Below are 57,671 nucleotides of genomic sequence, written 5' to 3'. Positions count from 1 at the left end.
CTTGTCGGCAGCGCAAGTGATGGTGCAGGCGATGTGATCGTGGGCGGCAACGGCCCCGACGACACCACCGACAACGACGTGCTGGACCTGCGCGGCGCGGGCGATGTCGTGATCGACGATATGGCCGACAGCACCGATGCGGGTGCGCGCAAAGGCACCGTGACGTTCGAGGACGGCTCGACCCTCGCATTCAGCCAGATCGAAACAATCCTCGTCGATCCGACCAACGACGCACCTGTCGCCAACGACGATGAAATCACCGTGGACGAGGACGACTCCGTCACCTTCGACCCAACGGCGAACGACGTTGATCCCGATGGCGACCCTGTCACCGTCGACAGCTTCACCCAGCCTGACAACGGCACTGTGACGCAGAACCCTGACGGGACGCTGACCTATACGCCCGATCCGAACTACAACGGGCCTGACAGCTTTGAAGTCACCGTTACAGACCCAGACGGTCTGACCAGCACGTCGACTGTCAATGTGACCGTCGATCCGGTCAACGATGCACCGGACGCTGTGAACGACGCGATTACCACTGACGAAGAAGTGCCAGTCACCATCGACGTTCTGAGCAACGACACCGACGTGGACGGCGACGACCTGACCATTACGGCGGCTTCGGTGCCGACTGAGCAGGGCACGGTCGAAATCGTCGACAACAAGCTGGTCTACACACCTGCCACCGATTTCAATGGTGAGGCGACGATCTCTTATGCCATCGAAGACGGCAATGGCGGCACCGATGTGGCCGAGGTTGCGGTCACGGTGAACAACGTGAACGACGCGCCGGTCGCGGCCGATGATCTGGCCGAAACCGACGAGGACACACCTGTCACCATCGACGTGCTGGCCAATGACACGGATGTGGATGGTGATCCGCTGACGGTCACATCTGCTTCGGTTCCTGCCGAACAGGGTACGGTTGAGATTGTCGACAACAAGGTTGTGTTCACACCTGCGCTGAACTTCAACGGTCCGGCCACCATCACCTATACGGTGGATGACGGGCAGGGCGGCACGGATGAAGGCACGGCAACTGTCAACGTGGGCGCGGTCAATGACGGCCCGACAGCTGTGGATGACGCGATCACCACAGACGAAGACACGCCAATCACCATCGACGCGTTGGCCAATGACACCGATCCGGACAACGCAGTCGACGAACTGTCGATCACCGGCGCCTCGGTGCCAGCGGCACAAGGCACGGTCGAGATTGTCGACAACAAGCTGGTCTTCAGCCCCGCCGAGAACTTCAACGGCGAAGCCACGATCAGCTATTCCATCGCCGATCCTGATGGCGGCACTTCTTCTGCCGAAGTTGTCGTGACCGTTACACCGGTGAATGACGATCCGGTTGCCGTGGACGACATCGAGAACACCGATGAAGACGTGGCCGTTGTGGTTGACCTTCTGGGCAATGACAGCGACGTGGATGGCGATGACCTGACCCTTGCCAGCGTCAGCGTTGATCCCGCTCAGGGCAGCGTTGTGGACAACGGCGACGGTACCGTGACCTTCACACCTGCGCCTGACTATAACGGGCCTGCCACCATCACCTACACCGTTTCGGACGGCAATGGCGGCACCGACGAAGGCGAAGCCACCGTCAACGTGGGCGCGGTCAACGACGCCCCCGTGGCCGAGGACGACACCGAAACCACGCTGGAAGACACGCCCGTCACCATCGACGTGCTGGCCAATGACAGCGATCCGGATGGCGACGACCTGTCGGTGATCTCGGCCACTGTGCCTGCCGATCAGGGCACGGTCGAAGTGGTGGACAACAAAGTTGTATTCACACCGGCGCAGGACTTCAACGGCGACGCGACCATCACCTACACGATCAGCGACGGCAACGGGCTGACGGACACAGCCGAAGTGGCTGTCACCGTGACGCCCGATGGCGACGCGCCGGTCACAGTGGACGACGTGGCGGAAACCGACGAGGACACACCTGTCATCATCGACCCGCTGGCCAATGACAGCGATCCCGATGGCGATCCTCTGGACTTTGCCGGTACACCGACAAGCCCCAATGGCACCGTCGAGATCAATCCGGATGGCACGATCACCTTCACGCCTGATCCCGACTTCAACGGGCCGACCACGATCGACTATATCGCGGTGGACCCCGACGGGAACGAAACACCAGGCACGATCACGGTCGATGTGACCCCTGTGAACGATGACCCCGTTGCTGTGGATGATGCGGAAACCACGCCGTTCAACACCGCCGTGACCATTGACGCACTGGCCAACGACACCGATGTCGACAACGACCCACTGACCATTTCGGCGGCCACTGTGCCTGCCGCGCAGGGCACGGTCGCAATCGTCGCCAACAAGTTGGTGTTTACACCGGCGGACGGGTTCGAAGGCACTGCGACAATCACCTACACCGTATCGGACGGCCAAGGCGGCTCGGACGAGGGCGAAGTGACTGTCACGGTCGAGGACCAGCCGCTGGACGGCATCGTGTCCAACGGTGACGAAGGCGCGTTGATCGACGAGAACTACATCGGCGACCCCGAAGGCGACATGGTCGACAACAATGATGAAATCCTGCCGGGTGAAGGCCCCAACGATGACATCATTCAGGCCGGTGGCGGCAACGACACTGTGCGTGCTGGCGAAGGCAACGACGATGTGTTCGCAGGCACGGGCGATGACTCGGTCGAAGGCAACGCAGGTGACGACATCCTGCGCGGCGAAGAGGGCGAAGACACACTCAGAGGCGGCGCAGGCGATGACACCATCGACGGCGGTGCGGATGATGACGTCATCTTTGGCGGCGACGGCTCGGACAGTATCCTTGGCGGCGACGGTAACGACTCGATCATCTCGAGCGATCCCGACAACGACCTGAAACCCGATGCGGGCTATCCCGGCCTGTTCCCGGGCGAGGAAGGCACACCGGCTGCCGAAGACGAGCGTGATTTCGTGGACGGCGGTGCCGGCAACGACACCATCTCGACCGGCGACGACCGTGACACCATTTTCGGTGGCACAGGCGACGACGTGATCGACGGCGGTATCGACGACGATGAAATCTCGGGCGATGAAGGCAACGACCGGATCGTCGGCGGCGAAGGCAGCGACCTGATCAGCGGTGGTGACGGCGACGACACGATCTATGCGGGTAATGACCCCGATCTGGGTCTGGATGCGCTGAACATCGAAGATGACGGTTCCAACCCGTTCGGCCCAGACCTGCGCCCCGATAACGGTCGGGACACGGTCGACGGTGGTGACGGCAACGACCTGATCTTTGGTGCCGATGATGACGACGTCCTGATGGGCGGCGCCGGAAACGACACCATCGACGGCGGCATCGACGACGACCTGATTGACGGTGGCACTGGGGATGACAGCCTTCTGGGCGGTCAGGGCAAGGACACCATCAACGGTGGCGAAGGCAACGATTTCATCAACGCGGGCCGCAATGCGGACGTGGTCGATGGCGGCGACGGCAATGACACCATCTTTGGCGAAAACGGCGCGGATATCCTGCGCGGTGGCGAAGGCGACGATGTGATCGACGGCGGCACAGGCGATGACAGCCTGTACGGCGAAGGTGGCAACGACTACCTCATCGGCGCAACCGGCGATGACGTTATCGACGGCGGCGACGGGCGCGACACCATCGACGGTGGCAACGGCGGATCCGACGTGATGTTCGGCGGCGCGGATGAAGACCTGTTCATCAACGTCAACGCTGGCGAAGTCGTGGATGGCGGCGAAGAAGTTACAGACGGCGTGGACTTTGACACGCTTGATCTGCGCGGCTCGGCACCGGGTGGTGGTTCGCTGAACGTGGTCTATGACGCCAGCAATCCGGAAAACGGTGTGGTCAACTACTTTGACAGCACCGGTGCGGCGGCAGGGTCGCTGACATTCAGCAATATCGAGAATGTCATCCCTTGCTTCACACCTGGAACGCGCATCGCGACTGCCCAAGGCGAACGCCGTGTCGAGGATCTGATGGTCGGGGATCGTGTCATCACACGGGACAACGGCATTCAGGAAATCCGCTGGATCGGCAAACGTCTGATGACGGGCGAGGAACTGGCCGCAGCAGACCACCTGCGTCCCGTCCTGATCCGTCAGGGTGCATTGGGCAAAGGCCTGCCAGAGCGCGACATGCTCGTCTCGCCGCAGCACCGTGTCCTGATGTCCAGCGACAAGACCGCGCTGTACTTCGACGAAAGCGAGGTTCTGGTGGCGGCCAAGCACCTGACGGGTATGGAAGGCATCGACGTGGTTGAAGTGTCGGAAACGACCTATATCCACGTCATGTTCGACCAGCACGAAGTCATCCTGTCGGATGGTGCATGGACCGAAAGCTTCCAGCCTGGTGATCAGACACTGGCGTCCATGGGCGATGCGCAACGTGCAGAAATCCTCGAACTGTTCCCCGAACTGGAGACGGTCGAAGGGATCGAGGCCTACAGCGCTGCACGTCGCAGCCTGAAGAAACACGAGGCGAAGCTGCTGTCCTAACAGCGGCCTCGCGCCATCACGGTGCACTCACGGAATATGCAGCTTCTCCCGCGATTCTCGCGGGGGGACGGAGGAGGCGGGGCAGGCGACTGTTCCGTTTCTTGCGTTTCGGGGGTGCTTTTCGCAAGTTTTGACAAGCGCCCTGCGAGGGTATGCCGCATTGCAGCAAAAAAATGACTATTTCGGATAGGGTCGGAATGACTATTTCGGATAGGGTCGCGAAAATCTGTCATTTCCCCCTAAATTTTCTCTCAATTTGCTCTACTTAGCATCTCAAGGCGTTACTCGGCTGGGGGGCACGATAATGCGTTTTTTAATTATCAGTGCACGAGAGGTCTGTAACCATGGCTACGATCAATGGGACATCGAATAACGACACCCTTCAAGGTACCAACGAAGACGATACAATCATCGCATCCGGCGGGCAGGATCTTGTCTCGGGCGAAGGCGGCGACGACCTGATCCTTGGTGGCGACGGCAACGACACGCTGTTTGGTGACGCGGGCGTCGGGACGGCACCGGGTCAGAACGCGACGGCCCTTGTCATCGACATCAACAACCTTGTCACGCTCGATTCCCTCGACAACAACGCTTTGCCTGGCCAGTCGGCTGTCTACAAGAACGTTGCACAGCTTGAAGACGGCACGCAGGTTTCGGCGCGCATCGTTCTGGTGTCGAAATCAGACCCGTTCATGCGCGTAGACTTGTCCGGCAGTAAGGGCGCTGAAATCCTGATGAACGGCAACGGCACCGGCGATACGGCCAATTTCCGGATGGAGTTCTTCATCCCGAACAGCCCGAATTCGACCTTTGGCACGCCTGTCGCGCTGAACTCGACCGCGACGGTGAACGACCTCGACCGCAACAGCATCGGTGACCGAGAGGCGATCACCATCAACGCCTCGAACTTTACCGCCTATGCGACGGCGGCCAATACCTCGGTCGCAGTCACGACCGGCGCAGGCACGGTCACAGCCGCAGGCACCGAACAGAACAGCCCGAACGATCAGGATGGCTGGTTCTCGGCCTCGTTCGAAAACCGCGAATTTATCGAGTTCACTCTAGAGACGCGTAACACGAACTCGGGCTTCTCGTTCTCGGGCGATCTGATCGACGATGCGATCGTCACGCCGATCGAAGCGGGTGATGACACGATTGAAGGCGGGCGCGGTCAGGACCAGATTTTTGGTCAGGGCGGCAATGACAGCCTGTCCGGCAACGAAGGCAACGATACGCTTGAGGGCGGCGAAGGTAACGACACGCTGGACGGCGGCGACGGTCAGGACCGTCTGCTGGGCGGGGCCGGTGACGACCTGCTGATCGGTGGCGCCGGCAATGACACATTGCTGGGCGGCGACGGCGCGGATGTGCTGCAACTCGGCCCCGATGATGACCGTGCCGAAGGCGGCACAGGGTCCGACCGGTTCACCTTTGACGGGTTCGGCAACCACACCATCATCGGCGGCGAAGATGCCGATGGCACCGATGTCGACATCCTCGACCTGACCGGCGTGCGCGCCAAGGTCATTCAGGACGGTCCTGAATCCGGTACTGTCCAGCTGATCGATGACAACGGCAACGTGTCGCGCACTGTCGTCTATTCGGAAATTGAACAGATCATCATCTGCTTTACCCCCGGTACGCGGATTGCGACGCAAAAGGGCGAAGTGCTTGTCGAGAACCTGCGCGCAGGCGACAAGGTCTTTACCCGTGACAACGGCGCACAGACGCTGCGTTGGGTCGGGCGTCGCGACCTGACACCCGAACAGATGAGGGCCCACCCTGAATATCAGCCCATCATGATCCGTCAGGGTGCCTTGGGCAAAGGTCTGCCCGAACGCGATATGCTGGTGTCACCGCAGCACCGGATGCTCGTTAGCTCGGACGTGGCTGCACTGCTGTTTGACGAACGCGAAGTGCTGGTGGCCGCGAAACACCTGACCGGTCTGGATGGTGTGGATCAGGTCCGGTCGCACGCGATCAGCTATCTGCACCTGATGTTCGATCAGCACGAGGTTGTGTTGGCCAATGGCGCATGGTCGGAAAGTTTTCAACCCGGTGATCATTCGCTGCGCGGCATTGGTTCGGAACAGCGCAATGAGGTGCTGTCGTTGTTCCCCGAGCTTCAGACCATCGCGGGGCTAGAGGCCTATGGCGCGGCGCGTCTGTCGCTGAAAAAGCACGAAGCAGAGATCATCATCGACCGTCTGCACTAAGCATCAGGTGCGGGCCGCACGCCATGCGGCCCATGCCTCGGGCGTGTCGAGGTCATTGCGCGCGCGGTTGTCGGCAAAGCGTACAAGACGGGTGGCATCTGCATGACGTTTCATGATGGATTGCCCCCCTTCGTCGCCTTGTAGGGCATTGAATTCCTGAAATATCTGTCGCGAGACCATGATCGGATGGCCGCCCGCGCCGTCGGGCGTGGCACCGCGCCAGATCATTGCATCGGGGTGCTGTCCCGCCGCTGCGATCAGGGCGCGCAGATCGTCCTGTTCGATGTCCGGCAGGTCCGCCAGCAGGACAATCGCGTGGCTATCCGCCTCGGTTAACGTCGCGAAAAGGGCGCGCAAACTGGCGCTAAGCCCCTGCGTCGGATCGGGAACTTCAACCACGCGCACGTCTAATCCGTCGAGCGCCTCATGGCGCGGGTGCGGGCCGCGGGGCAGGGCGATGCGCACATCATCGCTGACCTGCCGCGCCATGTGCGCCTGTCGGCGCAGCAGCGGTAAACTGTCAACGATCTGCATCAATTTGTCGGTGCCGCGCATTCGCGAGGACGCGCCAGCGGCGGGGATCAGAACGGGTCTCATCCGCCTACCTTATCAGCCCCGCATCCGCGCGCCATCCGCATCGAACAGAGGCGTGGTGACCAAACGCGCCTTGCGCCGATGGCCAAGGATTTCGATCTCGACCTCCAGACCGTCCGCAGCCCGCGCAGTGGGGACAAAGCCAAGGGCGACGGAACATTTCGAATGGTGGGCATAGCCGCCCGAGGTGCAGAACCCGACAACTTCCCCGCCCAGCCAGATAGGCTCGTATCCCTGCACATCCGCGTCTTCCGCCTCCACCACAAAGGCGCAGAGCTTGCGCAGGCTGCCGGCCGCACGCTCCGCCTCGGCAGGGGCGCGGCCGATGAAATCTGCCGGCTTGTTCCACGCGATGAACCGGTCCAGCCCTGTTTCGCAGGGCGTGTAATCGGGCGAGTATTCCGACATCCACGACCCGAAAAACTTGTCGAGGCGCAGGGACATCATGGCGCGCATCCCGAACGGGGTGATGCTATGGGCCTTTCCTGCCGTCCACAGCGTGTCCCAAAGCTGCCGCTGCGCCATCGGATCGCAATATATCTCGTACCCCAGATCACCCGTATAGCTGATCCGCTGCACCACGCAGTCGGTCATGCCCACGGTCATGGACCGCACATCCAGAAAGGCCATGTCGGACAGATCGGATCCGGTGCAACCCTGTAATACCGCGCGCGCCTGCGGTCCGGCCAGTTGAAAGCCTGTGAGTTTATCGCTGATATTTTCGATATTTACACCGACTTCTTCATGCAAATTGAAGTGCCGCATGTGAAAGGCCTGCGCCCCATAAGACGCGGTCAGCTGGAAGGTGTCCTCGGCCAGACAGGACAGGGTGAAATCCCCGATCAAGCGCCCCTTGGCGTTCAGCATCGGGCTGAGCGATACGCGCCCAACAGGCGGCACACGGCCCGCCATGATCCGGTCCAGCCACGCCCGTGCACGCGGGCCGGTCACACGGTATTTGCCGAAATTGTGCACCTCGTTGATGCCGACGCCTGCGCGCACGGCGGCCACCTCGCGGGCGGTGGCGGCAAAAGCGTCCGAGCGTCGGAATGACGGCGTTTCATAGGCCGGTTCGCCTTCGCGGGCGAAATAGTTGGCGACCTCAAGCCCGTATTGCTGGCCCCAGACCGCGCCCATATTGCTGAAAATGTCGTACATGGGCGTGGTGCGGAGCGGGCGCGCGGCGGGCAGTTCCTCGTTCGGGTAGGTGACTGAGAACCGCTTTTGATAGTTTTCGATGACTTTGGGCCGCGTATAGCCCGCGCCGATCCAGTCCCCGAACCGCGCCACATCCATTGCCATCACATCGCGTTCCGGCGTGCCCTCGATCATCCATTGCGCCAGCATCAGCCCCACACCGCCGCCTTGGGAAAAGCCCGCCATCACGCCGCAGGCTGACCAGTAATTGCGCATGTTCGGCACCGGCCCGACCAGCGGATTGCCGTCAGGGGCAAAGGTGAAGGGGCCATGGATCACCGATTTGATGCCAGCGGTTTCCAGCACCGGAAAGCGTTTATAGGCAAAGGCGACCGACGCTTCGATCTTGTCAAAATCATCGGGCAGCAATTCATGCCCGAAGGTCCACGGCGTGCCGTCCACCGCCCACGGGCGGCAGGGTTGTTCGTAAAATCCGATGCACAGCCCGCGCCCTTCCTGCCGCATATAGCTTTCCCCCGCAGGGTCCATCACGTGGGGGTGTTCGCTGTCACGCTCGTAAATCTCGGGTATGTCGTCGGTGACGATATACTGGTGTTCCATCGGGTGCAGGGGCAGGTAGACACCCGCCATCGCTGCCACCTCGCGCGCCCACAGGCCACCGGCATTGACCACATGTTCAGCGTGGATCGTGCCCTTGTCCGTCACCACATCCCATGTGCCATCGGGACGGGGATTGGTTTCAAAGACCATGGTGTGGGTGTGGATCGTCGCGCCGCCCATGCGCGCCGCCTTGGCATAGGCGTGCGTGGTGCCAGACGGGTCAAGATGCCCGTCCAGCGGGTCGTAAAGCGCACCGATAATCCCGTCCGTGTTGGTAATCGGCGCGATCTTGGCAATCTCTTCGGGGCCGACAATCTCGGTCTCCAGCCCCATAAAGCGATGCTTGGCCCGTTCGGCCAGCAGCATGTCAAACCGGTCACGGTTGTCCGCCAAAGTGATGCCGCCCACATGGTGCAGCCCGCAGGACAGGCCGGTGATCTCCTCCAACTCCTTGTAAAGACGGATGGTATAGCCCTGAAGGGCCGCCATGTTCGTGTCACCGTTCAGCGTGTGGAACCCGCCCGCCGCGTGCCACGTGGAACCGGATGTCAGTTCAGAGCGTTCCAGTAGCATCACATCGGACCACCCCAGCTTGGTCAGGTGATACAGTACAGAGGCGCCGACAACGCCACCGCCAATAACAGCCACACGGGTGGTATTTTGCATGATTGTATCCTTGCCAGACTTGGCGATAGGGTAACGGATACACGCCGCATGAGGCGCTGAAAAACGACGGGACATGTCGATTATGAACCTTTGCAACCTCACATGAGCGGCCTGATCTCGAAGTTCGGGGACTGGCCGCGGCTGCTTTGGCGCTTCTCCTCCGAGATGTGGAGAGAGCTGTGGGTGCGGGTCGTTCTGGTCGGCGCACTGGCCCTTGTGGCACTGGGGCTTGCGACGCTAGCCGGACCGCTATTGCCGGACGAGGTGTCGGGATATGTCAGTGGCAAGGCCGCCGATCACCTTTTGTCGCTGATTGCCGGTGCCATGCTGGCGGTCACGACGTTCTCGCTGACGGTGATGGTGACGGTCTATCGCAACTCTTCCTCGCAATTCACGCCGCGGGTGCACCGCCTTATTATTCAGGATCCGACCACCCAGAACACGCTTGCCAGCTTTATCGGGGCCTACGTCTACGCCTTGGTTGGGATCATCCTGCGCGAGCTTCAGATTTTTTCGGATGACGGGGCGCTGGTTCTGTTCGTGATGACCGTGGCCGTGCTGATCTATATCATCTGGTCGCTGGTCCGCTGGGTTCTGCATTTGCAAACATTCGGCAGCCTGATGGAGACCGCCCGCCAGATCGAGGACAAAACCCGCATCCAGTTTACTGAGCGGCTGGAAACGCCCTGTTTCGGGGCCAACCCGTGGACGGACGAGACCGAAATGCCGACCGAAGCCGAGTCCGTGCGTGCCCCTGAAACGGGCTATGTGCAGCATTTCTATCAGGAATCGTTGGCCGAGAAGGCGGACCAGCACGGGTGCGACATCTATATCGCCGTGCATCCGGGCAAGTTTATGATGAAAGGCGATATTCTTGCCTATGTGCACGATTCGAGCGATCCCGACGAAGAGGTGGACGAGGATACCGATATCAAGGACATTGTTCAGGCGCATTTCCAGTTCGGTGATGTCCGCACCTTCGATCAGGATCCCCGTTTCGGCTTGATGGTGCTGGGCGAGGTCGCCTCCAAAGCGCTGTCACCGGGGATCAACGATCCGGGCACCGCCATCGACATCATCACGCGGTCGGCGCGGGTTCTGACCCTGTATCGCGATGAAACCGAACATGGGGACGAGGTTGCGCACAAGCGGTTGTGGGTGCGCCCGCTGGACCCCACCGACCTGATCGAGGATGCCTTTGGCGCACTGGCCCGCGACGGTGCCGGCGTGATCGAGGTGCAGCAGCGTTTGCAATCGGCATTCTCACGGTTGATGGAGCATCCATCGCCGGACATGGCCGATGCGGCCTTTGTCGCCGCTTGTCTCGAATTCCGCCGCGCCCGCGCCGCGCTGAGCTTTGAGCCGGATGTGGACCGTTTGCGTGCCTCGACCGCGTACCGCGTGCTTGACCATCTTGAGGACGAAAACGCGGACGATCCGGCGAAGGATGGGAAAGACAGGTAACCGTACCCGCAGGGCAACATTGTCGCGAAAGGGACAGTTTTGTCGTGCCACAGCTATGCGACGGAGCGGTGTCGGACCAGATTGAAGTGACCAGTCACTGCAAACCGGAGCGCCCGACATGAAAACCCACGCACAGGCGGTTGTTATCGGTGGCGGCGTTATCGGCTGTTCGATCCTGTACCACCTGACCAAGCTCGGGTGGCGCGATGTGATCCTGCTGGAACGGGATGAGCTGACTTCGGGGTCCACATGGCACGCGGCGGCCAATATCCACGGTCTGCACGACAGCACCAATATCAGCCGCATCCAGCACTATACGATGGGCCTCTACAAAACGCTTGAGGAGGAAACCGGACAGGGCTGCGGCGTCTTCCAGCCCGGATCGCTGTACCTTGCCCAGACCGAGGCGCGCGAACACCAGCTTCGCCTGCAAGCGGCCAAGGCCAAGCTGTATGACATGAACTTTTTCGAGGTGTCCCGCACCGAGGCCGAGCGTTTGCACCCGCTGGTCGACTTTGACGGCGTGCGTTGCATCATGTGGGAACCCGAAGGCGGCAATGTGGACCCGTCAGGCGTGACCAACGCCTATGCCGCAGGTGCGCGGGCGAACGGGGCCGAGATTGTGCGCTTTTGCCCCGTGACCGGCACGGAACAGCAGCCGGACGGCACGTGGATCGTGCGCACCGACAAGGGCGATATCGCCACGCCATGGGTGGTGAATGCCGCCGGCCTGTGGGGGCGTGAAGTGGCGGCGATGGCGGGGCTGACCGTGCCGCTGCAACCGACCGAGCACCAGTATTTCGTCACCGAAACCATCCCCGAGATCGCCGCTCTGGACCGTCGCCTGCCATCGGTCGCGGACCGTGACGGCGAATATTATTTGCGGCAGGAAGGGCAGGGATTGCTGGTCGGTGCCTATGAGAAAGACGTGCGGTTCTGGGCCGAGGACGGCACGCCCGCAGGGTTCGGGCACGAGTTGTTTGCCGACGATCTGGAACGGATCGAAGACAATATGATGCGCGCCATCGACCGTGTGCCCGTGGTGGGGCGCGCAGGGATCAAACGGGTGATCAACGGGCCGATGATCTGGTCGCCCGACGCCAATGTGCTGTTCGGCCCTGTGCCGGAACTCAAGGGCTATTTCTGCTGCAACGGGATCATTCCGGGTTTTTCGCAGTCCGGTGGCATGGGCCTGCTGGCCGCGCAGTGGATGATCGAGGGCGAAACGCAGTACGACATGTTCGCATGGGACGTGGCGCGATTTGGCGATTGGGCGGACAAGGCCTTTACCAAGGCGCGGGTGGGCGACCAATACGCCAACCGCTTCAAGATCCACTTCCCGAACGAGGAACGCGCCGCTGGCCGCCCCGCACGCACGCGCCCCGTCTATGAGATGCAGCGCAAGATGGGCGCGGTGATGGGGCTGAACGCGGGGTGGGAACACCCACTGTGGTTTGCGGATCACGAAGGGGCCACCGACACGGATGGCTTTACCCGTCAAAATTGGTGGGGGCCGGTGGGCGATGAATGCCGCATGTTACGGGACCGTGGCGGGATCATCGATATCTCGAACTTTGCCAAATATGTCTGCACGGGGCAGGGGGCAGAGGACTGGTTGAACGCGCTTTTTGCCAACAACATGCCGACGCAGGTGGGGCGGTCGTGCCTTGCACCACTGATCGGCAAGCGTGGCGGCATTGCGGGGGATTTCACCGTGACGCGGGTGGCCGAGGATACATTCTGGATTATCGGGTCGGGCATGGCGGAACGCTATCACCAACGCTATTTTTCGGCGCTGCCCTTGCCGGAGGGCACAACATTTGAAAGCCGGACGGAGGCGACTTGCGGCTTTAACATCGCCGGTCCCGACAGCCGCGCCATGTTGCAAAGCCTGACCGAGACATCGCTTGAAACGGACGATTTCCCGTTCATGCGTTCGGGCCGTATCACGGTGGCGGGGATAAATGTGCTGGCCCTGCGCGTGTCCTTCACCGGTGATCTGGGGTGGGAGTTGCACTGCAACCGCGATGACCAGTTGGCGCTGTACTCTGCCCTGATCGAGGCAGGGCGCGAATTCGGCATCGGCCCTGTGGGCAGCCGCGCCCTGATGAGCCTGCGGATCGAAAAGGGATACGGGTCGTGGGGGCGCGAATACAGTCCCGAATACTGGCCGCACGAGGTCGGGTTTGAGCGGTTGGTGAAGCTCGACAAACCATTCCTGAACAGGGACGCCGCCGCCAAGGTTATGGCGCAAGCCCCGCGCGAATCACTTGTGCTGTTGCAACTGGAGGGCGAGGCGACCGATGCCTCGAATGCGGACGCGACAGGGGGGGAGCCGATTTTTATCGGTAACAAAGGCGTGGGGCGCGTGACCTCTGGCGCCTACGGATATTCCGTCGGGAAAAGCCTCGCGCTTGGCTATGTCACTGGCTGCAAGGCGGGCGACCACGTGGATGTCATGGTGCTGGGGCGGCCGCATAGGGCTGTTATACTGGAAAATCCGCCCTTTGATGCGGCGGGAAAGCGGCTGCGCGGCTAGGAATTTTTCGGGGCTGGCGGAACACGGTGGCGCAAAAATAACTGATTGAAACAGGCCTGTAACTGTACCACCAAAGCTGCGCTACCGTGTCCCTTTCAGGCCGTTAAGACACGTTTACTACAAATATTTTACCATGGTAGTATCAACCATGCTGGGTCGTATGTTGGATCGCGAAATACGCGTTTATGTCTTGAACGGACACGTGGCGCATTTCACGTTACGTGAATTGCGCGGGCTATATGCGACGCCGCAATTCTGGGTGATGATCTCGTTCGGCTTTGTCATCATGTCCACGGGCCACAGCCTGACCTTGCCGCAATTTGACCATTTCGGGGTGCGCCTTGCCTTCTGGATTGTGGCGCTGGCGATCTATCTTCTAGCCTCGGAAACCTATGCCTATCTGACGTGGTCGCTGTGGGACCGTTTGTTCAAGGGGCCGATCCCGCTGATCCTGATGTCGATCCCGCTGCTGGTGGCGGCGACGGTAATTGCGGCGGGGGTGCTAAGCGCGCTGTTCGAACCGGACCGCAATCCGCTGACCGTGATGTCGTGGCAAATGCATGTACGCAACATCATCGTCTGCCACGTCTTTGAAACGGCTTCTCTTTTGTGGCTGATGCCCGCCATGCGCGCTGCTAAGGCCGAACAGGTTCCAACGCGCAAGGTAACGCTGGCGGGGCGCAGCTTTGCCCTTGGTGATATCCAGCGCGTCAAAGCGGCAGAGCATTATCTGGAACTTTATGGCACGGACGGGGTCGAAGTGATCCGCGAACGCATGTCGACGTTTCTGGAGCAGGTCAGCGACGAGGACGGGATACAAACCCACCGATCCCACTGGATTGCGCGCCCCCGGGCGGCCGAGATGAAAGGCGACAGCCTGCGTCTGACCTGCGGCGGCAAGGTGCCTGTGGCGCGAGGACGGATCGCCGCGGTGAAAAGCTGGCTTAGCGCGCAAGGCTGTAGCGAACCCTCGTCCGACCGTTAGGGCGTGCCGATCGCGCTAATGCTGAGCATGGTGATCCGGTTGCCTTCGCGCTGGCGCACCTCGAAACGGAAACCGTGAAAGCTGAACACCTGACCAACGGTCGGGATCATCTGCGCCTCGTGGATCACCAGTCCGGCGATGGTGTTCGCTTCATCATCGGGCAGGTTCCAGTCGGTCGCACGGTTGAGGTCGCGGATCGTCGTGGCCCCGTCGACCAGATACCGCCCGTCCTCGCCCTGTATCACCGGCTGGTCGGCGTCGGGGTCGAATTCATCGGTGATTTCGCCCACGATCTCTTCGAGGATGTCCTCAAGCGTGATGAGGCCCTGCAACGATCCGTATTCGTCCACCACCAGCGCGAAATGGCTGCGAATGCGCAGGAACTGCCGCATCTGGTCGTCCAGCGTGGTGGTTTCGGGCACGAAATAGGGCGGCATCGCGACCGCTGAGACGTCAAAGGACTTGAGCGCCGCCGCATCGCCGTTCGGCCCGCCCAGCGTGTCATACATCGCTCGCAGCAGGTCCTTGGCGTGGATCACGCCGGTGATGTTTTCCTGATCGTCGCGATAGACGGGCAGTCGTGTGTGGTTGGATTTCAGGCACTGTTCCAGAATGGTTTGCGGGTCGTCATCGCCATTGATCATCTCGATGCCCGAGCGGTGCAACATGATCTCTTCGACCGTGCGTTCGCCCAGATCCAGCGCGCCAAGGATGCGGTCGCGGTCTTCTTTCTCGACCACGCCTTCGGAATGGCCCAGTTGCAGCGCGCCCGCGATTTCCTCGCGCACGGCCATGATGTGGCTGTCAGGGTCGATTTGCAGCCCGAACAGGCGCAACAGAGCGCGCACAAAGATGCGCACCGCCGCAACGATCGGGGAAAACACGGTGATGACCAAGGAAATGGGCCGCGACACCAGCGCGGCGGCAGATTCCGAATTGGTGATCGCATAGGTCTTGGGCAAAACCTCGGCAAAGATCAGCACCAGCAGCGTCATGACCAGTGTGGCCAGCGCCACGCCGCTTTCGCCAAAGGCGCGAGTAAACAGGCTGGTGGCAAGCGAAGCGGCCAGAATGTTCACAAGGTTGTTGCCCAGCAGAACCGAGCCAATCAGCCGCTCGTTATCCTCGGTGATGTCCAGCGCGCGTTCGGCGCCGCGTGATCCCTTGTCGGCCTGCGTGCGCAGCTTCCCGCGAGAGGCTGCCGTCAGCGCGGTTTCCGACCCCGAAAAGAAGCCCGAGAGCACCAGAAGGAACAGGATCACACCGGCGGTGATCCAGAAAGCGGCGTCATATACGGTGGTCGGGTCGTCCATTCGTGATTTTTCCTTTGTGGTCGCTCAGGTTATGGGGGTGCAGGGCGGCGCAATCAAGGGATCATGGCGATGCGGCACGTGGACATTGGCAATCTGGACGGGCCCGTGGTGGTTTTTGGCGGTCCCTATTCCAATCTTGCGGCGACGCGGGCGCTGCTGGAACAGGTGGACCGGCGTGGCGCGCAGGCGGTTTGTACAGGCGATGTCGTTGCCTATTGCGCCAATCCGGTGGCGACAATTGCAGCGGTGCGGGCGTCCGGCTGCACCGTGGTGGCGGGCAATTGCGAGGTGCAACTTGCCAGTGGTGCGCCCGATTGCGGCTGCGGGTTCGATGCGGGCAGCACCTGTGATCTGCTGTCGGCGGGCTGGTACGGCTTTGCCGCAGCGCGGGTGTCCCGGGATGATCGCGCATGGATGGCGCACCTGCCCGATCTGGTCAGCTTTACCCATCACGGCAAGCGATATGGCGTGCTGCACGGTGGTGTCAGCGACGTGGCGCGGTTTTTGTGGCCCACATCCGCGCAGGCGGATTTCGAGGCTGAGTGGGACGCGTTCGAGGCATTTGGCGGTGCGGTAGACACAATTTTCGCGGGCCATTGCGGCATCCCGTTCACCCGCGATTTGCGGCGCGGTGCATGGATCAACACGGGTGTGATCGGCATGCCGCCCCATGACGGGCAGGCGCAGACGCGATACGGTGTGCTGGATCAGGGGCATGTGTCGATCTGTACGCTCGAGTATGACGCCGTGGGAGAGGCAGCGGCTATGTACGCGGCGGGTGGCAGTGACGCTTACCGTCAGGCGTTGCTGTCGGGCTACTGGCCTTCCGAGGATGTCTTGCCGCCGGATTTGCGGCTGTCGCCCTTGGCCAGCGGGTGATTGTCCAGCACCAGCTGCGTCAGGCGGTCGTCCACCACATGGGTGTAAATCTCGGTCGTGGCCACATCGGCATGGCCCAGCATGGTCTGGATCGCGCGCAGGTCGGCCCCCCCCGCCAGCAGATGGGTGGCAAAGGCGTGGCGCAACGTGTGCGGCGTGACCTTGTCAGTCGCCACATCACCAAAGGCGGCAAGCGATTTGATCCGCGCATAGAACCAGTGCCGCGTCAGATGGCCCAGCACCCCGCGTGACGGGAAAAGGAAACGCGAGGCAGGCTTGCCCTTCGCCTCGGCCTCGGCCTGAACGGCATCACGCAGGCCGATCCACTCGGTCAGTGCCTCACGGGCAGGGGGGGACAGGGGCACCATGCGTTCCTTGCCACCTTTGCCAAGGATCAGCAGCATTTGCGGATCCCCTCGGGCGGCAGAGACAGGCAGGCTGACCAACTCGCTGACGCGCATGCCGGTGGCGTATAACAGTTCCATCAGGCAGGTGTCGCGTGCGCGGTCATGGGCGCCGCGCCCGTAATTACGGGCGGCGACCAGCAGGCGTTCGACCTCGTCCTCGTCCAGCGTTTTGGGCAGTTTGCGATCCTGTCCCGGGCTGGCGATCTGGATGGCGGGGTTTTCGCTGCGCCAGCCTTCCTCGAAGGCAAAGCGGAACAGTTGCTTGATGGCTGACAGTCGGCGGGCGCGGGTGGATTTGGCCAAGCCTTGGGCGTCGCAATGGATCAGGTAGGCTTCGATGTCGCCTTGGGTTGCGGCGGCAAAGTCGGTGCCGCGCCCCGCGAGCCAGCTCTGCACGTCCAGCAGATCGCGCCCGTAGGCCAGCAAGGTGTTGCGCGCCGCCCCCAGTTCAGCGGCCTGCGCGTCCAGAAAGGTGGCGATCCACGTATCGCTCATGGGGCGGGGTCCAGCAGGACCACTTGCAACGCACTGCGGCGGGCGACGTCCTCAAGCCCCAAGGCGCGCAAGGTGGCAAGGCCGGTGGTCAGGCGCGGCACGTCGCCATCGGCCCCTTCCAGCGTGAGGGCCAGTGCATCCAGCAGGGCCGCGCCAAGCGCGTCATTCTGGGCCATGTCGATAATGCGCGGATCGGCGGGCGCGCCACGGAAAGCGGCCAGAACCGCACCGGCCACGCCATTGGCCTGCACATCCTGCGGCACATCCCCTGCGGCAATCGCCGCCAGTTCGGGGCGGCGCAGGGCGCGGGTGGGAAAACTGCGCGCGGCACGTTCGTATTCCGACGACAACAGCACCACTTCGAACGCGATATCGGCTGCCGTGCCGCTCAGGGTCAGGGCAGACAGATCCTCGGCAAATAGGTTGGCAAAATGCACCCTCAGGCGCGCATCACCCATAGCGCGCCACGCGGCGGGCAATGTCTTGGCCACGGCCGAGGTGCTGCGCGTGCCAAGCGCGGTTTCGAACCGTTGCAGGGCCGCGACACGGTCCCAGACCCCGCCCGAGGCCGCAGGCTGGCGTTGGGTGTACAGGCCTAGCAGGCGGTTTTCGGGGATCGCGCCGGTGCGGGCAAGACGCTCGGCCGCTTCGATCTGGGATTTCCAGCCGGCAGTGTCGGACAGGTCGGCATTGGCAAAGACGGGTGGCCAGCTGCGCGTGGGGATCGGCGTGCCCATCGCCTGATACAGGCGGAACATCAGCGGGTCATGGCTGCGCGGCACGGGCAGGGGCGCTTCGCCTTCGTAGAGGTCAGGATCAAGGAACCGTTCCAGCGCATCCACCGCCGCCGGTTCGATCAGGCCCAGCACGCGCCCCGTGCCCAGCACCAGCGCCGCCGTCCCCCAATCACCCGCCCGCGCGGTACAGAACACATCCTGCGCCGCGCCCGGTGACAGGTCGGGGCGGTTGCGCAGTACGGAGCAGCCTGTTGATTCGGTGCCCGCCAGCAGGGACATATCCATGTAGCGTTTGAAATGCGCAGGGCTCGTATCGACACCCGCCTGTTCCAGCAGCGCGAGCGCCGGATCAAGCGCGCCCAGATCATAAAGCGCATCAACCCGCGCCAGATCAAACTCGGCACTATGGGTGGCGGGGGGCAATGCCTCGGCCAGCAGCAGGGTGTAATAAAGCGATTGCAGCGCAGGGACGCGCAGATCGGGCATGGCGGCCAGCGCGGTGGCAAGGCTTTGCCCGCTGCTTTTGGACCACAGGCCGTCGGGCAATCCCGTAACGCTTGGCGGGGCAAGGCCCACACGTTTGGGGGCCGCATTGCCAAGGGGGCGCACGGTGATGTCGGGAACCGTGGCCGATGCCGACACGTCCGGTTCGTCCAGCGGCACCGCCACCACGGGGCGGGGTGTTGTGCTGGGGCTGTGCGTGTCGAGCCAGTCGATCACACTCAGCGGGGCTTGGGATTGGGTCGCACGATTGTCCTGTGCGCCAGCGCCGGTCGCACCCAGCAAGCTGGCCGCGCACAGACATATGTGCAGCCTATTCAGCATCTAGCGTCACAGGCACGCGCACCTCGTCCTGAGGCGGCGAGAAATTCGCCCCGAAGAATTCGCCGACATAGGCATAGCCTACCAATCCGATGAATCCGAAGATCAGAAGAAAGATCAACAGCTTGAAGAGTCGGCCCATGAATAAATCTGCCTCGGGTTGGTGCCAGTGATTTGTTGTTTTGACGCAAAGCATATATGGCCTTTTTCGGAAAATCACGTCATTGACAGCCCAATGAGCGAAAAACAGCATAATACGCACAATCAGGTGCAACCCGAACGGTTTCTGCTGAAGAAAACCATCGTGATGGTGGGCATGATGGGCGCAGGCAAGACGGCCGTGGGGCGCGCGTTGGCCTTGCGTCTGGATGTGCCGTTTCTGGACAGCGACGCCGAGATCGAAAAGGCGGCCAGCCGCACCGTGCCCGAACTTTTTGCCGAACATGGCGAGCCGTTCTTTCGCGCCAAGGAAACACAAGTCATCTCGCGCCTGCTGGACACCCATCGCGGTGTCCTGTCGACGGGGGGCGGGGCCTTTCTGGCGCAGGTCAACCGCGACAATATCAGCGCGCGCGGCGTGTCGCTGTGGCTGGATGCGGACCTTGATCTGCTTTGGCAGCGGGTGCGGCACAAGGAAACGCGCCCGTTGCTGCGCACGTCCAACCCGCGTGCGACACTGGCGGAAATCTACGAGGTGCGCGTGCCGCTGTATGCGCTGGCGGATGTGACGGTGGCATCGCTGCCCGATCTGTCGATTGAACAGATGGTGGACCGCGTGATCGACACCCTGTTGGCCGAACGCCCCGATGTATTGGAGAGACTGGATGCGTGAAACTGTACATGTGCCACTGGGCGACCGCGCCTATGACGTGATCATCGGCACCGGATTGCTGGCTGAGTCGGGCGCATTGATCGCACCCTTCCTGCCGCGCCCCCGCGTGGCCGTGGTGACAGAGACGCGGGTGGCCGCAAACCACCTTGAGGCACTACGGGCCGGACTGGCCGCTGCGGGGATCGAGGCAACGTGCCTTGAACTGCCCCCGGGTGAGTCGACCAAAGGCTGGGCGCACCTGTCGCAAGTGACCGAATGGCTGCTGGCGGAAAAGATTGAACGCAATGATGTGGTGATCGCCTTTGGTGGCGGCGTGATCGGTGATCTGGTCGGCTTTGCCTGCGCGATCCTGCGGCGCGGCGTGCGGTTTGTACAAATCCCCACATCGCTGCTGGCGCAGGTTGACAGTTCTGTGGGCGGCAAGACGGGGATCAACACCGCGCAAGGCAAGAACCTTGCAGGCGCGTTCCACCAGCCAAGCCTTGTGCTGGCCGACACGGATATCCTTGCAACGCTCAGCACGCGGGACTTTCTGGCGGGCTATGGCGAGGTGATGAAATACGGGCTGTTGGGCGACGCGGCCTTCTTTGGCTGGCTCGAAGAAAATGCACCGGCTATGGCGGCGGGCGATGTGGGATTGCGGATCGCGGCAATCAAACGCTCGGTCGAGATGAAGGCCGAAATCGTCACCCGCGACGAGACGGAGCAGGGCGAGCGCGCCTTGCTGAACCTTGGCCACACTTTCTGTCACGCACTTGAGGCCGCCACCGGCTATGGCGACCGCCTGATGCACGGCGAAGGGGTCGCAATCGGCTGTGGTTTGGCGTTCGAACTGTCCGCCCGCCTTGGCCTGTGCAGCCAAGAAGACCCGAGCCGCGTGCGCGCCCACCTCAAGGCGATGGGGATGAAGACCGATTTACGCGACATCGACGGCGATCTGCCTGACGAGGAAGCGCTGTTCGATCTGATGGGGCAGGACAAGAAAGTTGTCAGCGGCACCATCAACTTCATTCTGGCCCGCGGGATCGGTGAGGCATTCGTGACCTCGGACGTGCCGCGTGATGTGGTGCTGTCGGTACTGCGGGACGCACTGAACGCAAGCTAAGCGCCAGCGGCGCCACAACATCCCTTACGACAAATGAAAAACGCCCCCGCAAGCGAGGGCATTTTTTGTTGTCTGTCCCGGTGTCGGTAAGACCGGATCTTAGAACGGGATCTCGTCGTCCAGATCGCGCGATGGGGCAGGGCTCGACTGGCCACCGCCACCTTGACCACCACCATAGTCGCGATCCTCATAGCCCATCTGGTTGCCGCCGCCTGTGCCGCCACCGAAGTTGCCGCCGCTGCCACCGCCATCGCGACCGTCCAGCATGGTCAGTTCCGAACGGTAGGGGCGCAGCACGACTTCGGTGCTGTACTTGTCCTGACCGGACTGGTCCTGCCATTTGCGGGTTTCAAGCTGGCCCTCGATATACACTTTGGAGCCCTTTTTCAGGTACTGCTCGGCCACGCGGACCAAAGGCTCGGAAAAGATTGCGACCGTATGCCATTCGGTGCGCTCCTTACGCTCGCCTGTGTTGCGGTCCTTCCACGTCTCGGACGTTGCAATGCGCAGATTGCAGACCTTGCCGCCATTCTGGAATGTACGCACCTCTGGGTCGCGCCCCAGATTGCCAATCAAAATGACCTTGTTCACGGACCCTGCCATGTTCTTCCCCTTATCCTGAGCGGCGCACTGATTCCGCAGCCGCTTTGCGTCCGTCACAACCTACACATGGTTCGCGCCGCATAAAACCGCAGAGGGTGGCACTTTGCGCAAAAAACCGTATATTGCCCGCAATCGGCCAAAGGGTCGCCAGTCGGGGTGTGGAATATGCGGGTAATCTGGGCGGGGGCCTTGATATGTGTTCTGATCGCGGATGCCGGAATGGCGCAGACATTGTCGTCACGCAACCGCTCGAAACTGTTCGGGGCCCAGACCAAAGTCCTCGATTCCCGCGCGGCCAAGCAATACAGCAACTCGGTACGCCTTCAGCCGCCAAAAGTTGTGACGCCCACCAAGTGGGATACTGAAGAAACCCCGAAATACCGTGGACGCTATTCCGGCCCGTACCTGTCGATGGCCAAGGCCGCCGCACGTCGTCACGGGGTGCCTGCCGATCTGTTTTTGCGCCTTGTGCAACAGGAATCCGGCTGGAACGCCAAGGCGCGGTCGAACAAGGGGGCCTATGGTCTGGCCCAGTTGATGCCCGCCACGGCGCGCAGCCTTGGTGTGGACCGCGAAGATCCCGCGCAAAACCTCGAAGGCGGGGCGAAATACCTCAAGCAGCAATACCTGACCTTCGGCAGCTGGCGACTGGCACTTGCCGCCTATAACGCCGGACCAGGGGCGGTGAAAAAGCACAAAGGCGTGCCGCCTTACCGCGAGACGCGCAACTATGTGCGCATCATCTGGGGCAGCTAGACGCCTTCGCGCCCCAGCCCCCGCGGCGCTGGCCTATTGCGGCCATCCGCACCATCGGCGTGATTACGCCAAGTCATCCTGACCCCCGTGGAACCGAACCGCATCGGCCGTGTTGTACCGACATAACCAATGCGGACGTACAGCGCCCTTGAATACGGGGTGGCGGACGTTTCGCCAGGAAAGGACGACACTATGACACGCTTTATGAAATCCACAGCCCTTGCTGCCATTCTTGCCACCGGTGTAACCACCGCTTTTGCCGCAGAACCACTGGGCAATGTCGTGGTTGAAACTCGCACCCCCGGTGTTGAAGGCGCTGCCACCTATGACTTCTTCCCCAACATCACCGCCGACCTTGAGTCCGCGATCAAGGCCCGCCTGAACACCACAGGTCTGGACACCGACGCGCTGATCGAAGTGGAAGTGATCGAAATGTTTATCGACGGCGACACAATCGTCCCCGACAGCACCGAATTTAACCAGCTGCAGATCACGGTGAACTATTCGCACCCTGAAAACGTGTTCCCCTCCGAGATCTATCCCGTGCTGGTGAGCGCGAAGGAAATCGACATCGACGCCCCCATCGGGTTCCGCGTCGTGGATGCCGAAGCGCCTGATTTCTATAAGGTTCTGATTGCTGGCACCGCCGACAAAGTTGTCGAGATGCTGCCAGAAGAGATCGAGGCCGTGCGCAACTACTAATACGCACCATCCTTGGGCCCAAGCGCGCCACGCCCCAACGTGGCGCGCTTTTGCTATGGAAAGGACAAATTCCCGTCAAAATTGCGTTGTAGCCCACGCATACACGCAACCCCTGACGGAGCAGACAGTGAAATCACAAAGCACCTTCGCGGATCGCCTTTCGCGTATCGAAAGCGGCACAACCATAACCGCAAAAGACGTCGGGCGCAGCGGTCGTCTGGTCCAGACCGCGAAACCGCGCCGCCGTCTGCACTGGGATATGCTGTTTGTTGGCGGGTTGGCGGGTGCTGTTGCGGGTACGTTGTTTGCGATGAATATGGGCCTGCTGGTCCTGATCACGCTGGACATGCCGACCCTTTATGCGCTGGTCATGGCGGATTATCTGATGGCGGCCTATCTCGGCATGGTGGCCATAGCGCCCGTCGGCTTTGTGATGAGCCAGATTTTCGCCCGCAAGAACCCGCGCGCATGGCAGTTCTGGATCGGCTACCTCTTCGGGGTGATCGGCGCGAACTACGCAGACTTGCACACCTACTATTACATTCTGACCACCCCGGCCTCCTGAACAGGGGGCGCAGGGACTATTCCGCCGCGATCTTAATCACCGGTTCCATCCGCGCCAGAATGTCATCGGCCAGATGGCATTTCACCTGATGCCCTTCGGCCAGATGGCGCACGGGGGGTACGTCGGTTTCACACAGATTACCGGGCACCTCGGATTTCCAGCGACAGCGCGTCTGGAACGGACACCCCGGCGGCGGGTTCATCGCAGAGGGTATATCGCCCTCAAGCACGATGTGCTGCTTTTCCACCCGCGTGTCGGCAATCGGCACCGCCGATAGCAGCGCCTCGGTATATGGATGATAGGGGGGCGAGAAGACCTGATCGGTGCTGCCCAATTCGACCACATGGCCCAGATACATGACCATGACCCGATCGCTCAGATAGCGCACGATGGACAGGTCATGGCTGATGAACAGCAGCGTCGTCTTCTGTTCGCGCTGGATTTCCATCAGCAGGTCCGTGACCGCCGCCTGCACTGACACGTCCAGCGCCGACACAGGTTCATCCGCCACCACGATCTTCGCGTCCCCTGCGAAGGCACGCGCAATGCCCACGCGCTGCTTCTGCCCGCCGGACAGCTGGCGCGGCATGCGGGTGGCAAATTCGCGGGGCAGTTTCACCAGATCCAGCAGTTCAAGCATGCGCTGCCAGCGCTCGGCCTCGTTCTTGCCGATCTTGAAGATTTCCAGCGCGCGTACGATCTGGCGGCCCACGGTCATCGACGGATTCAGCGTGTCGAACGGGTTCTGGAACACCATCTGCACATCCGCGATGGTCTTGGTATCGCGCTTTTCGATGGGTATCTGTTCGATCCGCTTGTCTCCAAGGGTGATGGCGCCGGATGTGGCCGTCTCCAACCCCATCAGCACTTTGGCAAAGGTTGACTTGCCACAGCCGGATTCGCCCACAATCGCCAGTGTCTCGGATTCCCGCGCCTCGAAACTCAGTGTCTCGTTCGCCTTCACCACTTTGCGCGCGCCAGAGGAAAACAGCGCCGAGGCCGCGACTTCGTAGTATTTCTTCAGCTTATCCATCTTCAGGACAACGTCGCCGATCTCGCCCTTGGTCTTGACCTCGGCCAGTTCCAGCGGCGCGTTCCAGTCGATCTCGTCAAAGCGCAGACAGCGGGTCTCGTGGCTCGCATCCGCATTGGCGGGCACCATGGGCACCGACGGCACCGCATCACAGCGCCCCGCCTCGAAATAATCACAACGCGGGCCAAAGTTGCAGCCGGGCGGGCGTTCATGGGGCAGGGGGAAGTTGCCCGGAATGGCGATCAGCGGGCGCGCATTCTTATCCGCTCCGGGCAGGGGGATCGACCGGAAAAGCGCTTGGGTATAGGGGTGCTGCATCTCGTCAAAGACCTGCTTGATGCTGCCGCGCTCCACCGCCTCGCCCGAATACATCACGCAAATCCGGTCGCAGGTCTCCAGCACCAGCCCGAGGTTGTGGCTGATGAACAGCATCGAGGTGCCGTATTTCTTGCCCAGATCCTTGACCAGTTCGACCACCGCCGCCTCGACGGTCACATCCAGCGCCGTGGTCGGCTCGTCCAAGATTAACAGCGACGGCTCGGACATCAGCGCCATGGCGATCACGATGCGCTGCTGCTGCCCGCCGGAAAGTTGGTGCGGAAAGCTGTTCAAAATGCGCTTGGGGTCGGGCAGTTTCACATCTGTGACCACCTGCAACGCCCGCGCATAGGCCTCCTTTTCGCCCATGCCCTGATGGATCATCGGCACTTCCATCAACTGCCGCCCGATCTTCATCGCAGGGTTCAGCGATGCCATCGGCTCCTGATAGATCATCGCAATCTCGGACCCGCGAATGTCGCGCAACTCTTCGGCGCTCATCTCTTGCAGATCACGACCCTTGAACTTGATCGACCCGCCGACGATGCGCCCGTTCTTGCCCAGATCCTGCATGACCCCAAGGGCCACCGTGGACTTGCCACAGCCCGATTCTCCCACCAGCCCGACCGCTTCGCCCGGCTGTACAGAGACCGAAAAATCCATCACCGCCGGAATTTCCCGCAACCGCGTGAAAAAGGAAATCGACAGTTTGTCGATCTCTAGGATCGGCCCGTCATACTTGCTCTTCGCCATCTCCGGCTCTCCCTGTCAGCGCTGCGGGGCGCGCGGGTCCCCTGCTTCTCTGTTCCAAAAAATCCCGGGGGTCCGGGGGCTGGCCCCCGGTCCCGTCTTTCCAACTCAGTCCTTCAGACTTTCTTCGCGCAACCCGTCCGCCAACAGGTTCAGCCCCAGCACCAGCGTTAGCAAGGACAGGGCAGGGGCGATGGCCGCATGCGGATAGATCGACAACAACCGCCGCCCCGCGTTGATCGTGGTGCCCCAATCCGGCGACTCGCTTTCCAGACCCAGACCGAAAAAGCCCAATGTGCCCAGCAGGATGGTGGTGTAGCCGATGCGCAGGCAGAAATCGACGATCAGCGGGCCGCGCGCATTGGGCAGGATCTCCCACAGCATGATGTACCACGGCCCCTCGCCACGGGTCTGTGCGGCGGCCACATAATCCCGCGTCTTGATGTCCAGCGCGAGGCCCCGCACGATGCGGAACACGGTTGGCGCGTTCACAAACACCACCGATACGAACACCACCAGAATGCCCGCCTCGATATTGAACAGGTCAATCGCCGCAGGCAGGCCCGGGATTTTGTAGGTCGGCGTCGATACAATCGCCCCGTCGGTCGAGATCAGCGACAGGTAAATCCACCCCGCAACCCCCAGCACACCGATCAGAAGCGGCGTGCGCACATGCGGCTGCGTGTAGAACCGCGAATTCAGCAGCACCGCCAGAAACAGCACCGGAAAGATGAACAGAACCGTCGCCATGTAGTTGGGAATGCCCGTTGCCACGATCTCGGGCGTGACCAGCAGGTAAAACAGCAGGATCACCGGAAAGGCGAGGATCAGATTCGCCAGAAAGGACAGGAACGTATCCAGCCGCCCGCCATAGTAGCCCGCTGGCAGGCCAAGGGTGATCCCGACCATAAAGGCAAACAACGTGGCCAGCGGCGCGATCTGCACCACCACCCATGCACCCTTGAACAGGCGCGAGAACACGTCGCGCGCCAGATTGTCACCGCCCAGCAGATACCACGCATATTCGCCTTCTTCCGCACCGCGCAGGGGCGTGCCAGGCAGTTTGTTCTTCATGCCGGACACTTGGCTCAGGCTATCATGGGTAATGATCAGGTCGAACACACCGGCCATCACACCTGCAAAAATCCAGAACATCACAAGGCCAAAGCCGATCATACCGACCGTGCTATCAAACAGCTTGCCATAGAGGCCCAGACGCCGCTTGAACCTGATCGACAGGGCAAATGTCACGACCAATGCGATCCAGACGGGCAGCAACTGGCGGCTCATCCCGCCGATGATCCCGACGGTCTTTGGCCCCGCGATCACCCCCGCCACGATATAGACCAGCACAAGGCCCACCAGCCCAAGTCCCAGCCAGCGCGTCGCCGTCATTGCCCGCCCGTACAGCCCAGCGGACGAGCTAAGCGTGCCATCGGGGTTCGTTACCACCCGTTCACCGCTGGCCAGAACGCCCAGCACGATCTGCGCCGCAAGGGCCAGCACAAACAGACCCGCCAGCGCAAACAGAACAGGGTCCAGAACCCCGCCCAGTGCGCCTGTCCACGTCAATGGTTCCATGGTCTCGGCCCCCTTCAGGATATGCGGATACGCGGGTTCAGAAAGACATAGCCGACATCCGATATCAGCTGCGTAATCAGAACCACGATCACAGAAACGACCGACACGGCCAGCAAAAGCTCGATGTCATTATTCGATGCTGCCTGTACCAGAAGCCAGCCAAAGCCCTTGTAGTTGAACAGGGTCTCGACAATGACAACGCCGTTCAGAAGCCACGGAATTTGCAACATTATCACCGTAAACGGCGCGATCAGCGCGTTGCGCAGCGCATGTTTCAGCACGATGTTGCGAAAGCTGACGCCTTTAAGGCGCGCGGTCCGGATATATTGCGCGGTCATCACCTCGGTAATGCTGGCCCGTGTCATCCGCGCGATATAGCCCATGCCATAAAGCGCGATGGTAATGACGGGCAGGGCGAAGTTTTCGAAGGTCGCATTCTCGACCGCTTGGGTGGCCGATCCCTTGAACCATTTCAGACCGAAGGCCGAACTGGCAAAGACGGCGATAAAGATGACGCCGGACACATATTCCGGTGTGGCCGTGGTTGTGATCGAAAAGGTCGACAGCGACCGGTCCAGCCCCGACCCCTCGCGCATCCCCGCCAGCACCCCGACCAGCAGCGCCATGGGCACCATGACCAGCAGGACAAACCCCATCAGCTTGCCCGTTGCGGCCAGCCGCACGGCGACGATCGAGGCGACCTCGTCCTTGAAGACCAGCGATCTGCCCCAATCCCCTTGCAGGATGCCGCAAAAGGTTGCGCGGTCGGGGGCGGGCGTGTCCTCGTCAAAACACTGGCCCATCACGGTACCGTCGTCCTTTTCCGTCACCCATCCCGGCGCCACGCCCAGCCAGCGGCCATATTTCACAAAGGTATTGTCAAGGTATCCGCGATCTCCGAGCCAGCTGTTCACCGCCTCGTCTGACATGCGAAAGTTGCCTTGGGTCTTCGCCAGCTTTTCAAGGTTCGGAAAAAGGTTGGTCAGGAAGAACACGATGAAAGTGAGGCAAAGTGCCGTCAACAACATCACGCCCAGACGTCTGAGGATGAATAGTCCCATATGTGCCCCTGTCTTGGTGGCTGGTGCAGTCTTTTGCTGCCGATGACAAATGAAGCGGGCGGCATTGGCTGCGCCTCGGCTTGCGACCCCGTGCGGGCCCTTATGGTGTGGAAAGGCATGTACGGGATCGCGCGGCGCGTCCCGTTCTGGCGGCGTCTAGTTCTCCCCTTTTTGCGGCGTTCGCGGTTGGTGGCTTGCGCGCGCAGGTGCACCCGTTTCGGGCGTCGTCTTGTTGGTTGGGGACCATGAGGCAACAGATCACCGTTCAGGTCAACGGTGCGTTGCGCACAATATCAGGCTGTTTGCGACATGATGCCGGTCTGTTTGCGACGCGCGGGCGGCGTGAAACCGTGCGCAATTGGCCTAGCGGCGGCCCGCTTGGCGCAGTGCAGACGGGGTTTTGGCCGTGTGCTGCTGGATGAAGCGGGTGAAATACGCGGCCGAGCCAAAGCCCAGATGCCGCGCCACATCCTGGATTGGTACATCCGTTTCAGAAAGGGCAATTCGTGCAGCATAAAGCACACGTTCGGTCAAAAGGTCCGCTGCTGTGCGCCCCGTGGCCGCCTTGCAGGCGCGGGTCAGGTGGGTGGGCGTCACGCCAAGCGCTTCGGCATGGTCGGCCATGCTGGCCCCTGTGTGGTGCAGGCGCACCACGCGGTCACAAAAGGCGGCACTCAACCGCGCGGCTGCGTTCATTTTCACGGGCAGGTTTTCGGGCAGGGCCAGCTGGCGGCGCAGCCATACGGACATCAGCGCGATATGCGCATCCAGCGCGTCCTGTGACAGCGCACGGGCCGACGCCGCCTCGCGTTGGGACGCCTCGAACAGGCTGGTCAGTTCGGAAATGGCCGAGACATCCCTAATCCGCAACTGGCGCGGGGTGCTGGGCAATTGCACCGAGGTGCCATCGGGCACGATGGTCACAAGACCCATGCTTTGCCGTCCCAGTTCAAGCGAGAACAACGTGCGTGGCGGAATGGAAATGGCATTGTGCGCCCCGACACCGCGCCGCGTCCCGTTCAACAGCAACCGGCCCTGTCCGCGTGTCACCCAGATCAACAGATGCGACGGGCTGTCATGGGCCAGCGACAATCGCCAATCCTGCGCTGCGGTAAGCTGCGTCAGGGTCATCACCTGAATGGGGGCGAGGGACATGCGAAAAAGCCATTTGGTTCGAAACTGTAAATTCAGCCCCTGAGTGGCAGAAAAAACCACGAAAATAAAGCGGTAAATATCAAGCGGCAGTCACGCGCCCGCGAGGTCCGGCGCGTCGATCCATGTCCAGTCCGCCATGCGTGCGCGGAACCATGTGCGCTGGCGCTTGGCATATTGGCGCGTGGCGATCACGGCGGATTCCACGGCGGCGTCATGGGTCATGGTGCCGTTCAACACGCCCATCGCCTCGGCCACGCCGATGGCGCGGCACGACGGTAGCTGCGGGTCAAAGCGTGTCTTCATGCTGCGGGCTTCGTCAATCGCGCCACCTTGCAGCATCTGGTCGAACCGCGTGCGGATGCGAGGGGTCAGCCACTCTTTGGGACTGTTCAGCACGATGCCGGTGTAATCCGCCGCCCCAAGGATCGGGGCGGGGGTGTCCTGTTGCCATGCAAACAGCGACTTGCCGGTGGCGCGCTGCACCTCCCACGCGCGCTGCACACGGGCGCGGTTGTCCATCGCGATGCTCACAACCGTGTCGGCGTCCAGATTGGCGGCCATGGTCGCCAACGGCAAGCTGTCCGCTTCGGCGCGGATGTCGGGCGGGGTTTCGGGGATGTCGGCCAGCCCTTGGGTCAGCGCGGCAAAGTACAGCCCCGTACCGCCCACGATGATCGGGCGCGCACCTTCCAGCAGCGGCAGCACCTCGCGCAGCCAATGCCCTGTGGAATAGGGCGCGTCATAGGCGACATGGCCATAAAGGTGGTGCGGCGCGCGGGCCTCTTCCTCCTCCGACGGGCGGGCGGTGATCACCCGCCAGCAGTCATACACCTGACTCGCATCCGCGTTCACGATCACGCCGCCTTGCCGTTCGGCAATGGCCAGCGCCAGCGCCGATTTGCCCGAAGCGGTCGGTCCTGCGATCAAAACCGGCAGGTCTGGCGGCACATTGCCAATATGGTCACGGATCATGCTGCTTCATCCATTGAAAACCCCGCGTTTTTAGGACAGGTTGCGCGCGAATTGAAAGAGCAGGGATATGCCATGACCGAGACCGAGAACAGAACCGCCTTCAATCGGGTGATGCTTAAAATCTCGGGCGAGGCGCTGATGGGCGATCAGGGCTATGGCCTGCACCCGCCAACCGTCGAACGGATCGCGCGCGAAGTGAAGTCCGTGCACGACATGGGCGTCGAGATTTGCATGGTCATCGGCGGCGGCAACGTCTTTCGCGGGCTGCAAGGATCGGCCCAAGGGATGGAGCGGACAACAGCCGACTATATGGGCATGCTTGCCACCGTCATGAACGCGCTGGCGATGCAATCCGCGCTGGAAGGGATCGGGGTGTTCACCCGCGTGATCTCGGCCATTACCATGAACGAGGTGGCCGAACCCTATATCCGCCGCCGCGCCGTGCGCCACCTTGAGAAAAAGCGCGTGTGCATCTTTGCCGCCGGCACGGGCAACCCCTATTTCACCACAGACACCGCCGCCACGCTGCGCGCCAACGAGATGTCCTGCGAGGCGATCTTTATGGGCAAGAACGGCGTCGATGGGGTCTACAACAAGGATCCGGCCAAGCATGACGACGCGGTGCGCTATGACTCGGTCACCTATGACGAGGTGCTGCAAAAGCGTCTGGGCGTCATGGATGCCAGCGCCATCGCCCTTGCGCGTGACAACAACCTGCCGCTGATCGTGTTCCCGCTGGACACACCGGGCGGGTTCAAAAGCATCCTCGAAGGCAAGGGCACGTTCACCCGCGTTCAGGGGTAGGGTGCGCAAGTCCTGCTGGCAATCTGCACAATTCTTGATCTATACCCGACAGCAATCGGCCAAACAGGCCACATGAAGAACCAAGGGTAAATGCGATGTCAGACGACTTCATGCTTGATACAGACGACCTTCAGCGCCGCATGGACGGCGCGATGGCCAATCTCAAAACCGAATTTGCGTCCTTGCGCACGGGCCGCGGGTCGGCGTCGATGCTGGACCCTGTGATGGTGGATGCCTACGGGTCGATGACGCCGATCAACCAGGTTGGCACCGTGAACGTGCCCGAACCGCGTATGGTTACGATCAACGTGTGGGACAAGGGCCTTGTGAACAAGGTCGAAAAGGCGATCCGCGAAAGCGGTCTGGGGATCAACCCGCAGCTGAACGGCACGATCATCATGCTGCCGATTCCCGAACTGAACGAAGAACGCCGCCGCGAACTGTCCAAAGTGGCTGGCACTTATGCCGAACACGCCCGCGTGTCGGTGCGCAACGTGCGCCGCGACGGCATGGACAAGATCAAGAAGGCCAAGGCCGACGGCATGTCCGAGGACGACCAGAAGCTCTGGGAAGGCGAAGTGCAGGAAATGACGGACAAATATATCAAGGCCGTCGATGCTGCGCTGGAAACCAAGCAAGCCGAGATCATGCAGGTCTAAACCAAGTTCGGGTGCTGGACCCAACCTGCTGCCGCGGCGTGATCGGGGCGGCGTCGGGTCCGGCCCATTCGTCATTCGTAACAAGTATGGGTCTGTGACGTGACCACACCACCGGACCGCCCGTGACATGAAACCAAAGGACAACCAGATCACCAACCCCGAACATACTGGCCCCCGCCACGTCGCCATCATCATGGATGGCAATGGACGTTGGGCGACACAGCGCGGGCGTCCGCGCCTGTTTGGCCACCATGCAGGGGCGCGCCGCGTGCGCGAAGTGGTCGAAACCTGCCCCGATATCGGGGTGGAATATCTGACGATCTTTGCCTTCTCGACCGAGAACTGGAAACGGACCCAGGTCGAGGTGGCGGGCCTGATGAGCCTGTTCCGCCGCTACATCACCAAAGAGGCGCGCGCGTTGAACAAGTTCGGCGTTTGCGTGCGTTTTATCGGCGACCGGATGCGACTGGACAAGAAGCTGATCGCCCTGATGGACGAGCTTGAGGAACTGACCGCCAATAACACGGTCGTGCACCTGACCATCGCGCTGAACTATGGCGGGCGGGACGAGGTGGCGCGCGCCACCAAACGTCTTGCACAGGATGTGGCCGCAGGGCGTCTGTGCCCCGACAGCGTAGATGAAGAAACGTTGCCAAAGTATTTGGATACATGCGTTTTACCGGATCCGGACCTTGTAATCCGCACCAGCGGCGAGGCACGGATTTCCAACTTTCTGCTCTGGCAGTCGGCCTATGCGGAATATGAATTTATCGACACGCTCTGGCCCGATTTCGGGCGCGAGGAGTTCGCCGCACTGTGTTCAAGCTATGGCGGGCGTGACCGGCGGTTTGGCGGGGTGAAAACATGAGTGAACGGTGGAGCGACCTTGCTGCGCGCATGGGATCGGCACTGGCCATGGTGCTGGTGGGCATCTGGGCGATCTGGATGGGGGGGCATGTGTTCCACATCGTGGTCACGCTGGTCTGCGGGCTGATGGTCTGGGAACTGACGCGGATGCTGGCCCCCGACCTGCCTGCATTGGCCTTGCAACTGGGCGGTGTGGCGGCGCTGGCGATCCTGCTGGCGATCTATCTGCCCGCGATCTTCGTGATCCCGCTGGTGGTCGGAACGGTTATTGTGGGCGTGACGCAACTGCCGCGCCATCGCCCGCTTTTCGCGGTTTTCACTTTGGCCGTGCTGACGGCCAGCTATGGCATGATGCATGTGCGCGACGATCTGGGCTTTGGCTGGCTGGTCTGGCTGGTGCTGATCGTCGTCGTAACGGATGTGGCGGGCTATTTCGCGGGGCGCATCATTGGCGGGCCTAAATTCTGGCCCAAGGTCAGTCCCAAGAAAACATGGTCCGGCACTGCCGCCGGATGGGTCGGGGCCGCTATTGTCGGTGTGTTTTTTGCCATGAATTCGGGCCTTTGGGGCACCATTCTGGCCGCGTCCATCGTCCTGTCTTTTGCCAGCCAGTTGGGCGACATCGCCGAAAGTGCGATCAAGCGAAAGGTCGGGGTCAAAGATTCCTCGAACCTTATTCCCGGTCACGGGGGCGTGCTTGACCGGTTTGACGGCATGCTGGGCGCGAGCATTGCCTTTATCGTGATCGAACTGGCGTTCGGGTTTCCGTGGCTGATGATGTGATGCGGCGTGTGTCGATCTTTGGCGCGACGGGGTCCATCGGTCAGAACACCATCGACCTGATTGCCCGCGATCCCGACCGCTATGATGTGGTCGCCCTGACAGGCGCGCGCAATATCGAGCAATTGGCGGCGGATGCGATCCGCCTGCGTGCTGACATTGCCGTAACGGCCGATGAATCCTGCCTTGATGATCTGCGCGCCGCGCTCAAAGGTTCGGGGGTCGAGGCCGCCGCAGGGCAGGGCGCCTTGGTCGAGGCCGCAAGCCGCCCCGCCGATTGGGTCATGTCCGCCATTGTCGGTGCGGCTGGTCTGCAACCGGGGCTTTGCGCGTTGGAACAGGGCGCGACACTGGCGCTTGCCAACAAGGAATCCCTTGTCTGTGCTGGTGCGCTGATGCTCGACACCGCGCAGCGCCATGACGCACGCCTGCTGCCCGTGGACAGTGAACATTCCGCCGTGTTCCAAGCACTGATCGGCGAGGAACTGGCAGCGGTCGAACGCATCATCATCACCGCCAGCGGGGGCGCGTTTCGCGACTGGCCGTTGGACAAGCTGCACGAGGCGACATTGGCCGAGGCGTCAAGCCATCCCAATTGGGACATGGGCCAGCGCATTACCATTGATTCCGCGTCCATGTTCAACAAGGCGCTGGAAGTTATTGAAACGCGGGAATATTTCGGCGTCGCGCCCGAACAGATCGAGGTGCTGGTGCATCCCGAATCCCTTGTGCACGCGCTGGTCGGGTTCAATGACGGGGCGCTGATGGCTCATGTCGGCCCGCCGGATATGCGCCACGCCATCGGCTTTGCACTACACTGGCCCGAACGCCGCCGCCTGCCGGTCGAGCGTCTGGACCTTGCGCAGATCGGCGCGCTGACCTTCCGCGCCCCTGACGAGGCGCGCTGGCCCGCGCTGCGCCTTGCCCGCGAAGTCATGCAGCGGCGCGGCCTCTCGGGGGCCGTCTTTAACGCTGCCAAGGAAATCGCGCTAGACGGGTTTATCGCAGGGCATCTGCGCTTTACCCAGATGGCCGAGGTCGTGGATCAGGTGCTGCAAGACACCGCCCCCGACCAGATAGATGCGGCAATCACCCTTGATAACGTGGTGGCGGCAGACCACATCGCACGACAAGCCGCACAACGAACAATCGCGCAGATAACAGGATAACCTTTTGGACATTTCGGCTTTTTTCTCCGCCTTTGGCGGCACCGCATGGACCGTTTTCTTTTTCGTGGTGGCGCTGAGCATCATCGTCGCGATCCATGAATATGGCCATTACATCGTCGGGCGCTGGTCGGGGATCCACGCGGATGTGTTTTCGATCGGCTTTGGTCCGGTGTTGTTTTCCCGCATCGACAAGCGCGGCACACGCTGGCAGGTCGCGGCATTGCCCTTTGGCGGCTATGTGAAATTCGCAGGGGACGCGAACGCGGCCTCGGGCAAGGACGAGGACGCCATGGCCGAGGCAGAGGCCGACCCCGTCGCCCTGCGCCGCACCATGCACGGCGCGCCCCTGTGGGCGCGGGCCGCCACGGTGGCGGCGGGCCCGGTGTTCAACTTTGTCCTGTCGATCCTCGTGTTCGCCATCGTGGGCTATACCAACGGCGTGGTGCGCGATCCGCTAACAGTGGGCGAGTTGCGCCCGTTGCCCGGTGAGGTACAGGAATTGCAGGCCGGTGACGTGGTCCTTGCGATCAACGAGATGCCTGTGCCAAGCGTGCTGGACCCCGCCTATGGCACTTTGATGAGCAACCTGCCGGAGTCGCCCGTGCTTGACTACACAGTCGAACGCGACGGGGTGCAGGAAACCGTGCAAGGCCCATACCTGCGGCCCCCGCTGGTCGGGGCGGTCACACCGCAAAGCGCCGCGCTGGCCGCTGGTTTGCGGGCAGGGGACGCGATCACCGCGATTGATGGCGCACCCGTCTATGCGTTCGGCCAACTGGTCGAGGCGGTCGAAGGATCGGACGGGAATGCGTTGAACCTGACCGTATGGCGCGATGGCGAAACCAGCGAAAAGGTTCTGACCCCGAAGCGCGTGGACGAACCACTGCCCGAGGGCGGCTTTGCCACCCGTTGGCGCATCGGCATTGCCAGTGCGAACGCCTTTGAACTCGCGACCGAGGCACCGGGCGTTGGCGCGGCAATCACGGGCGGCGTGGCGCAGACTTGGCAGATCATCACCGGCAGCATCTCGGGCCTCGGCTATATGATCACGGGCAGCATCAGCACCTGTAACCTGTCCGGCCCCATTGGGATTGCCCAAGTTTCCGGCACCATGGCGAGCCAAGGCGCGCAAAGCTTTATCTGGTTCATTGCCGTGCTTTCCACTGCCGTGGGCCTGCTGAACCTGTTCCCGATTCCGGCCTTGGACGGCGGGCATCTGGTGTTTTACGCCTACGAAGCGGTCGCGGGCAAACCGCCCAGCGACAAGGCGCTGCGCATCCTCATGGGCTTTGGCCTTGCGCTGGTTCTGTCGCTGATGGTGTTCGCTTTGGGCAACGATCTGTTCTGCCCCTAAAAGTTGTGCGTCAGAGGCGGGCCAAGTGCCGCGCCCCTGACATCACAAACGCGCCAGCAGGGGGCGCGATAGGGCGCACAATCCGCGCGCCCCATTCCTGCCACAATTGGTCCAACATCGTGCCGCAATCGCCTTGTATCCCCTTTGCCAGTCAAAGGATGGAACGATGCAGACACTTCAACACGGATATCGCGGCCTTAGCCTTGTTATGTTGCTGAACATGGACCGCGTACTTTATGTGGTGACATTGGGTGCTGCTTTGGCCGCCAGCGCATGGCTTGGTAGCCTGTAAGATCAGCGACTTATCCACAGATGTAGTATAGCCACCAGCCCCATGGGCTGGGTTTTGTGCTTTTGACAACACCTCGCAATGCCGTTACTCACTTCCCAACTGGACGTTGGAATACGTGGGGACCTTCATGAAACTGGGTAAAACAGGCACTTTGGCGACGGCGCGAACGTGTCAACGGACAGTCGTCCGAGCGCTGCAATTAATCGTACTGGTTTCAGTGGTTTGGACGGGTTTCTCCGCTCCTGCTGCGGCCCAGAATTTCCAATTCAACCGGATCGTCGTGGACGGCAATACGCGCATCGGGGATGCCGCGATTCTGGCGCGCGCGGGAATCGCCCAAGGTCAGACTGTGACCGCAGGGCAGGTGAACGACGCTTTGCAGAACTTGCAATCCAGCGGCCTGTTCGAAACTGTGCGCGTTCAGCCACAGGGATCGACCCTGCGCATCACGGTCGTGGAACTGCCCACGATCAACCGCATCTCCTTTGAAGGAAACCGCCGTATCGACGACGAAGGTCTGGCTGAAATCATCCAAAGCCAGGAACGCCGCGTCTTCAACCCCGCACAGGTCGAACGCGACGCCAGCAACCTTGCCGAAGCCTACAGCGTTCAAGGCCGTATCGCCGCGCGCGTCACCCCCCGCGTGATCCGCCGCAGCGACAACCGTGTCGATCTGGTGTTTGAAGTGTTCGAAGGCGACGTGGTCGAGATCGAGCGCCTGAGCTTTGTCGGCAACCGCACCTATTCCGACCGCCGTCTGCGCCGCGTGCTGCAAACCAAACAGGCGGGCCTGTTCCGCAACCTGATCCGCACCGACACACTGGTCGAGGACCGGATCGAATTCGACAAACAGGTGCTGCGCGACTTCTACTTCTCGCGCGGGTATGTGGATTTCCGCACTCTCAGCACCAATGCCGAACTGACCGAGGAACGCGACGGCTTCTTCCTTGTGTTCAACGTGCAAGAAGGCCAGCAATTTACCTTTGGCGAGGTCACCGTGACCTCCGATTTGCCAGAGGTTGATATCGACGCTTATCAAAAGCTCGTCAAAGCGCGGCCCGGTGTGGTCTATTCCCCGACACTGGTAGATGCCGAGATTTCGCGTCTTGAGCGTCAGGGCCAGCGCGACGGGATCGACTTCTTGCGGGTCGAGCCACGCGTGACGCGCAATGACCGCGATCTGACGCTGGATGTGGAACTGTCGCTGACCCGTGGTCCGCGCGTCTTTGTCGAGCGTATCGACATCGAAGGCAACACAACCACGCTTGACCGCGTTTTGCGTCGTCAGTTCCGCATCGCGGAAGGTGACCCGTTCAACCCGCGTGAAATCCGCGACGCCGCCGAACGCATCCGTGCGCTCGACTACTTCGGCAACGCTGACGTGAACGCCCGCGAAGGATCGCGTCCCGATCAGGTCGTGGTCGACGTGGATGTCGAGGAAAAGCCGACAGGCTCGCTCAACTTCGGTGGGTCGTTCTCTGCGGATGACGGTTTCGGTCTGGTGATCAGCTTTACCGAGCGTAACTTCCTTGGCCGTGGTCAAACCCTCGGGTTCAACTTCTCGTCCGCGGAAGAGGCACAGCGGTACGGCATCAACTTTGTCGAACCTGCCTTCCTTGGCCGTGACGTCGCATTCGGGCTGAACCTGCAATACAGCGAAAGTGACTCCACCTACGCCAACTACGACACCGAGACCTTCACGTTCCGTCCCAGCCTGACGTTCCCCGTCAGCGAAAAGGGCCGCCTGAACGTGCGCTATACCTTTACCGATACCGAGCAAATTGCGCGTGACCCTATCGAACATGGCGCTGTGGTGCAGACCGAAATCAACGCAGGCGCGCAGTCCGCGTCTTCCATCGGCTACACCTACACCTATGATTCACGGGAATCGGGCCTGAACCCCGACGCGGGCTGGTTGTTCGAATTCGGTCAGGACTTTGCCGGTCTGGGGGGCGATGCAGAATACATCCGTACCACCGCCAAGATCGTCGGCCAGCGCCTTGCCTTCAACAACGATGTGACCCTGCGGGCGACGCTCGAAGGGGGGCTGTTGTCTTGGGGCAGCGGCACCAACCGCACCATCGACCGCTTTACCGTTGGTCCCCGCATCCTGCGCGGTTTCGAACCTGGCGGGATCGGTCCGCGTGACTTGTCGGCATCGGGCGCGTCCGATCCGTTGGGTGGCAACATCTACCTCGCGGCGCGTTTCGAAGCGGAATTCCCGCTGGGTCTGCCCGAAGAACTGGGCATCCGTGGTGGCGTTTTCTATGACGTGGGCAACCTGTGGGACCTCAGCGATGTGGATCTGTCCGGTGGCACCGTGGTCGGCGAAAGCGGATCGTTCCGCCACGTGATCGGGTTCTCGATCTTCTGGGACACGGCTGTTGGCCCATTGCGTCTGAACTTCAGCAATGCGCTGAAGAAAGAGACCTATGACCAAGAGCAGACCTTCGATCTGACCATCTCGACGACGTTCTAAGCGATGTTTGGCTGGCTCCGCTGGCTGTGTTTGGTGCTGGCCCTTTCGGGGGCCAGTACTGCGTTTGCCCAAGAGGTACGCAGCCCCATCCTGACCATCGACAGTGACCGCCTTTATCGCGGCAGTGCCTTTGGGCAGCGCGTGTTGCAGGACATGGAGGCGCAGACCAAGGCGCTGGCAGATGAGAACCGAGCCCTCGAGCTGGAACTGGAGACCGAGGAAAAGGCGCTGACTGCACAACGCCCGACCATGTCCGCCGAACAGTTCCGCACCCTTGCTGATGCGTTCGACGCGCGCGTGCAATCCATCCGCACCGACCGTGAATCCAAAGGCCGCGCCATTGCCGCGCAGCTGGACGAAAACCGCGACCGGTTCCTGCAGGCGGCCTTTCCGGTGCTAGAGGACATCATGCGCGAAGCGGGTGCCGCCGTGGTGCTGGAACAGCGCAGCGTCTTTATCTCGGCCAATGCAATCGACATCACCGACACGGCGATTGCGCGCATTGATGCGGTTCTGGGCGATGGCACGCCTCGCGTGCCCGAGCCGACGCCGGAACCCGCGCCCGAAGTGACGCCCGAGGTCGCACCGGAACCCGCGCCCGATGCCGCGCCACAACCTGCGCCAGAACCCGCGCCCGAGGCGTCCACCGACTAGCCGCGCTTGCGGCAGCCCGCGCGGCTTGGTAGGCAGAAGGCATAATCGTTCGAAAAAAGGGCCCGAGCATTTATGTCTAGCGAACTCAAGACGGCCGATATTGCGCTGATCCAGCGCATCATCCCGCACCGTTACCCCTTCCTTCTGGTCGACAAAGTGGTGGACATCGACGGCTATCAAAGCGCGACGGGCATCAAGAACGTGACCATGAACGAACCGCACTTTCAGGGCCACTTTCCCGGCAAACCGATCATGCCCGGTGTCACGATTGTCGAAGCGATGGCGCAAACCGCCGCTGTCATGGTCGGCACGGCGCTCGACATGGCGGACAAGAACATGCTGGTCTATTTCATGGCCATCGACAAATGCAAATTCCGCCGCATGGTCGTGCCCGGCGATGTGCTGGAACTGAAACTGAACACGGCGCGCGGCAAACCCGGTGCGAAGGTGTGGAAATTCACGGGCGTGGCCGAAGTCGAAGGCGAAATGGCCTGCGAGGTCGAATTCACCGCCATGATGGACCTGCCCGCAGAATGAGCGGCGGGCTTATCCACCCCTCGGCAGTGATCGAGGACGGCGCACAGATCGACCCCTCTGCCAACATCGGGCCGTTTTGTGTGATCGGCTCGGACGTGGTGATCGGGCCGGATGTGGTATTGAAAAGCCATGTCGTGGTCGATGGCCATACCGAGATCGGCGAAGGTTCGACCGTCTATTCCTTTGCCGTGATCGGCGAGGTGCCACAGGACCTCAAGTTCAAGGGCGAGACGAGCAAGCTGATCATCGGCAAGCGTGCCCGCATCCGCGAACATGTCACGATGAACGGCGGCACCGAAGGCGGTGGCGGCGTGACGGCCATTGGAGACGACTGCCTGTTCATGGCCGGTTGCCACATTGCCCATGACGCCCAGATCGGGAACCGCGTGATCGTGGTGAACTCGGCGGCGGTGGCGGGGCACTGTATCCTTGAGGACGATGTGATAGTCGGCGGTCTGGCCGGTATCCACCAGTTTGTGCGCATTGGACGCGGGGCCATCATTGGCGCGGTCACGATGGTGACAAACGACGTGATCCCCTATGGTCTGGTGCAGGCCCCACGCGGTGAACTCGACGGCCTGAACCTAGTCGGCCTCAAACGGCGCGGCGTAAAGCGCGCGGACATCTCGGCCTTGCGGGCGGCGTTTCAGGCGCTGGCACGGGGCGATGGGACATTCCACGACCGTGCCGAACGGTTGGGCAAGGACACCGACAGCGCATATGTCCGCGAGATCGTCGATTTCGTCATGGGCGACAGCGACCGGTCCTTCCTGACGCCACGCTGATGCTGGCGCTGATCGCAGGGCGGGGCGGCTTGCCCGCTGTGGTGGCGGCGGCGCAGGCCGAACGCCCGCTGGTCTGTGCGCTGGACGGGCACCAGCCCGACGGTCTGGCCGTGGATCACCCGTTCCGCATCGAACATCTGGGCACGCTGCGCGACCGTCTGGCGGCGCTTGGCGTGGGCGAGGTCTGTTTTTGCGGCTCTGTCACGCGACCTGTGATCGACGCCAGTGCCATTGATACGGCAACCGCACCCTTGGTGCCTGTGCTGGCGCAGGCCGTCGCGGGCGGAGAAGACAGCGCCCTGCGCGCCATTCTGGGCATTTTCGAAAGCGCCGGTTTTACCGTCCGCGGCGCGCATGAACTCGCGCCTGCGTTGCTGCCACAGGCGGGCGTGCTGACAAAGGCACAGCCAGCTGCGCAGGTCGCGGCCTCTTTGCCAGCTGCGCTTGAGGTGCTGGCGGATCAGGGGGCCACAGACCTCGGGCAGGCTTGCGTGGTGCGCGGCGATACCGTGATTGCGCGCGAGGATGCGCGCGGGACGGATGCGATGCTGGCCGATCTGGCGGGCACGTCCGACGCGGTGCAACCCGATGGCTTTAATCTTGCCGACTGGCTGACACAGGCCGGACCACAGGCGCGCAACGGGGCCACGGGCGGCTATCTGTTCAAAGCGCCCAAGCCGAACCAAGATTTGCGCGTTGATTTGCCCACCATCGGCACATGGACCGTGGTGCGCGCCGCCGAGGCCGGACTGGACGGGATCGTGATACCGCAGGGCGGTGTGATGGTTATGGACGCCGCACAGGTGATCGCGGCGCTGGACGCAATGGGGATGTTCCTATGGGTGCGCTGAAAGTTTTTATCATTGCCGGCGAACCTTCGGGCGACGCCTTGGGTGGGGCGCTGATGGGCGGCTTGCGGCAACTGTCCCCCGAGGTGCAGTTTGACGGGGTTGGCGGGCCGTTGATGGGTGCGCACGGGCTGACCAGCCGCTTTGACATGTCCGAACTGTCCCTCATGGGCATTGCCGAGATTTTGCCGAAATACTTCCACCTGAAACGCCGCATTGCGGAAACCGCGCAGGCGGTGATCGACACGCAGCCCGATGTACTGATCACCATCGACAGTCCCGATTTTTGCCTGCGCGTCGCCAAGCTGGTGAAAGAGAAAAGCACCATCCGCACCGTGCATTACGTCGCCCCGACTGTGTGGGCATGGCGGCCAAAACGGGCGCAGAAGATGGCGCATATGATTGACCATGTGCTGGCCCTGTTCCCGTTCGAACCGCCCTACATGGAAGCGGCTGGGATGAGTTGCGATTTCGTTGGCCATCCCGCGGCAAACGCGCCCCGCGCCTCGGACGCCGAAGCGGCAGCGTTCCGCAATGCGCACGGGCTGGACGATGCCGCGCCGCTGATACTTGCCTTGCCCGGATCGCGGGCGGGCGAGGTGGCGCGCATGGGCCCTGTCTTTGGCGAGGTGCTGGGACAGATCGCGCCGTCGCGCCCAGACATGCGTATTGTGGTGCCTGCGGCCCCGTCAGTGGCGGATGCGGTGCAGGCAATGGTGGACAGTTGGCCCGTGGCGGCTACGGTTCTGGACATGCGCGACATGGCACCGGACGCCGCCCAAGCGCAAAAGCGCGCCGCCTTCCGCGCCTGCGACGTGGCGCTGGCGACCTCTGGTACAGTGGCGCTGGAACTGGCGGCGGCAGGCACACCGATGGTCAGTGCCTTCGATCTCAACTGGATCAGCCGCATCATCATCTCGGCTATGGTGACGACCAAACGCGGCTGCCTGATCAACTTGGTCACAGATTCAGACGTAGTGCCCGAAGTGGTCGGCTATGACTTCAACACTGACAACGTGCGCGCCGCGCTGGAATCGGTGCTGGCGGACCCGAACACGCAGGCCGACGCGATGGAACGCACGATGGACCTGCTGGGGCGCGGCGGCGAGGATCCGGGCCTACGCGCCGCGCGCTCTGTGTTAAGCGTGCTGTAATCCAGCGGCGCGCCCTGACGGGCGCACGCCATGTTTCATTTTACGCGCCCGAAGGCAGGGCCTTAGCCCAGTTGCACCAGCGCGTGGCGCTTCTTGCCCGCCGACAGTTTGATCGGCGTTTCCAAAGCGGTCGCGTCGATCATAAGGCCCGCATCGGTGAGGGGCGCGTCGTCGATCTTGGCACCGCCCTCGGCGATCAGGCGCTTGGCCTCTTTGCCCGAACCGGCAAGGCCGGATTTCACGATCAGCTGCACAATGGAAATGCCATCGCCCAGCTCGCCCGCCGACAGTGTAAGCGTGGGCAGGTCGTCGCCAACGCCGCCCTTTTCGAACACTTCCCGCGCAGTTGCAGCGGCAGCGGCAGCAGACTCGGCCCCGTGCAGCAGGGTTGTGACCTCGGTGGCGAGGGTCGCTTTGGCCTCGTTTATCTCGGCCCCTTCCAGCGCGCCAAGGCGTTCGCATTCGTCCAGCGGCAGTTCGGTGTAGAGTTTCAGGAAACGCCCCACATCCGCGTCGGTTGTGTTGCGCCAGAACTGCCAGAACTCATAAGGCGACAGCATGTCACCGTTCAGCCAGACCGCACCGGACTGCGACTTGCCCATCTTCTTGCCATCCGACGTGGTCAGCAGGGGCGAGGTGAGGCCGTATACTTCGCCCTCGATCACGCGGCGCGTCAGGTCGATACCGTTGACGATATTGCCCCACTGATCCGATCCACCCATTTGCAGGATGCAGCCATAGCGGCGGTGAAGCTCCATGAAATCATAGGCTTGCAGGATCATGTAGTTGAATTCGAGGAAGGACAGGGACTGTTCGCGATCCAGCCGCGACTTGACGGATTCAAAGGACAGCATCCGGTTGATCGAAAAATGCCGCCCGATGTCGCGCAGGAAATCGAGGTAGTTCAGCCCGTCCAGCCATTCGGCATTGTTGAGCATCTGTGCGCCTGCATCGTAGTCGATATAGGCCCCGAACACCTTCTTGATGCCTGCGATATTGTCGTCAATTGCCGCCGCATCCAGCAGGGGGCGTTCATCGGCGCGGAAGGACGGATCGCCCACCTTCGTCGTGCCGCCGCCCATCAGGGTGATCGGATTGTGGCCCGTTTTCTGGAACCAGCGCAGCATCATGATCTGGATCAGCGATCCGACATGCAGCGATTTGGCCGTCGCATCGAACCCGATATAGGCAGATTGTGGCCCCTTCAGCAGCGTCTCGTCTAGGCCCTGCAAATCGGTGCAATCGGCAACAAAGCCGCGTGCCTTCATCACATGCAGAAAATCGGATCGGGGCGTGTAGGTCATTTAACTTGTCCTTGGGGCGGTGCTGGCGCAATCTATGCGTCGCGCGACAGCACGCACGACACTGTTGGGCAGTCTATAAGGCGCAGGGGCACAAAGGAAAAGGCCATGGATAAGGTCAGGGAAAAAGGGGCCGTGATCCGTGCCCTCGGGGCCATGTCGGGCACCTCGCTGGACGGTGTGGATGCGGCGGTGGTCGATACGGACGGCGTGTCGATTTTCGGTTTCGGGGCGCATGATTACCGCAGCTATTCCGCCGAGGAACAAGAGGTTTTGCGCGCCGCCCTCGGGCAGTGGAGCGGGCCGAGCTTGGCCCCCGCCGCCGAAGTGACGATGCAGGCGCATCTGGCGCTGTTGTCGCAATTCGAAGGGGTCGATCTGGTCGGCTTTCACGGACAGACCGTGGCCCATGCGCCGCGCATCCGCGGCACATTGCAACTGGGCGATGGCGCGCAACTGGCCCAAGATCTGGGCGTGCCCGTGGTCTGGGATTTCCGCTCGGCCGATGTGGAGCTGGGCGGCGAGGGCGCGCCCCTGGCCCCGTTCTTCCACTTTGCCTGCGCGAAAAGGATCAAGGCGACTGCACCGGTCGCCTTTTTGAACCTTGGCGGCGTGGGCAATATCACATGGGTCGATCCCACAGCCGACGCGCCCGAGGACGAGGGCGCCTTGCTGGCCTTTGACACCGGCCCCGCCAACGCGCCGGTGAACGATCTGATGCAGACGCGGCGCGGCGTGCCTTATGACAAGGATGGCAAGCTGGCTGCGAGCGGCACGGTCGAAAATGGCGCGCTGGAGCTGTTTCTGGCCGAGCCGTTTTTCGCACGTATGCCGCCCAAGTCACTGGACCGGAACGATTTTGCCGAGATGGTGTCGCTGGTCAACGAACTGGGCGATGCCGATGCCGCCGCCACGCTGACGGGCATGTGTGCCGCTGGTGTGGTCGAGGCGATGCAGCATTGCCCGCGCCCGCCCGAGTTCGTCTATGTCACCGGCGGCGGGCGGCACAATCCGGTGCTGATGCAGATGCTGGCCGTGTCGCTTGACTGTCCCGTAAAACCTGTCGAGGCGGTTGGCCTTGACGGCGACATGCTTGAGGCACAGGCCTTTGCCTATCTTGCCGTGCGCGTGGCGCGGGGGCTGCCGACATCATGTCCGTCCACGACGGGTGTGCGTGCAGCGGTCGCAGGCGGGACCATCAGCCGCCCTTAATCCCGTGGAATATCAAACCCTTCGGGGGCGAGGGTAAAGCCGTCAAACTGGAAGCCAGGTGAGACGGTGCAACTGACCAACGTATAGGCGCCGGTACTGCGCGCCGCCTGCCAATGCCCTTCGGGGACGATGATCTGCGGCGCACCTTGGCTCAGGTCAGGCGTCAGCAGATGATCACGGGCGGGGCCGTCATCGGTCGCACTCATCGACAGGATCAGCGGCGCACCTGCGTGATGCAGCCAGATTTCAGTGGCATCGACACGGTGCCAATGGCTCCGCTCGCCCTCGGCCAGCAGGAAGTAGATGCAGGTGCCGCTGGGGCGACCCGCGTTTTCCGCAACCCATGTCTGGCGGTAATGGCCGCCTTCGGGATGGGGGCTGAGCCGCAGGTGGGCGATGATTTCTTCGGCTGTCATGGGGACAACGTAGGACCGCGGAGACGGGAAGGAAAGCGCGATGAAGAACCGGATTGCGGGCGAGGGCGAAACCGGAGGCCGTCGAATGTTAGCGATCAACCTTTTGGAGAGTAAATGCTTGTTTCAAGATGTGTCGCTGTTGACAGGCGGATTTCCGCAGGTGCGGGATGGGCACCAGTGGTCTGATAATAATCTAAATTAAATCAATATTTTATTGGCTCTATCACAGTGATTCGAATCTCATGAATTTTTCACTCTCTCATCCGTTCCCATTTGCTGAACAAATTGTTTCCTTGTCCAAACGCCAAAGGGGTCTACCCTAGATTGTGCTACTTCAGAACGGTGGCGCAGTATGTGGGGGGCTACACAGCGCCGTTCCTTAACAAAGGAGAAGACCCATGATGAGTAAGTATCTGAAAACCACGACAGCTTCGATTGCGACGGTATTCGTCGCGACATCCGCACTCGCCCTCGACCTTGGTGTTGGTGCAAGTGTGGGCGGCATTGGCGTCGGCGTCGGCGCAAGTGTGGGCCACGGATCTGTGGCGGACGCGGGTGTTGGTGTAGGTGTCGGCGGCACGGGCGCAGGTGTGGGCGCTTCTGCTGGCGGAGGGTCAGTTGCCAGCGTCGGCGCAGGCGTTGGCGGGACCGGTGGATCCGGCAACGGCAGCGGCACAAACGGTGGTACCGTGACCGATGGCGGTGGCACAGTCGCGGACAATGGCGGCACGACCGACACCCCGACAGACATGCCGAATACACGGCGCACTGCCCGCGACAACGCAGTGGTCCCAGCAGGAATACTGCCCATTCGCAGTGCCTTGGGGGCGACAGTGATCACGTCCGACCGCCACGTTGTCGGCATGATCGAAGACGTGCGCCCGTCATCGCAGGGCAAGTTCGTGGCGACAATTCGCATGAACGTGGCCTTTGGCGCGGACCGTCCGACGATCCAGATCAACCTGCCAGCACCGAAGAAGGAAACGGACAGCATCCGCCTTGGCTATACCAAGTCGGGTCTGATGCAGCAGCTACAAGGCTAGGCGGTTTCCAGCCTCCCAAATGACAAAAGCGCGCCTTGAGTGGCGCGCTTTCCCAAACATTTAACAAAGGCTGATTAGCCTTTCAGGATCGAACGTCCCGCATATTCGGCGCTTTCACCCAGCATTTCCTCGATCCGGATCAACTGGTTGTATTTCGCCAGACGGTCGGAGCGCGACAGCGAACCAGTTTTGATCTGGCCACAGTTCGTCGCAACCGCGAGGTCGGCAATGGTCGCATCCTCGGTCTCGCCGGAACGGTGGCTCATTACATTGGTGAAACGCGCACGGTGGGCCATATCGACCGCTTTAAGAGTTTCGGTCAACGTCCCGATCTGGTTGACTTTTACCAGCATGGAGTTCGCGCAGTTCTTCTCGATCCCGATGGCCAGACGCTTGGGGTTGGTCACGAACAGATCGTCGCCCACCAGTTGTACCTTGTGGCCGATCAGATCGTTCAGTGCTTTCCAGCCGTCCCAGTCGTCTTCGTCCATGCCGTCTTCGATCGAGATGATGGGATAGTCTTCGACCAGCGCGGCCAGATAGGCGGCGTTCTCTTCCGACGTCAGGGTTTTCCCTTCACCAGCAAGGACATATTTGCCGTCCTTGAAGTATTCGGATGCCGCGCAATCCAGCGCGAGGTAGATTTCCTCACCCGGGGTGTAGCCTGCCTTTTCGATGGACTTCATGATGAAATCCAGCGCGTCGCGGGTGGAGTTGATCGCAGGGGCAAAGCCGCCTTCGTCGCCGATACCTGTGGCAAGGCCCGCAGCGGTCAGTTCTTTCTTCAGGGTGTGGAACACTTCGGCGCCCATGCGGATGGCTTCGCGGATGTTGTCCGCTGCCACTGGCATGATCATGAATTCCTGAATGTCGATCGGGTTGTCGGCATGTTCGCCGCCGTTGATGATGTTCATCATCGGCACGGGCAGGACGCGGGCCGAGGTGCCGCCGATATAGCGATAAAGCGGCTGTCCGGTGAAATCCGCCGCCGCTTTGGCCACGGCCATGGACACACCAAGGATCGCGTTCGCGCCCAGACGGGACTTGTTCGGCGTGCCGTCCAGTTCGATCATGGCCATGTCGATCTCGACCTGTTCGGTGGCGTCGATGCCCACCAGCGCCTCGGCGATTTCGCCGTTTACGGCGGCTACCGCTTCAAGAACGCCCTTGCCCATATAGCGGGACTTGTCGCCATCGCGCCGCTCCACAGCCTCGTGTGCGCCGGTGGATGCGCCCGAAGGCACAGCGGCGCGGCCCATGGTGCCGTCTTCCAGCGTGACGTCGACCTCAACGGTCGGGTTGCCTCGGCTGTCAAGAATTTCGCGGGCGTGAATGTCGATGATGGTGCTCATGGGACCGTCTCCATTTGGGCATTTGTTCGGGGATGGTGTACCCCGACGCGAGCGCTAACAAAAGAGGGTTCAGGCCACGCGTCGGGTTTTCACGATCCGTTCGCGCCACAGGGTGTACAGGCCCGAGGCGATAATGATGGCCGCACCGATCAGCGTCAGCGCATCGGGGTTTTCGCCAAACACGAACAGACCGATCAGCAGCGCAAAGATCATCCGCGAATAACGGAAGGGCGTGACAAAGCTGATCTGGCCGATCCGCATCGCATAGGTAATGCCAAAATAGCTGATCCCAGCCAGCAGGATCGCCAGCACAATCAGCAAGCTTTGCCCTGTATCGGGCACCACCGGTGCCACATTCCACGTCACCAACAGGATCGCCCCCGCAGGCACCAGCGTCAGAAAGGCGAGAAAGCTGAGTTGCATCGAACTGACCACACCCGCCACACCGCGTGTGGCCAGATCGCGGATCGCCAGCCCGATTACACCCACAACGGCAAACATGGTCAGCCAGTCAAACCCGTCCGTTCCGGGCCGGATGATCAGCAGCACGCCGCCGAAGCCGATCAGGATCGCACCCCAACGCCGCCAGCCTACGGGTTCGTTCAGGAACACGGCCGCGCCCAGCGTCACCAGCAGCGGCGCGGCCTGCAAAATGGCCGACGCCGTAGACAGCGGAATAAGCGCAATCGCCGTCACAAACCCGAGCGTGCCCACCAGTTCCGCCAGATTGCGCAGCATGACCGACCGCGCAAGAAAAGCGCGGTCCCACAGCGGCTCGCCCCGTGCGCGGCACAGAACCGCGAAGACAGCCGCGCCTCCAATGCCCAGACACCCGATGATCTGTCCCACGGGCAGTGCGCCCGCCAGCAGCTTGATCACCGCATCCTCAAGCGCAAAGCCCAGCATCGCCAGAACCATCACCAGCGCCGCGCGCAGATTGTCATGCTCCATGATTAACGGCTCAGCCGCATCATCAACTGGTTGCCCTGTTTGCGCGTTTCCACCCCGCGCAGCGATTCGACGAGGGCAGACAGCTTGCGATGCCCGTAGGTGCGGGTGTCGAAGTCGGGATGCGCGTTCTGGATCGCCTGACCGATCTGGCCAAGTGCGTACCAGTCGTCGTCCTGATCAATCTTGTCCATCGCGGCTTCGATCAGGGGCAGGGCGCTTTTGGCGGCCTCGCGGCTTTGGGTTTGTTGCGGTTCGTCCAGCAGGTTCTCGATCAGGATGAAACGGTTGCACACATTGCGCAGCGCCTCAGGGGCCTTCGCTTCGCCAATGCCGATCACGGTCAGCCCGTCCTCGCGCAGGCGGTTGGCCAGCGCGGTAAAGTCGCTGTCCGAGGACACGATGACAAAGCCGTCAAAGCGCCCGCCATGCAGGATGTCCATCGCGTCGATCACAAGGCCGATGTCGCTGGCGTTCTTGCCGGTGGTGTTGGACGTGTCCTGATGCGCCACCAGACCCAGCTGCAGGATCCGCGCCGACCACGCCGCCAGTCGCCCCGACGTCCAGTCGCCATAGACGCGGCGCAGCGCCGGTTCCCCTATCGAGGTCACCTCGCGCAGGATCGCATCGGCAAATTTCGCAGGCACGTTGTCGGCGTCAATCAGCACAGCCAACAGGGGGCGGTCACGTTCAGCCATAAGGCCTCCAATTCATAAAGGGTCACCGCTTGCGCGGCACGCCATAAAGTTCAAGCCGATGGCCGCGCAGTTCATAGCCCAGCTTTTCGGCGATCTTTTCTTGCAGGGCTTCGATCTCGGGATCGAAGAATTCGATCACTTCGCCCGAGTTCATGTCGATCAAGTGGTCGTGATGCTCGCGCTCGGCATCTTCATAGCGTGCGCGCCCGTCACCGAATTCCAGCTTGTCCAGAATACCGGCCTCTTCGAACAGTTTGACGGTGCGATAGACCGTGGCAATCGAGATGCCCGAATCCGCCGCACTGGCCCTGTTATAGAGTTCCTCGACATCCGGATGATCGTCGGAATTCTCCAAAACTTCGGCGATCACACGGCGCGGATGCGTCATGCGCAGCCCTGCGGCTTCGCTGCGGGCGGTGATCGTGGGGCGTTTGGCACTCATACCGCGACCTTTAGCGGAGGTTTGCCGCCTGCACAATTCGCCATTGCCGATATGCGGTTGACGCCATGCGGGTATGGGTCCACTGGGGGGCAATGAGCGATTTTGACATGATGAGCCTGCCCGACGCCCTGCGTCAGCGCGTGGCAGAGATGGGTTTGACGACCCCGACACCAATTCAGGCACAGGCGATCCCCCACGCGATGAACGGGCGGGACGTGATGGGCCTTGCACAGACCGGCACCGGTAAAACGGCTGCCTTTGGCATCCCGCTGATTGCGCGGTTGATGGAAGAAGGCGGGCAGGCGGCTCCGAAAACCGCGCGCGGCCTTGTACTGGCCCCGACCCGCGAACTGGCTGGGCAGATTGCCGCCGTGCTGCGCGAACTGACCAAGATGAAGGTACAGATCGTCGTGGGCGGTGTGTCGATCAATCCGCAGATCCAACGCCTGTCCAAAGGTGTCGACATCCTAGTCGCCACACCTGGCCGTCTGCTTGATCTGGTGGACCGCCGCGCCGTGCGGCTGGACCAGACCGGTTTTCTGGTGCTGGACGAGGCGGACCAGATGCTCGACCTCGGCTTTGTGCATGACCTGCGCAAGATTGCGGCGATGATGGGCGAAGACCGCCAGACCATGCTGTTCTCGGCCACGATGCCCAAACAGATGGCCGAGATCGCAGGCAGCTACCTGCGCAGCCCGATCCGTGTCGAGGTTTCGCCCCCCGGTAAAGCCGCCGATAAAGTGACCCAAGCGATCCACTTCATCGCCAAGGCGGAAAAGACCGCGCTGCTGATCGAGTTGATGTCCGAACACAAGGACGAACGCGCATTGGTGTTCACCCGCACCAAACACGGGGCCGACCGTCTTGCGCGCGCGCTCGAAAAAAAGGGCTTTCCCGTCGCCGCGATCCATGGCGACAAACGGCAGGGCCAGCGCGACCGTGCGCTTGCCGCGTTCAAAGCCAGCGAAGTTAAAGTGCTGGTGGCTACCGATGTGGCGGCACGGGGCCTTGATATTCCGGACGTGAAACACGTCTACAACTTCGATCTGCCCAACGTGCCCGAAGCTTATGTGCACCGCATCGGGCGTACCGCACGCGCAGGCAAGGATGGCGCGGCCATCGCTTTCTGCGCACCGGACGAGATGGACCAGTTGAAAGACATCCAGAAGGTGTTGAAAACGGCCATTCCGGTGGCTTCCGGTCGCCCTTGGGAACCGATTGATGATCCAACCGCGAAAAAGCCCAGCGGTGGACGCGGCAGGGGCCGTGGCGGTCGCCCCGGTGGGGGCGGCGGGCGTCCGGGCGGCGGTGGCGGCGCGCCCGGCGGGGCCAAACCCGGTGGCCAGCGTCGGCGCAAACCCAAGCCAAAAGCCTGACACGCCGACAGAATTTCCGCGTTACTTGCGAATACTACTTGCCAATTGACGAGCCGGTTGATGCTATTTCAACCGGCTCACCTTTTTGTTGGTGATCCGCATTGAACAAGGAGATTATTTTGTCTGGAAAATCATTGAGCGAGAAATGGGCCGCCGCGAAATCGGAATACGACGCCGCCGCCAAGGAAAACGCCAAGGCACGCGAAGCCGTGCAGAAACAGCTCGATAAGCTGATAAAAGAAGGCGAGAAAGAGCACAAAAAGTCCAAGGCCAAGGAAAAGTTCGTGGCATTGCTGCGCGATCCCGTGCTGGTCCGGATGAAGGCGCCCGAACTCAAGCCCGTCATCGACAAGATCAGAGCCAAGGAAAAAGAACTCGCCGCGATCAAACCGGTCGAACCCCGCAAATCGGTCGGCTGCACCCCCGCCTTCAAGGACGTGGACAAAGTCCTCGAAGTCGGTGCGCGCCTGATGGAGGCCAAGATCGACAGCGCTGACAAATGGAAAAGCTGGCACAAGGCGGCGGTTGCAAGCCTCAAGAAATGCGCCGACGCGGAAAAGAAGTTCCAGAAATGGCTCGGCAATCCGGACCGCGAAAACCAGCCTGCACAGGATTTCAAATCGGACTTTTCCGACATCATGTCCAAGATGCAACGGCAGGGCACGCCCATCCTGCGACATGCCGGCACCATCCTGAAAGCCGACTGACAGTAGCAAAAAGGGGGTCGCGTCCATCACGCGCCCCCCATCATTGTTCTTCAAATATGCAAATTAGCCCCGTCAGGTGTAAAGCGACGGTACCCCAAGCTGGGCGTGAACCTCATTCACGGCAGTCGAATCCAGCCCAAGCCCCTGCGCAAGCGAATGGAGGTATTGCGCCTCGGCCTGCGAATCCAGATCAATGGCCAGCAATGACATCGCATAGACCTGTGGCCCCATGCCTTGCGGTACTTCGGCGACCAGCGCGTCCACATCCACAGGGCGCTGCATTTCGGTGCGCAGGAACGCGGCCTCTTCCGCATCCACATCACCGCCCAGATGACCCATCAGCTTTTCCTGTTCGCCGTCGTCCAGTTGCTCGTCGGACTTGGCCGCTTGGATCATGGCGCGCAGCATCAGGGCCGCTGCCATTTCCTGATCGGCCGTTGGTTCGATCGCCTCTTGCGGTGTCTGGTCAAAGGACGAGTTCAACACTTCGCCAAAGCTCGCGTTATTCTGCACAGGGCGCTGGCTGACCGCGCCGCCAAGCGCGCCAAGCAAGCCGCCCGCACCCGCGCTGCCCGCAAGCCCGCCGAGCATGCCCTGCAAACCGCCGCTCTGACCGCCGCCGCCGAGGCTTTCAAGCAGCCCGCCAAGGCCACCCGTGGCACCGCTGCCGCCTTGCGCGCCGCCCATCAACCCGCCGAGCATATCCTGAAGGCCGCCACCGGACGCACCCCCCTGCGCGCCACCCATGAGGCCGCCCAGCATGTCCTGAAGACCCCCCGCACTGCCTGCCTGCGCGCTGCCGCCCGCCAGACCACCAAGCAGACCGCCAAGGCCGCCGCCGCCCGCAGATTGCGCGCCGCCGCGGTTTTTCATCACGGCACTCGCGCCTTTGGCCACGGCCACGCCAATAGCCACTTTGGCCAGTGTTTTCATCAAGCTCATTCGTTGTCTCCCACGGAATACAGAATCATCACTGATACTCTTGCATAGCGAAGGCGCGCAGCGACGGGGAAACTGCGCGGGGATTTGGCATCGGTGCGCATTAAGGGCCCCGCTGCCGTACATGCTGGCAGCAGGGGAAGTGCATATTTTTGGAACAATGATGGGTTATGTACCGCAGAAAGTGGCGGGGACCACCTCTTGCGCCTTAGGGGCGCGGTGAAGGTCGGGATCTGTGGTGGTAAACGGCGTGGCAAGGGCGGTCATCAACCGTTCGAACGGGGCCATGTCGCCCGCGACGGCGGCGTCGATCATCGCCTCGATCCGGTGGTTGCGCGGAATGATTTTGGGGTTGGCTTTGGCCATGATCCCTTCGGCATCATCTTCGATGCGCGCGCGCCAGCGGGTTTCCCACGCATCAAAGGCAGCGCGGTCGGTGAACTGATCGCGCGCGGTATCCGTGCCGAGGGCGGCGAATGTATTGGTAAAGTCCGCACCTTGGCTTTGCATCATGGCAAGCAGGTCTTCGATCAGCGGCTGGTCGTCCGCGCTTGGGTCAGCAAGGCCGATTTTCGCGCCAAAGCGGCGCAGCCATGCCAATTGCAGCTGGGCGGGCATGGCGTGCACGATGTTTGTTGCCTCTTGCACGGCGGCGTCCTTATCGTCGCTTAGCTGGATCAGCGCGGTGGCGAGTTGGGCCATGTTCCACACGGCGATGCGGGGCTGGTTGCCATAGGCATAGCGCCCCGTCCGGTCGATGGAGGAAAACACCCGCGCTTCGTCGTAGCTGTCCATAAAGGCGCAGGGGCCATAGTCGATTGTCTCGCCCGAGATGGTGCAGTTATCGGTGTTCATCACCCCGTGGATAAAGCCGACGGACATCCATGCTGCGATCAACTCGGCCTGAGCGGCGCAGACATGGGACAGCAGGCCCATGGGGCCATCCGCCTGCGGCCAGTGGCGGGCGATGGCATAGTCGGTCAGGGTGCGCAGGTCGTCGATCTGGCCGCGATGGGCAAATATCTGGAAGGTCCCCACGCGCAGGTGGCTGGCGGCGGTTCGTGTCAGTACTGCACCGGGCAGCATGCCCTGTTCGCGCAGTACCGTATCGCCTGTTGCCACGGCGGCCAGCGCGCGGGTGGTGGGAATGCCGAGGGCGTGCATCGCCTCGCTCACCACATATTCGCGCAGGACAGGGCCAAGCCATGCGCGCCCGTCACCGCCACGGGAATAGGGGGTGGGGCCAGAGCCCTTGAGCTGGATATCGCGGCGCTGTCCTGCCTTGTCGATCACCTCGCCCAGCAGAATGGCGCGCCCGTCGCCGAGTTGCGGGTTGTAATTGCCGAACTGGTGGCCCGCATAAAGCTGCGCCAGCGGCGCGGCACCGTCCGGCACGGCATTGCCAGCGAACACATCGGCGTCCGCGGCATCAATGCCCAGACTGTTGGCCAGTGGTGCGTTCCATGCCAGCAGGCGCGGCGCGCTGACCGTTGTGGGCGACAGGCGGGTGAAAAATGCTGCAGGCAGCGCGGCATAGCTGTTGTCAAAAGGGATGCTCATGCCCCTCACATAGGGCGCATGGGCGCAAATTCCTAGAAGCGGCGGGTCATCAGGTGATAGCCGTCGCGCAGGGCAAAGCCAGCGCGCTTGTAGAGACGCTGTGCGGACGTGTTTTCGGTGGCCACTTCAAGATGCAACGCCTTGAGGCCGACACCGGCAAGGGCGCGGGGCAGGGAGATCAGAACCTCGCCCGCGACACCGCGTCCGCGCACACCGGGCCGCACAAAGAGTTCGTCGACAAAGCCGTCCATGCCACCGAATTCGACCGACCAGCCAAAGCTGATGATGATATAGCCGATGGGCGCACGTGGCGGCCCGATCAAATAGGCAACCCCGTGCGGGCAGCCTTCGAGCAGCGGGCGCACCGCTGCATCGCGGGCCTCGTCCGTCATGGAAATCCCAATCTCGGCCTGAAAGGCGGCCACGAGGGTCAGCAGACGGTCAAGGTGGTCGGTGGTGGCGAGGGTGAGGGCGGCGCTCATTCGGGGTGCTCCGGTGCAGGTAACTGTGCCGTGGCACGCGCATGGTCTGTGACAGAGCCGGCCCCGTCCCGCAACCGCGCAAAGCGGTGCGAGTGGGCCCGATGGCACGCTTTCGCGCAGTACCCTGTCGCAAACGGGCGCATCACAGCCTGCCCAAACGCTCGGTCAGGAGGGCAAAGAAGCCGTCGGCGTCCACATCCCCGATAAAGGTCGCGTTCGGGGCGCGGTCGGTCACACCCCACCAGTCGGCAACGGTCATGCCAAGGGTGAGTTCCGAGGACGTCTCGATCTCGACATTGATATGACGCCCCGAGAACAGGTCGGGCCGGATCAGGTAGGCGGTGACGCAGGGATCATGCAGCGGCGCCCCGTTGGAGCCGTACTTTTCTTTGTCAAAGCGTTCAAAGAAGTCGGTCATCTGCGCCACGGCGACACCGACCGGCGTGCCAAGGTCGCGGAAGGCATCGTTGCGTTCCTTGGTGACCAGCGCCTTGTGTGTGACATCCAGCGGCATCACGACGATATCAACGCCGCTTTTAAACACGATATCAGCGGCTTGCGGGTCGACGTAGATGTTGAATTCTGCCGCAGGCGTGATGTTGCCCACTTCGAAATAGGCACCCCCCATCAGCACGATCTGCTGGATTCGGTCGGCGATGTCGGGTGCTTTTTCCAGCGCGGTGGCAATGTTGGTCAGCGGCCCGAGCGGGCACAACGTGATGGTGCCGTTGTCACGGTTGCGCACGGTGTCGATGATGAAGTCGACCGCGTGGGCGTCCTGCACCGGCATTTCGGGGTCGGGCAGGTCGGGGCCATCAAGGCCGGTCTTGCCATGCACATGTTCGGCTGTGACCAGTTCGCGGCCCATGGGGCGGTCGCAGCCCTCGAAAACAGGGACATCAACCTTGCCCGCCAACTCGCAGATAATGCGTGCGTTTTTCGACGTGAGGTCCAGTGGTACATTGCCCGCCACAGCAGTGATGCCCAGAACCTCGACGTCTTCGGGGCTGGCCAGTGCCAGCAGGATTGCCACAGCGTCATCCTGTCCGGGATCGGTGTCGATGATGATTTTGCGCGCTGCCATGCTCTTGTCCTTTCAGATTTTTGCGCACCGTGGCTGCTTTGGCACCCCTTGTCCAGAAAGCGCGACGAAGATGCGCAAATCCTTGCGCCCTGTAAGGTGCGCGGCATAAGGGTTTTTTATGACACCGATGCCTCTTTTCCTTCACGCGGGCGCGCACCGCACCGGCACATCCTCGTTCCAGATGTGCCTGCATGACAACCGCGACGCGCTGGAACAGGCGGGATATGCGCTGGCCTATCCGGGGCGTGACGGCATTCCGACGGGCAAACTGGCGCTGCGACTGCCGGGAAAGATCGGGGCCAAGGCGGACGAGGGCGTGTTAAATAAGGCCCGCAAGACATTGGAAAATAGCGCAAATAACAAACCCTTGATCCTGTCCGAAGAGAATATTCCCGGCCGGATGTTTCATTTTATGAAGGGTAAATTTTACCCCATGGCCAAAGCGCGATGCGAGGCGTTGCGCGGTGCGTGGGCGGGGCCGATTGCCCATGTGCTGCTGGTGGTGCGCCCATATGAGGGGCTGTATGTGTCCGGCTATCGCAAGCGGGCCGAGGATAATGCCGTGCCACCTTTCGAGGCGCTGCGTGATGCATTTATGGGCATGGATCGCGGCTGGCCCGCGCTGGTTCAGGTGTTGCGCGATGAATTGCGCCCCGAGACGATGACCGTGCTGCCCTATGCGCAGCGGGGCACCAGCGTGTCACTGGTTCAGCGGCTGGTGGGCCAAGAACTGGACGGGCTGACCGAGCCTGCCCAGACAGTGAACCTGAGTGCGACGGACACAGCCCTTTTTGCGTTGCAAAAAGCCTATGCCGACGGAAAAAGCCTGCCGCGCCCTGCATGGAAAGCGGTGATTGCGGAACACGCCGATGATAAAGAGGCACGCGGTTTCGCTGCGTTCTCGGATCAGGATCG

The 57,671-nt window shown here is 61.8% G+C and carries 51 protein-coding genes (2 of these 51 cut by a window edge); 29 read left to right on the top strand and 22 right to left on the bottom strand.

Features of this window, described 5'->3' with window-relative positions; translation table 11 throughout:
* Together AC6GQJ_RS03265 and AC6GQJ_RS03260 are read left to right on the top strand one after the other, a co-directional pair.
* Positions 1-4,506, top strand: the 3' portion of a protein-coding gene (locus AC6GQJ_RS03265) for an Ig-like domain-containing protein (RefSeq protein ID WP_500771739.1). 2,166 nt of this gene lie to the left of the window's left edge; only the last 4,506 of its 6,672 coding nucleotides appear in the window; the start codon falls outside the window, past its left edge; its stop codon occupies positions 4,504-4,506.
* A 344-nt stretch (positions 4,507-4,850) separates the two neighbouring features.
* Entirely contained in the window at positions 4,851-6,722 is a 1,872-nt protein-coding gene (locus AC6GQJ_RS03260; protein WP_500771737.1) for a Hint domain-containing protein, read from the top strand.
* 3 nt (positions 6,723-6,725) lie between these two features.
* Here the strand turns inward: AC6GQJ_RS03260 and AC6GQJ_RS03255 are convergent, their stop codons facing one another.
* Entirely contained in the window at positions 6,726-7,319 is a 594-nt protein-coding gene (locus AC6GQJ_RS03255) for a nucleotidyltransferase family protein (RefSeq protein ID WP_500771735.1), read from the bottom strand.
* A gap of 12 nt (positions 7,320-7,331) precedes the next feature.
* Positions 7,332-9,740 carry a GcvT family protein gene (locus tag AC6GQJ_RS03250; RefSeq protein WP_500771733.1) on the bottom strand — a complete coding sequence of 803 codons (2,409 nt, stop codon included), beginning with the start codon at positions 9,738-9,740 and terminating at the stop codon, positions 7,332-7,334.
* A gap of 102 nt (positions 9,741-9,842) precedes the next feature.
* On the opposite strand from AC6GQJ_RS03250, the gene AC6GQJ_RS03245 reads away from it, so the two are divergent.
* The 3 genes from AC6GQJ_RS03245 (at position 9,843) to AC6GQJ_RS03235 (ending at position 14,728) form a co-directional block, all read left to right on the top strand.
* Positions 9,843-11,204 (top strand): DUF2254 domain-containing protein, encoded by a 1,362-nt coding sequence (locus AC6GQJ_RS03245; protein ID WP_500771731.1) that lies wholly within the window; start codon positions 9,843-9,845, stop codon positions 11,202-11,204.
* 118 nt (positions 11,205-11,322) lie between these two features.
* Entirely contained in the window at positions 11,323-13,743 is a 2,421-nt protein-coding gene (locus AC6GQJ_RS03240; protein WP_500771729.1) for a GcvT family protein, read from the top strand.
* 133 nt (positions 13,744-13,876) lie between these two features.
* On the top strand, positions 13,877-14,728 hold the full coding sequence (locus AC6GQJ_RS03235; protein ID WP_500771727.1) for a LytTR family DNA-binding domain-containing protein: 852 nt from the start codon (positions 13,877-13,879) through the stop codon (positions 14,726-14,728).
* Here AC6GQJ_RS03235 and AC6GQJ_RS03230 read toward each other — a convergent pair.
* Positions 14,725-16,041, bottom strand: a complete 1,317-nt coding sequence (locus AC6GQJ_RS03230) for an HlyC/CorC family transporter (protein WP_500771725.1) — start codon at positions 16,039-16,041, stop codon at positions 14,725-14,727. The genes AC6GQJ_RS03235 and AC6GQJ_RS03230 overlap by 4 nt on opposite strands.
* 69 nt (positions 16,042-16,110) lie before the next feature.
* Between AC6GQJ_RS03230 and AC6GQJ_RS03225 the strand changes: the two genes are divergently transcribed.
* Positions 16,111-16,920 (top strand): metallophosphoesterase family protein, encoded by an 810-nt coding sequence (locus AC6GQJ_RS03225; RefSeq protein WP_500771723.1) that lies wholly within the window; start codon positions 16,111-16,113, stop codon positions 16,918-16,920.
* On the opposite strand, the gene AC6GQJ_RS03220 is transcribed toward AC6GQJ_RS03225, so the two are convergent.
* The 3 genes from AC6GQJ_RS03220 to AC6GQJ_RS03210 are packed head-to-tail and all read right to left on the bottom strand — an operon-like array spanning position 16,857 to position 19,523.
* The gene (locus AC6GQJ_RS03220) at positions 16,857-17,822 is read right to left on the bottom strand and encodes a site-specific tyrosine recombinase XerD (protein ID WP_500771721.1); all 966 of its coding nucleotides are present in this window, start codon (positions 17,820-17,822) and stop codon (positions 16,857-16,859) included. The genes AC6GQJ_RS03225 and AC6GQJ_RS03220 overlap by 64 nt on opposite strands.
* Entirely contained in the window at positions 17,819-19,384 is a 1,566-nt protein-coding gene (locus tag AC6GQJ_RS03215; protein WP_500771719.1) for a hypothetical protein, read from the bottom strand. Before AC6GQJ_RS03215 ends, AC6GQJ_RS03220 begins: the two co-directional genes overlap by 4 nt.
* Positions 19,374-19,523: a hypothetical protein gene (locus AC6GQJ_RS03210; protein ID WP_500771717.1), complete on the bottom strand. Its 150-nt coding sequence runs from the start codon at positions 19,521-19,523 to the stop codon at positions 19,374-19,376. The genes AC6GQJ_RS03215 and AC6GQJ_RS03210 overlap by 11 nt, the downstream gene beginning before the upstream one ends.
* A gap of 93 nt (positions 19,524-19,616) precedes the next feature.
* Here AC6GQJ_RS03210 and AC6GQJ_RS03205 point away from each other — a divergent pair, with 93 nt between their 5' ends.
* The gene (locus AC6GQJ_RS03205) at positions 19,617-20,213 is read left to right on the top strand and encodes a shikimate kinase (protein WP_500771715.1); all 597 of its coding nucleotides are present in this window, start codon (positions 19,617-19,619) and stop codon (positions 20,211-20,213) included.
* Complete coding sequence (aroB, locus tag AC6GQJ_RS03200) at positions 20,206-21,318, top strand: 3-dehydroquinate synthase (RefSeq protein ID WP_500771713.1); 1,113 nt, start codon at positions 20,206-20,208, stop codon at positions 21,316-21,318. Before AC6GQJ_RS03205 ends, aroB begins: the two co-directional genes overlap by 8 nt.
* Positions 21,319-21,417: 99 nt before the next feature.
* Here the strand turns inward: aroB and ssb are convergent, their stop codons facing one another.
* Positions 21,418-21,921: a single-stranded DNA-binding protein gene (gene ssb, locus AC6GQJ_RS03195; protein ID WP_500771712.1), complete on the bottom strand. Its 504-nt coding sequence runs from the start codon at positions 21,919-21,921 to the stop codon at positions 21,418-21,420.
* Between the two features lie 165 nt (positions 21,922-22,086).
* Between ssb and AC6GQJ_RS03190 the strand changes: the two genes are divergently transcribed.
* From AC6GQJ_RS03190 to AC6GQJ_RS03180, 3 genes are all read left to right on the top strand, one after another.
* A complete protein-coding gene (locus AC6GQJ_RS03190) occupies positions 22,087-22,677 on the top strand; it encodes a lytic transglycosylase domain-containing protein (RefSeq protein WP_500771710.1) in 591 nt (196 codons plus the stop codon).
* Positions 22,678-22,869: 192 nt separating this feature from the next.
* Positions 22,870-23,379 carry a hypothetical protein gene (locus tag AC6GQJ_RS03185; protein ID WP_500771708.1) on the top strand — a complete coding sequence of 170 codons (510 nt, stop codon included), beginning with the start codon at positions 22,870-22,872 and terminating at the stop codon, positions 23,377-23,379.
* A gap of 127 nt (positions 23,380-23,506) precedes the next feature.
* On the top strand, positions 23,507-23,944 hold the full coding sequence (locus tag AC6GQJ_RS03180; RefSeq protein ID WP_500771706.1) for a hypothetical protein: 438 nt from the start codon (positions 23,507-23,509) through the stop codon (positions 23,942-23,944).
* A 16-nt stretch (positions 23,945-23,960) separates the two neighbouring features.
* Here the strand turns inward: AC6GQJ_RS03180 and AC6GQJ_RS03175 are convergent, their stop codons facing one another.
* The 5 genes from AC6GQJ_RS03175 to miaA form a co-directional block, all read right to left on the bottom strand.
* A complete protein-coding gene (locus AC6GQJ_RS03175) occupies positions 23,961-26,048 on the bottom strand; it encodes a dipeptide ABC transporter ATP-binding protein (protein WP_500771704.1) in 2,088 nt (695 codons plus the stop codon).
* 105 nt (positions 26,049-26,153) lie between these two features.
* The gene (locus AC6GQJ_RS03170) at positions 26,154-27,626 is read right to left on the bottom strand and encodes an ABC transporter permease (RefSeq protein ID WP_500771702.1); all 1,473 of its coding nucleotides are present in this window, start codon (positions 27,624-27,626) and stop codon (positions 26,154-26,156) included.
* Positions 27,627-27,640: 14 nt separating this feature from the next.
* Positions 27,641-28,687 carry an ABC transporter permease gene (locus AC6GQJ_RS03165; RefSeq protein ID WP_500771700.1) on the bottom strand — a complete coding sequence of 349 codons (1,047 nt, stop codon included), beginning with the start codon at positions 28,685-28,687 and terminating at the stop codon, positions 27,641-27,643.
* Between the two features lie 363 nt (positions 28,688-29,050).
* Positions 29,051-29,842, bottom strand: a complete 792-nt coding sequence (locus AC6GQJ_RS03160; protein WP_500771698.1) for a helix-turn-helix transcriptional regulator — start codon at positions 29,840-29,842, stop codon at positions 29,051-29,053.
* Positions 29,843-29,932: 90 nt separating this feature from the next.
* Positions 29,933-30,814 carry a tRNA (adenosine(37)-N6)-dimethylallyltransferase MiaA gene (gene miaA, locus AC6GQJ_RS03155; RefSeq protein WP_500771696.1) on the bottom strand — a complete coding sequence of 294 codons (882 nt, stop codon included), beginning with the start codon at positions 30,812-30,814 and terminating at the stop codon, positions 29,933-29,935.
* Between the two features lie 72 nt (positions 30,815-30,886).
* On the opposite strand from miaA, the gene pyrH reads away from it, so the two are divergent.
* From pyrH to lpxB, 13 genes are all read left to right on the top strand, one after another.
* Positions 30,887-31,618 (top strand): UMP kinase, encoded by a 732-nt coding sequence (gene pyrH, locus AC6GQJ_RS03150; RefSeq protein WP_500771694.1) that lies wholly within the window; start codon positions 30,887-30,889, stop codon positions 31,616-31,618.
* 95 nt (positions 31,619-31,713) lie between these two features.
* Entirely contained in the window at positions 31,714-32,277 is a 564-nt protein-coding gene (gene frr / locus AC6GQJ_RS03145; protein ID WP_500771692.1) for a ribosome recycling factor, read from the top strand.
* Between the two features lie 127 nt (positions 32,278-32,404).
* Entirely contained in the window at positions 32,405-33,145 is a 741-nt protein-coding gene (uppS, locus tag AC6GQJ_RS03140) for a polyprenyl diphosphate synthase (RefSeq protein ID WP_500771690.1), read from the top strand.
* On the top strand, positions 33,142-33,927 hold the full coding sequence (locus AC6GQJ_RS03135; protein WP_500771688.1) for a phosphatidate cytidylyltransferase: 786 nt from the start codon (positions 33,142-33,144) through the stop codon (positions 33,925-33,927). The genes uppS and AC6GQJ_RS03135 overlap by 4 nt, the downstream gene beginning before the upstream one ends.
* Entirely contained in the window at positions 33,927-35,093 is a 1,167-nt protein-coding gene (gene dxr, locus AC6GQJ_RS03130) for a 1-deoxy-D-xylulose-5-phosphate reductoisomerase (protein WP_500773789.1), read from the top strand. The genes AC6GQJ_RS03135 and dxr overlap by 1 nt, the downstream gene beginning before the upstream one ends.
* A gap of 4 nt (positions 35,094-35,097) precedes the next feature.
* On the top strand, positions 35,098-36,447 hold the full coding sequence (rseP, locus tag AC6GQJ_RS03125; protein WP_500771686.1) for an RIP metalloprotease RseP: 1,350 nt from the start codon (positions 35,098-35,100) through the stop codon (positions 36,445-36,447).
* A gap of 166 nt (positions 36,448-36,613) precedes the next feature.
* Positions 36,614-36,739: a hypothetical protein gene (locus AC6GQJ_RS03120; protein ID WP_500771684.1), complete on the top strand. Its 126-nt coding sequence runs from the start codon at positions 36,614-36,616 to the stop codon at positions 36,737-36,739.
* Positions 36,740-36,866: 127 nt separating this feature from the next.
* Entirely contained in the window at positions 36,867-39,218 is a 2,352-nt protein-coding gene (bamA, locus tag AC6GQJ_RS03115) for an outer membrane protein assembly factor BamA (RefSeq protein WP_500771682.1), read from the top strand.
* A gap of 3 nt (positions 39,219-39,221) precedes the next feature.
* Positions 39,222-39,872 (top strand): OmpH/Skp family outer membrane protein, encoded by a 651-nt coding sequence (locus AC6GQJ_RS03110; RefSeq protein ID WP_500771680.1) that lies wholly within the window; start codon positions 39,222-39,224, stop codon positions 39,870-39,872.
* 72 nt (positions 39,873-39,944) lie between these two features.
* Positions 39,945-40,409, top strand: a complete 465-nt coding sequence (gene fabZ, locus AC6GQJ_RS03105; RefSeq protein ID WP_500771678.1) for a 3-hydroxyacyl-ACP dehydratase FabZ — start codon at positions 39,945-39,947, stop codon at positions 40,407-40,409.
* Positions 40,406-41,194 carry an acyl-ACP--UDP-N-acetylglucosamine O-acyltransferase gene (gene lpxA / locus AC6GQJ_RS03100; RefSeq protein WP_500771676.1) on the top strand — a complete coding sequence of 263 codons (789 nt, stop codon included), beginning with the start codon at positions 40,406-40,408 and terminating at the stop codon, positions 41,192-41,194. Before fabZ ends, lpxA begins: the two co-directional genes overlap by 4 nt.
* Positions 41,194-42,045 (top strand): LpxI family protein, encoded by an 852-nt coding sequence (locus tag AC6GQJ_RS03095; protein ID WP_500771673.1) that lies wholly within the window; start codon positions 41,194-41,196, stop codon positions 42,043-42,045. The genes lpxA and AC6GQJ_RS03095 overlap by 1 nt, the downstream gene beginning before the upstream one ends.
* Positions 42,033-43,196, top strand: a complete 1,164-nt coding sequence (lpxB, locus tag AC6GQJ_RS03090; protein WP_500771671.1) for a lipid-A-disaccharide synthase — start codon at positions 42,033-42,035, stop codon at positions 43,194-43,196. Before AC6GQJ_RS03095 ends, lpxB begins: the two co-directional genes overlap by 13 nt.
* A gap of 62 nt (positions 43,197-43,258) precedes the next feature.
* Here lpxB and tyrS read toward each other — a convergent pair whose 3' ends face one another.
* Positions 43,259-44,500 carry a tyrosine--tRNA ligase gene (gene tyrS, locus AC6GQJ_RS03085; RefSeq protein ID WP_500771669.1) on the bottom strand — a complete coding sequence of 414 codons (1,242 nt, stop codon included), beginning with the start codon at positions 44,498-44,500 and terminating at the stop codon, positions 43,259-43,261.
* 105 nt (positions 44,501-44,605) lie between these two features.
* On the opposite strand from tyrS, the gene AC6GQJ_RS03080 reads away from it, so the two are divergent.
* Positions 44,606-45,709, top strand: a complete 1,104-nt coding sequence (locus AC6GQJ_RS03080; protein WP_500771667.1) for an anhydro-N-acetylmuramic acid kinase — start codon at positions 44,606-44,608, stop codon at positions 45,707-45,709.
* Here AC6GQJ_RS03080 and AC6GQJ_RS03075 read toward each other — a convergent pair.
* Positions 45,706-46,125 carry a cupin domain-containing protein gene (locus AC6GQJ_RS03075; protein ID WP_500771665.1) on the bottom strand — a complete coding sequence of 140 codons (420 nt, stop codon included), beginning with the start codon at positions 46,123-46,125 and terminating at the stop codon, positions 45,706-45,708. The two genes, AC6GQJ_RS03080 and AC6GQJ_RS03075, sit on opposite strands and share 4 nt — an antisense overlap.
* 398 nt (positions 46,126-46,523) lie before the next feature.
* Here AC6GQJ_RS03075 and AC6GQJ_RS03070 point away from each other — a divergent pair, with 398 nt between their 5' ends.
* Positions 46,524-47,168 carry a hypothetical protein gene (locus AC6GQJ_RS03070; protein WP_500771663.1) on the top strand — a complete coding sequence of 215 codons (645 nt, stop codon included), beginning with the start codon at positions 46,524-46,526 and terminating at the stop codon, positions 47,166-47,168.
* A gap of 74 nt (positions 47,169-47,242) precedes the next feature.
* On the opposite strand, the gene eno is transcribed toward AC6GQJ_RS03070, so the two are convergent.
* The 4 genes from eno to AC6GQJ_RS03050 all read right to left on the bottom strand — a co-directional run bounded on the left by eno (position 47,243) and on the right by AC6GQJ_RS03050 (position 50,608).
* Positions 47,243-48,520, bottom strand: coding sequence for a phosphopyruvate hydratase (gene eno, locus AC6GQJ_RS03065; protein ID WP_500771661.1), 1,278 nt, complete (start codon positions 48,518-48,520; stop codon positions 47,243-47,245).
* A gap of 69 nt (positions 48,521-48,589) precedes the next feature.
* Entirely contained in the window at positions 48,590-49,471 is an 882-nt protein-coding gene (locus tag AC6GQJ_RS03060) for a DMT family transporter (protein WP_500771659.1), read from the bottom strand.
* Positions 49,472-49,473: 2 nt separating this feature from the next.
* Positions 49,474-50,166 carry an NYN domain-containing protein gene (locus AC6GQJ_RS03055; RefSeq protein WP_500771657.1) on the bottom strand — a complete coding sequence of 231 codons (693 nt, stop codon included), beginning with the start codon at positions 50,164-50,166 and terminating at the stop codon, positions 49,474-49,476.
* 22 nt (positions 50,167-50,188) lie between these two features.
* On the bottom strand, positions 50,189-50,608 hold the full coding sequence (locus tag AC6GQJ_RS03050) for a Fur family transcriptional regulator (RefSeq protein WP_500771655.1): 420 nt from the start codon (positions 50,606-50,608) through the stop codon (positions 50,189-50,191).
* 92 nt (positions 50,609-50,700) lie between these two features.
* On the opposite strand from AC6GQJ_RS03050, the gene AC6GQJ_RS03045 reads away from it, so the two are divergent.
* The gene (locus AC6GQJ_RS03045; RefSeq protein ID WP_500771653.1) at positions 50,701-51,984 is read left to right on the top strand and encodes a DEAD/DEAH box helicase; all 1,284 of its coding nucleotides are present in this window, start codon (positions 50,701-50,703) and stop codon (positions 51,982-51,984) included.
* Between the two features lie 119 nt (positions 51,985-52,103).
* Positions 52,104-52,691, top strand: coding sequence for a hypothetical protein (locus tag AC6GQJ_RS03040; RefSeq protein WP_500771651.1), 588 nt, complete (start codon positions 52,104-52,106; stop codon positions 52,689-52,691).
* Positions 52,692-52,763: 72 nt separating this feature from the next.
* Here the strand turns inward: AC6GQJ_RS03040 and AC6GQJ_RS03035 are convergent, their stop codons facing one another.
* The 4 genes from AC6GQJ_RS03035 to AC6GQJ_RS03020 all read right to left on the bottom strand — a co-directional run bounded on the left by AC6GQJ_RS03035 (position 52,764) and on the right by AC6GQJ_RS03020 (position 56,756).
* Entirely contained in the window at positions 52,764-53,633 is an 870-nt protein-coding gene (locus tag AC6GQJ_RS03035; protein WP_500771649.1) for a DUF533 domain-containing protein, read from the bottom strand.
* Positions 53,634-53,798: 165 nt separating this feature from the next.
* On the bottom strand, positions 53,799-55,190 hold the full coding sequence (locus AC6GQJ_RS03030) for a protein adenylyltransferase SelO (protein WP_500771647.1): 1,392 nt from the start codon (positions 55,188-55,190) through the stop codon (positions 53,799-53,801).
* Positions 55,191-55,222: 32 nt separating this feature from the next.
* Positions 55,223-55,672 carry a GNAT family N-acetyltransferase gene (locus tag AC6GQJ_RS03025; RefSeq protein ID WP_500771645.1) on the bottom strand — a complete coding sequence of 150 codons (450 nt, stop codon included), beginning with the start codon at positions 55,670-55,672 and terminating at the stop codon, positions 55,223-55,225.
* A 142-nt stretch (positions 55,673-55,814) separates the two neighbouring features.
* Positions 55,815-56,756 carry a nucleoside hydrolase gene (locus AC6GQJ_RS03020; protein WP_500771643.1) on the bottom strand — a complete coding sequence of 314 codons (942 nt, stop codon included), beginning with the start codon at positions 56,754-56,756 and terminating at the stop codon, positions 55,815-55,817.
* A 118-nt stretch (positions 56,757-56,874) separates the two neighbouring features.
* Here AC6GQJ_RS03020 and AC6GQJ_RS03015 point away from each other — a divergent pair, with 118 nt between their 5' ends.
* On the top strand, positions 56,875-57,671 hold the 5' portion of the coding sequence (locus tag AC6GQJ_RS03015; protein ID WP_500771641.1) for a hypothetical protein. 73 nt of this gene lie beyond the right edge of the window; only the first 797 of its 870 coding nucleotides appear in the window; it begins with the start codon at positions 56,875-56,877; the stop codon falls past the right edge of the window.

The organism is Tateyamaria sp. 7Alg 36 (assembly GCF_059882455.1).
The sequence above is the reverse complement of the archived record's forward strand: the minus strand, read 5'-3'. Positions and strand labels throughout refer to the sequence as shown.

Coding starts and splice junctions, on each gene's coding strand:
- AC6GQJ_RS03260 (WP_500771737.1), top strand. CDS start 4,851: ATGGCTACGATCAATGGGACATCGAATAACGACACCCTTCAAGGTACC.
- AC6GQJ_RS03255 (WP_500771735.1), bottom strand. CDS start 7,319: ATGAGACCCGTTCTGATCCCCGCCGCTGGCGCGTCCTCGCGAATGCGC.
- AC6GQJ_RS03250 (WP_500771733.1), bottom strand. CDS start 9,740: ATGCAAAATACCACCCGTGTGGCTGTTATTGGCGGTGGCGTTGTCGGC.
- AC6GQJ_RS03245 (WP_500771731.1), top strand. CDS start 9,843: ATGAGCGGCCTGATCTCGAAGTTCGGGGACTGGCCGCGGCTGCTTTGG.
- AC6GQJ_RS03240 (WP_500771729.1), top strand. CDS start 11,323: ATGAAAACCCACGCACAGGCGGTTGTTATCGGTGGCGGCGTTATCGGC.
- AC6GQJ_RS03235 (WP_500771727.1), top strand. CDS start 13,877: ATGGTAGTATCAACCATGCTGGGTCGTATGTTGGATCGCGAAATACGC.
- AC6GQJ_RS03230 (WP_500771725.1), bottom strand. CDS start 16,041: ATGGACGACCCGACCACCGTATATGACGCCGCTTTCTGGATCACCGCC.
- AC6GQJ_RS03225 (WP_500771723.1), top strand. CDS start 16,111: ATGCGGCACGTGGACATTGGCAATCTGGACGGGCCCGTGGTGGTTTTT.
- AC6GQJ_RS03220 (WP_500771721.1), bottom strand. CDS start 17,822: ATGAGCGATACGTGGATCGCCACCTTTCTGGACGCGCAGGCCGCTGAA.
- AC6GQJ_RS03215 (WP_500771719.1), bottom strand. CDS start 19,384: ATGCTGAATAGGCTGCACATATGTCTGTGCGCGGCCAGCTTGCTGGGT.
- AC6GQJ_RS03210 (WP_500771717.1), bottom strand. CDS start 19,523: ATGGGCCGACTCTTCAAGCTGTTGATCTTTCTTCTGATCTTCGGATTC.
- AC6GQJ_RS03205 (WP_500771715.1), top strand. CDS start 19,617: ATGAGCGAAAAACAGCATAATACGCACAATCAGGTGCAACCCGAACGG.
- aroB (WP_500771713.1), top strand. CDS start 20,206: ATGCGTGAAACTGTACATGTGCCACTGGGCGACCGCGCCTATGACGTG.
- ssb (WP_500771712.1), bottom strand. CDS start 21,921: ATGGCAGGGTCCGTGAACAAGGTCATTTTGATTGGCAATCTGGGGCGC.
- AC6GQJ_RS03190 (WP_500771710.1), top strand. CDS start 22,087: ATGCGGGTAATCTGGGCGGGGGCCTTGATATGTGTTCTGATCGCGGAT.
- AC6GQJ_RS03185 (WP_500771708.1), top strand. CDS start 22,870: ATGACACGCTTTATGAAATCCACAGCCCTTGCTGCCATTCTTGCCACC.
- AC6GQJ_RS03175 (WP_500771704.1), bottom strand. CDS start 26,048: ATGGCGAAGAGCAAGTATGACGGGCCGATCCTAGAGATCGACAAACTG.
- AC6GQJ_RS03170 (WP_500771702.1), bottom strand. CDS start 27,626: ATGGAACCATTGACGTGGACAGGCGCACTGGGCGGGGTTCTGGACCCT.
- AC6GQJ_RS03165 (WP_500771700.1), bottom strand. CDS start 28,687: ATGGGACTATTCATCCTCAGACGTCTGGGCGTGATGTTGTTGACGGCA.
- AC6GQJ_RS03160 (WP_500771698.1), bottom strand. CDS start 29,842: ATGTCCCTCGCCCCCATTCAGGTGATGACCCTGACGCAGCTTACCGCA.
- miaA (WP_500771696.1), bottom strand. CDS start 30,814: ATGATCCGTGACCATATTGGCAATGTGCCGCCAGACCTGCCGGTTTTG.
- pyrH (WP_500771694.1), top strand. CDS start 30,887: ATGACCGAGACCGAGAACAGAACCGCCTTCAATCGGGTGATGCTTAAA.
- frr (WP_500771692.1), top strand. CDS start 31,714: ATGTCAGACGACTTCATGCTTGATACAGACGACCTTCAGCGCCGCATG.
- uppS (WP_500771690.1), top strand. CDS start 32,405: ATGAAACCAAAGGACAACCAGATCACCAACCCCGAACATACTGGCCCC.
- AC6GQJ_RS03135 (WP_500771688.1), top strand. CDS start 33,142: ATGAGTGAACGGTGGAGCGACCTTGCTGCGCGCATGGGATCGGCACTG.
- dxr (WP_500773789.1), top strand. CDS start 33,927: ATGCGGCGTGTGTCGATCTTTGGCGCGACGGGGTCCATCGGTCAGAAC.
- AC6GQJ_RS03120 (WP_500771684.1), top strand. CDS start 36,614: ATGCAGACACTTCAACACGGATATCGCGGCCTTAGCCTTGTTATGTTG.
- bamA (WP_500771682.1), top strand. CDS start 36,867: ATGAAACTGGGTAAAACAGGCACTTTGGCGACGGCGCGAACGTGTCAA.
- AC6GQJ_RS03110 (WP_500771680.1), top strand. CDS start 39,222: ATGTTTGGCTGGCTCCGCTGGCTGTGTTTGGTGCTGGCCCTTTCGGGG.
- fabZ (WP_500771678.1), top strand. CDS start 39,945: ATGTCTAGCGAACTCAAGACGGCCGATATTGCGCTGATCCAGCGCATC.
- lpxA (WP_500771676.1), top strand. CDS start 40,406: ATGAGCGGCGGGCTTATCCACCCCTCGGCAGTGATCGAGGACGGCGCA.
- AC6GQJ_RS03095 (WP_500771673.1), top strand. CDS start 41,194: ATGCTGGCGCTGATCGCAGGGCGGGGCGGCTTGCCCGCTGTGGTGGCG.
- lpxB (WP_500771671.1), top strand. CDS start 42,033: ATGGGTGCGCTGAAAGTTTTTATCATTGCCGGCGAACCTTCGGGCGAC.
- tyrS (WP_500771669.1), bottom strand. CDS start 44,500: ATGACCTACACGCCCCGATCCGATTTTCTGCATGTGATGAAGGCACGC.
- AC6GQJ_RS03080 (WP_500771667.1), top strand. CDS start 44,606: ATGGATAAGGTCAGGGAAAAAGGGGCCGTGATCCGTGCCCTCGGGGCC.
- AC6GQJ_RS03075 (WP_500771665.1), bottom strand. CDS start 46,125: ATGACAGCCGAAGAAATCATCGCCCACCTGCGGCTCAGCCCCCATCCC.
- AC6GQJ_RS03070 (WP_500771663.1), top strand. CDS start 46,524: ATGATGAGTAAGTATCTGAAAACCACGACAGCTTCGATTGCGACGGTA.
- eno (WP_500771661.1), bottom strand. CDS start 48,520: ATGAGCACCATCATCGACATTCACGCCCGCGAAATTCTTGACAGCCGA.
- AC6GQJ_RS03060 (WP_500771659.1), bottom strand. CDS start 49,471: ATGGAGCATGACAATCTGCGCGCGGCGCTGGTGATGGTTCTGGCGATG.
- AC6GQJ_RS03055 (WP_500771657.1), bottom strand. CDS start 50,166: ATGGCTGAACGTGACCGCCCCCTGTTGGCTGTGCTGATTGACGCCGAC.
- AC6GQJ_RS03050 (WP_500771655.1), bottom strand. CDS start 50,608: ATGAGTGCCAAACGCCCCACGATCACCGCCCGCAGCGAAGCCGCAGGG.
- AC6GQJ_RS03045 (WP_500771653.1), top strand. CDS start 50,701: ATGAGCGATTTTGACATGATGAGCCTGCCCGACGCCCTGCGTCAGCGC.
- AC6GQJ_RS03035 (WP_500771649.1), bottom strand. CDS start 53,633: ATGAGCTTGATGAAAACACTGGCCAAAGTGGCTATTGGCGTGGCCGTG.
- AC6GQJ_RS03030 (WP_500771647.1), bottom strand. CDS start 55,190: ATGAGCATCCCTTTTGACAACAGCTATGCCGCGCTGCCTGCAGCATTT.
- AC6GQJ_RS03025 (WP_500771645.1), bottom strand. CDS start 55,672: ATGAGCGCCGCCCTCACCCTCGCCACCACCGACCACCTTGACCGTCTG.
- AC6GQJ_RS03020 (WP_500771643.1), bottom strand. CDS start 56,756: ATGGCAGCGCGCAAAATCATCATCGACACCGATCCCGGACAGGATGAC.